This is a genomic window from Streptomyces sp. NPDC002680, from assembly GCF_042889145.1.
Taxonomy (GTDB): domain Bacteria; phylum Actinomycetota; class Actinomycetes; order Streptomycetales; family Streptomycetaceae; genus Streptomyces; species Streptomyces adonidis.
In genome coordinates this window covers 167,047-219,611 of record NZ_JBIAQP010000022.1, presented here as the reverse complement: position 1 = coordinate 219,611, position 52,565 = coordinate 167,047, and the positions used below count along the sequence as shown (strand labels likewise).

At 70.6% G+C, this 52,565-nt stretch carries 42 protein-coding genes and 1 other RNA gene (1 of these 43 running past the window's edge); 29 read left to right on the top strand and 14 right to left on the bottom strand.

Annotation, left to right across the window (positions count from 1 at the left end; all coding sequences use genetic code 11):
* Positions 1–145 precede the first annotated feature (145 nt).
* On the bottom strand, positions 146–334 hold the full coding sequence (locus tag ACFYXF_RS43300) for a hypothetical protein (RefSeq protein ID WP_369037472.1): 189 nt from the start codon (positions 332–334) through the stop codon (positions 146–148).
* Positions 335–504: 170 nt separating this feature from the next.
* Here ACFYXF_RS43300 and ACFYXF_RS43295 point away from each other — a divergent pair, with 170 nt between their 5' ends.
* From ACFYXF_RS43295 to ACFYXF_RS43285, 3 genes are all read left to right on the top strand, one after another.
* A complete protein-coding gene (locus tag ACFYXF_RS43295) occupies positions 505–1,656 on the top strand; it encodes a histidine kinase (protein WP_389358229.1) in 1,152 nt (383 codons plus the stop codon).
* 62 nt (positions 1,657–1,718) lie between these two features.
* Complete coding sequence (locus ACFYXF_RS43290; protein WP_389358227.1) at positions 1,719–2,363, top strand: response regulator; 645 nt, start codon at positions 1,719–1,721, stop codon at positions 2,361–2,363.
* A 34-nt stretch (positions 2,364–2,397) separates the two neighbouring features.
* Positions 2,398–3,180, top strand: coding sequence for a class I SAM-dependent methyltransferase (locus ACFYXF_RS43285; protein ID WP_389358225.1), 783 nt, complete (start codon positions 2,398–2,400; stop codon positions 3,178–3,180).
* Here the strand turns inward: ACFYXF_RS43285 and galE are convergent.
* Positions 3,155–4,153: a UDP-glucose 4-epimerase GalE gene (gene galE / locus ACFYXF_RS43280; RefSeq protein ID WP_389358223.1), complete on the bottom strand. Its 999-nt coding sequence runs from the start codon at positions 4,151–4,153 to the stop codon at positions 3,155–3,157. The genes ACFYXF_RS43285 and galE overlap by 26 nt on opposite strands.
* A 66-nt stretch (positions 4,154–4,219) precedes the next feature.
* On the bottom strand, positions 4,220–5,482 hold the full coding sequence (locus ACFYXF_RS43275) for a glycosyltransferase 87 family protein (protein WP_389358221.1): 1,263 nt from the start codon (positions 5,480–5,482) through the stop codon (positions 4,220–4,222).
* An 89-nt stretch (positions 5,483–5,571) separates the two neighbouring features.
* Between ACFYXF_RS43275 and ACFYXF_RS43270 the strand changes: the two genes are divergently transcribed.
* On the top strand, positions 5,572–7,161 hold the full coding sequence (locus ACFYXF_RS43270; protein WP_389358219.1) for a hypothetical protein: 1,590 nt from the start codon (positions 5,572–5,574) through the stop codon (positions 7,159–7,161).
* A 3-nt stretch (positions 7,162–7,164) separates the two neighbouring features.
* Here ACFYXF_RS43270 and ACFYXF_RS43265 read toward each other — a convergent pair whose 3' ends face one another.
* Positions 7,165–7,650 carry a MarR family winged helix-turn-helix transcriptional regulator gene (locus ACFYXF_RS43265; protein WP_389358217.1) on the bottom strand — a complete coding sequence of 162 codons (486 nt, stop codon included), beginning with the start codon at positions 7,648–7,650 and terminating at the stop codon, positions 7,165–7,167.
* Positions 7,651–7,761: 111 nt separating this feature from the next.
* Here ACFYXF_RS43265 and ACFYXF_RS43260 point away from each other — a divergent pair, with 111 nt between their 5' ends.
* A complete protein-coding gene (locus tag ACFYXF_RS43260) occupies positions 7,762–8,175 on the top strand; it encodes an organic hydroperoxide resistance protein (protein ID WP_389358215.1) in 414 nt (137 codons plus the stop codon).
* Between the two features lie 26 nt (positions 8,176–8,201).
* Here the strand turns inward: ACFYXF_RS43260 and ACFYXF_RS43255 are convergent, their stop codons facing one another.
* The 5 genes from ACFYXF_RS43255 to ACFYXF_RS43235 form a co-directional block, all read right to left on the bottom strand.
* The gene (locus tag ACFYXF_RS43255; protein ID WP_389358213.1) at positions 8,202–10,475 is read right to left on the bottom strand and encodes a CDP-glycerol glycerophosphotransferase family protein; all 2,274 of its coding nucleotides are present in this window, start codon (positions 10,473–10,475) and stop codon (positions 8,202–8,204) included.
* Between the two features lie 155 nt (positions 10,476–10,630).
* Positions 10,631–11,512: a carbohydrate ABC transporter permease gene (locus ACFYXF_RS43250; RefSeq protein WP_389358211.1), complete on the bottom strand. Its 882-nt coding sequence runs from the start codon at positions 11,510–11,512 to the stop codon at positions 10,631–10,633.
* A complete protein-coding gene (locus ACFYXF_RS43245) occupies positions 11,509–12,837 on the bottom strand; it encodes a carbohydrate ABC transporter permease (RefSeq protein ID WP_389358209.1) in 1,329 nt (442 codons plus the stop codon). The genes ACFYXF_RS43250 and ACFYXF_RS43245 overlap by 4 nt, the downstream gene beginning before the upstream one ends.
* A 10-nt stretch (positions 12,838–12,847) precedes the next feature.
* Positions 12,848–14,218: an ABC transporter substrate-binding protein gene (locus ACFYXF_RS43240; RefSeq protein WP_389358207.1), complete on the bottom strand. Its 1,371-nt coding sequence runs from the start codon at positions 14,216–14,218 to the stop codon at positions 12,848–12,850.
* Between the two features lie 616 nt (positions 14,219–14,834).
* Positions 14,835–18,401 (bottom strand): FHA domain-containing protein, encoded by a 3,567-nt coding sequence (locus ACFYXF_RS43235; RefSeq protein ID WP_389358286.1) that lies wholly within the window; start codon positions 18,399–18,401, stop codon positions 14,835–14,837.
* A gap of 450 nt (positions 18,402–18,851) precedes the next feature.
* Between ACFYXF_RS43235 and ACFYXF_RS43230 the strand changes: the two genes are divergently transcribed.
* From ACFYXF_RS43230 to ACFYXF_RS43215, 4 genes are all read left to right on the top strand, one after another.
* Entirely contained in the window at positions 18,852–20,615 is a 1,764-nt protein-coding gene (locus ACFYXF_RS43230; protein WP_389358205.1) for a serine/threonine-protein kinase, read from the top strand.
* A gap of 279 nt (positions 20,616–20,894) precedes the next feature.
* On the top strand, positions 20,895–22,157 hold the full coding sequence (locus ACFYXF_RS43225) for a serine/threonine-protein kinase (RefSeq protein ID WP_389358203.1): 1,263 nt from the start codon (positions 20,895–20,897) through the stop codon (positions 22,155–22,157).
* A 264-nt stretch (positions 22,158–22,421) separates the two neighbouring features.
* Entirely contained in the window at positions 22,422–23,528 is a 1,107-nt protein-coding gene (prfB, locus tag ACFYXF_RS43220; protein ID WP_389358201.1) for a peptide chain release factor 2, read from the top strand.
* Positions 23,529–23,806: 278 nt separating this feature from the next.
* A complete protein-coding gene (locus ACFYXF_RS43215) occupies positions 23,807–24,418 on the top strand; it encodes a hypothetical protein (RefSeq protein ID WP_389358199.1) in 612 nt (203 codons plus the stop codon).
* Positions 24,419–24,501: 83 nt separating this feature from the next.
* Here ACFYXF_RS43215 and ACFYXF_RS43210 read toward each other — a convergent pair whose 3' ends face one another.
* A complete protein-coding gene (locus tag ACFYXF_RS43210) occupies positions 24,502–24,693 on the bottom strand; it encodes a hypothetical protein (protein ID WP_235478254.1) in 192 nt (63 codons plus the stop codon).
* A gap of 319 nt (positions 24,694–25,012) precedes the next feature.
* Here ACFYXF_RS43210 and ftsE point away from each other — a divergent pair, with 319 nt between their 5' ends.
* The 6 genes from ftsE (at position 25,013) to ACFYXF_RS43180 (ending at position 30,389) form a co-directional block, all read left to right on the top strand.
* The gene (gene ftsE, locus ACFYXF_RS43205) at positions 25,013–25,702 is read left to right on the top strand and encodes a cell division ATP-binding protein FtsE (protein ID WP_044472073.1); all 690 of its coding nucleotides are present in this window, start codon (positions 25,013–25,015) and stop codon (positions 25,700–25,702) included.
* Between the two features lie 27 nt (positions 25,703–25,729).
* Positions 25,730–26,650: a permease-like cell division protein FtsX gene (gene ftsX, locus ACFYXF_RS43200; protein WP_389358196.1), complete on the top strand. Its 921-nt coding sequence runs from the start codon at positions 25,730–25,732 to the stop codon at positions 26,648–26,650.
* A gap of 67 nt (positions 26,651–26,717) precedes the next feature.
* Entirely contained in the window at positions 26,718–27,896 is a 1,179-nt protein-coding gene (locus tag ACFYXF_RS43195; RefSeq protein ID WP_389358194.1) for a S41 family peptidase, read from the top strand.
* A 57-nt stretch (positions 27,897–27,953) separates the two neighbouring features.
* Complete coding sequence (smpB, locus tag ACFYXF_RS43190) at positions 27,954–28,436, top strand: SsrA-binding protein SmpB (protein WP_369035609.1); 483 nt, start codon at positions 27,954–27,956, stop codon at positions 28,434–28,436.
* Between the two features lie 98 nt (positions 28,437–28,534).
* Positions 28,535–28,937, top strand: a transfer-messenger RNA (tmRNA) gene (gene ssrA / locus ACFYXF_RS43185).
* Positions 28,938–29,027: 90 nt separating this feature from the next.
* Positions 29,028–30,389, top strand: a complete 1,362-nt coding sequence (locus ACFYXF_RS43180) for a HEAT repeat domain-containing protein (RefSeq protein WP_389358191.1) — start codon at positions 29,028–29,030, stop codon at positions 30,387–30,389.
* 23 nt (positions 30,390–30,412) lie between these two features.
* Here the strand turns inward: ACFYXF_RS43180 and ACFYXF_RS43175 are convergent, their stop codons facing one another.
* The 3 genes from ACFYXF_RS43175 to ACFYXF_RS43165 form a co-directional block, all read right to left on the bottom strand.
* Entirely contained in the window at positions 30,413–31,426 is a 1,014-nt protein-coding gene (locus tag ACFYXF_RS43175) for a LacI family DNA-binding transcriptional regulator (protein ID WP_389358189.1), read from the bottom strand.
* Positions 31,426–33,717 carry an alpha-xylosidase gene (gene yicI, locus ACFYXF_RS43170; protein WP_389358187.1) on the bottom strand — a complete coding sequence of 764 codons (2,292 nt, stop codon included), beginning with the start codon at positions 33,715–33,717 and terminating at the stop codon, positions 31,426–31,428. The genes ACFYXF_RS43175 and yicI overlap by 1 nt, the downstream gene beginning before the upstream one ends.
* A gap of 74 nt (positions 33,718–33,791) precedes the next feature.
* Positions 33,792–35,168 carry an MFS transporter gene (locus ACFYXF_RS43165; protein WP_389358185.1) on the bottom strand — a complete coding sequence of 459 codons (1,377 nt, stop codon included), beginning with the start codon at positions 35,166–35,168 and terminating at the stop codon, positions 33,792–33,794.
* Positions 35,169–35,251: 83 nt separating this feature from the next.
* Here ACFYXF_RS43165 and ACFYXF_RS43160 point away from each other — a divergent pair, with 83 nt between their 5' ends.
* From ACFYXF_RS43160 to ACFYXF_RS43125, 8 genes are all read left to right on the top strand, one after another.
* Positions 35,252–36,244: a LysR family transcriptional regulator gene (locus ACFYXF_RS43160; RefSeq protein ID WP_389358183.1), complete on the top strand. Its 993-nt coding sequence runs from the start codon at positions 35,252–35,254 to the stop codon at positions 36,242–36,244.
* A 469-nt stretch (positions 36,245–36,713) separates the two neighbouring features.
* Positions 36,714–37,445, top strand: coding sequence for a hypothetical protein (locus ACFYXF_RS43155; RefSeq protein ID WP_389358181.1), 732 nt, complete (start codon positions 36,714–36,716; stop codon positions 37,443–37,445).
* A 75-nt stretch (positions 37,446–37,520) separates the two neighbouring features.
* A complete protein-coding gene (locus ACFYXF_RS43150) occupies positions 37,521–39,710 on the top strand; it encodes a polysaccharide deacetylase family protein (RefSeq protein WP_389358179.1) in 2,190 nt (729 codons plus the stop codon).
* The gene (locus ACFYXF_RS43145) at positions 39,707–40,948 is read left to right on the top strand and encodes an acyltransferase (RefSeq protein WP_389358177.1); all 1,242 of its coding nucleotides are present in this window, start codon (positions 39,707–39,709) and stop codon (positions 40,946–40,948) included. The genes ACFYXF_RS43150 and ACFYXF_RS43145 overlap by 4 nt, the downstream gene beginning before the upstream one ends.
* Before the next feature lie 172 nt (positions 40,949–41,120).
* Positions 41,121–41,777: a hypothetical protein gene (locus ACFYXF_RS43140; protein WP_389358175.1), complete on the top strand. Its 657-nt coding sequence runs from the start codon at positions 41,121–41,123 to the stop codon at positions 41,775–41,777.
* Positions 41,762–42,064, top strand: a complete 303-nt coding sequence (locus ACFYXF_RS43135) for a hypothetical protein (RefSeq protein ID WP_389358173.1) — start codon at positions 41,762–41,764, stop codon at positions 42,062–42,064. Before ACFYXF_RS43140 ends, ACFYXF_RS43135 begins: the two co-directional genes overlap by 16 nt.
* Positions 42,061–43,452, top strand: coding sequence for a hypothetical protein (locus tag ACFYXF_RS43130; RefSeq protein ID WP_389358171.1), 1,392 nt, complete (start codon positions 42,061–42,063; stop codon positions 43,450–43,452). The genes ACFYXF_RS43135 and ACFYXF_RS43130 overlap by 4 nt, the downstream gene beginning before the upstream one ends.
* A 5-nt stretch (positions 43,453–43,457) precedes the next feature.
* Positions 43,458–44,042, top strand: coding sequence for a hypothetical protein (locus ACFYXF_RS43125; protein ID WP_389358169.1), 585 nt, complete (start codon positions 43,458–43,460; stop codon positions 44,040–44,042).
* Here the strand turns inward: ACFYXF_RS43125 and ACFYXF_RS43120 are convergent.
* Positions 44,025–44,561, bottom strand: a complete 537-nt coding sequence (locus tag ACFYXF_RS43120; RefSeq protein ID WP_389358167.1) for a hypothetical protein — start codon at positions 44,559–44,561, stop codon at positions 44,025–44,027. The two genes, ACFYXF_RS43125 and ACFYXF_RS43120, sit on opposite strands and share 18 nt — an antisense overlap.
* Positions 44,562–44,817: 256 nt before the next feature.
* Here ACFYXF_RS43120 and ACFYXF_RS43115 point away from each other — a divergent pair, with 256 nt between their 5' ends.
* From ACFYXF_RS43115 to ACFYXF_RS43090, 6 genes are all read left to right on the top strand, one after another.
* Complete coding sequence (locus ACFYXF_RS43115; protein WP_389358165.1) at positions 44,818–46,200, top strand: nitrate/nitrite transporter; 1,383 nt, start codon at positions 44,818–44,820, stop codon at positions 46,198–46,200.
* 123 nt (positions 46,201–46,323) lie between these two features.
* Positions 46,324–47,493, top strand: a complete 1,170-nt coding sequence (locus ACFYXF_RS43110; protein ID WP_389358163.1) for a uroporphyrinogen-III synthase — start codon at positions 46,324–46,326, stop codon at positions 47,491–47,493.
* A 609-nt stretch (positions 47,494–48,102) separates the two neighbouring features.
* Positions 48,103–48,672: a CGNR zinc finger domain-containing protein gene (locus ACFYXF_RS43105; protein ID WP_389358161.1), complete on the top strand. Its 570-nt coding sequence runs from the start codon at positions 48,103–48,105 to the stop codon at positions 48,670–48,672.
* A 370-nt stretch (positions 48,673–49,042) separates the two neighbouring features.
* The gene (locus tag ACFYXF_RS43100; protein WP_044471680.1) at positions 49,043–49,564 is read left to right on the top strand and encodes a sigma-70 family RNA polymerase sigma factor; all 522 of its coding nucleotides are present in this window, start codon (positions 49,043–49,045) and stop codon (positions 49,562–49,564) included.
* 47 nt (positions 49,565–49,611) lie between these two features.
* On the top strand, positions 49,612–50,397 hold the full coding sequence (locus ACFYXF_RS43095) for an anti-sigma factor family protein (protein WP_389358159.1): 786 nt from the start codon (positions 49,612–49,614) through the stop codon (positions 50,395–50,397).
* Positions 50,398–50,545: 148 nt separating this feature from the next.
* Positions 50,546–52,565 carry the 5' portion of a HelD family protein gene (locus ACFYXF_RS43090; protein ID WP_389358157.1) on the top strand. 293 nt of this gene lie beyond the right edge of the window, so the window shows 2,020 of its 2,313 coding nt (coding positions 1–2,020); it begins with the start codon at positions 50,546–50,548; its stop codon lies off the right edge, out of view.

Here is a 52,565-nt window from a genome sequence, read left to right as displayed (position 1 = left end):
CGCGCCCGGGGGGCGGGCGCCGGGGGGGGGGGGCGGGGGGGGGCGGGGGGGGGGGGGGGGGGGGGGGGGCCCGCGCCCCCGGGGGGGGGGGGGGGGGGGGGGGGGGGCCGGGGCCCCCCCCCCCGCCCCCGTTCCCGCCGCTGATTCAGGCCTGCTGAGCCTGCCCCCGGCCCTTCAGCAGGGCCGACCCCGCGCCCAGTGACACGACTCCCATGCCCACGGCGGTCGCGATGCCCTGTGCGCCGTCCACCGCGAAGGGCGCGACGGCCGCCACGGCGAGGTTGAAGAGGAACAGGAACCAGAGGACCGGACGGGACGAGAGCAGCGCCTTCATGGGATTGCCTTTCGGAGAGGGGAGCGGTGTGCTTCCGAGATCAACGATCCCGGGATCCGCCCGCCGTCACGAGGGAGTGCCCTCCCGAACCGATGGTGTAGCGGGCTACACCATCACCGGGGAGCAGGGTCTCCCGCGCTCCCGCAGGCCCGTCGCCTAGCCTGATGGCCATGTGGAAGACACTGCGGCAAGCGGCGCGGGCCACGGTCCAGCTGGTCGCGGTCGCGATCCTGGCCTTCGGCTCGTACATATTCATCACCGTCCTGCTGATCACGGCCACCGTCTCGCTCGCGGTCATCGGCATCGGGCTGCTGCCCGAGACGGTCCTGCTCATCCGGCGGATCGCCGGCACCAAGCGGCGGATGGCGACCGAGTGGTCGGGCGTGGAGATCCCCGAGGCGTATCTGCCCATCCAGGGCAAGCTGAAGGAGAAGCTGCGCACGGTGGTCCGCGACCCCGGCACGCGCACCGACCTGCGCTGGATGCTCGCCCACTATGTGTACGGGGCTCTGCCGCTGCTGATGATCCCGCTGTGGCCGGTCGGCCTGGTCGTCGACGGCGTCTGGTGCGGGCTGCTGCGCCGCGAGGCGGTCGTCCTCCCCCTGATCAGCAGGCTCGCCGACCTCGACGCGTCCTGGTCGGCCGCCCTGCTCAAGCCCTCGCCCAAGGCAAATCTCGTCGAGCGCGTCGAACAGCTGAAGGCGACCCGAGCCGACGCGGTCGCCGCGCACGGAGCCGAACTCCGGCGCATCGAACGCGACCTGCACGACGGCGCCCAGGCCCGCCTGGTCTCCCTGTCCATGCGGATCGGCCTCGCGAAACGGGCGTACGACCGTGACCCGGAGGCCGCCCGCAAGCTGCTGGAGGACGCCCAGGACCAGGCCGAGGAGGCGCTGACCGAGCTGCGCAACGTGGTGCGCGGCATCCATCCGCCGATCCTCACGGACCGGGGTCTGGTGGGCGCCGTACGTGCCCTGGCGTCGAGCAGCGGACTGGAGGTCGGCGTGGTCGACGACGGTGTCGAGGACGGCGTACGGGCGCCCGCGGCCGTGGAGGCCGCCGCGTACTTCGTGATCGCCGAGGCGCTGACGAACGCGGCGAAGTACAGCGGTTCGCCGACCGCCTGGGTCGAACTCGCCCGTGTGCCAAGGGGGTTGAAGGTCCGGGTGGGCGACCACGGTCAGGGCGGCGCCGACGAGAAGGGCGGCACCGGACTGCTCGGGATGCGCCGCCGGGTGGCCGCGCTCGACGGCAGCGTGGAGGTGTCGAGCCCCGTAGGGGGGCCGACCGTGATCGACGTGGAGCTGCCCTGCGTATGGTGAGCGCGCATGCCGCAGAGCGGTCGAGCAGCTGGACCGGATGACCGGATGGAGAACGAACCGTCATGCGTGTAGTGATCGCCGAGGACAACGCCCTGCTCAGACAAGGGCTCGTCCTGCTGCTGACGTCGGCCGGCCATGAGGTCGTGGCGGTGGCGGGCAGCGGCCCGGAAGTACTCCCCGCCCTCCTCGAACACCGCCCGGACGCCGCCGTACTGGACGTCCGGATGCCCCCCGGCTTCCGCGACGAGGGCCTGCGCGCGGCCCTGGAGGCGCGGGAGCAGATCCCCGGCCTCCCGGTGCTGGTCCTCTCCCAGTACGTGGAGGAGTCGTACGCGGCGGAGCTGCTGGGCGGCGGAGCGAGCGGCGTCGGCTACTTGCTCAAGGACCGCATCGGCAGGGTGGACGAGTTCCTCGACGCCCTGGACCGAGTGGCCGCCGGCGGCACGGCCCTGGACCCCGAGGTGGTCGCCGAACTCCTCACCCGCCGCCGCGACTCCCCCCTGGACTCCCTCACCCCCCGCGAACGCGAGGTCCTGAAGCTGATGGCGGAGGGCCACGACAACACGATGATTGCCAAAACCCTGGTGGTCACGGAACGCTCGGTCAGCAAACACATCGGCAACGTGTTCCTGAAACTGGGCCTGCCGCCGAGCGACAGCGGACATCGGCGGGTGCTGGCGGTACTGGCTTATCTGAACAACCAGTAGGCCCCCTGGACACCGCCCTCGCTAGCCTGCCCGCATGGCCGATTCCCCCGTCGCCCGCTTCTACGACCAACTCGCCCCCGACTACCACCTCCTCTACGCCGACTGGGACGCGAGTGTCGCCCGGCAGGGCGCGGCCCTCGACCGGGTCATCAGGGAGCGGCTCGGGACGGGTGCCGGGGCAGTGCTCGACTGTGCCTGTGGGATCGGGACGCAGGCCGTCGGGCTGGCGATGCGGGGGTACGACGTCGTCGGGAGCGATGTCAGTGGGGTGGCCGTCGGACGGGCTGTGGCGGAGGCCGCCGATCGGGGGGTGCGGCTTCGGGGCGCTGTCGGTGACATGCGGCAACTGCCTTTCCCGGACGGGCGGTTCGATGTCGTCGTCTGTGCCGACAACGCCCTGCCCCATCTGCTCACCGAGGCTGATGTGCGTGCCGCTCTCATCGACATGCGGCGCGTGCTGCGGGACGGTGGGGCGCTGGTGGTCAGTACCCGGCCGTACGACGAGATCCTCGCCGAGCGGCCCGCCGCCACCCCGCCCAGCGTGTCCCGGTCCGGGGGCGGGCGTGCCGTCGGATTCCAGCTCTGGGACTGGCATGCGGACGGGGAGCGGTACGACTACGAGGTCTTCCTGCTGGAGGAACAGGGCGACGAGTGGGCCGTACGGGTCCGGCGGGCCACCTACTGGGCCCTGCGGCGCAGCGAGTTGGCTCGGTTCGTCGTCGACTCCGGGTTCTGCGAGGTGACTTGGGCGGAGCCCGCCTCAACCGGCTTCTTCCAGCCCCTTCTTGTCGCTACCGCCCGGTCCGCCCAGGCGTAGTCCCCGCCTCCGGATGCAGTCGCACCCACCCCTCCCACGCCGACGTGATCATGTCCTGGACGTCGTGCTTCGCCTTCCAGCCCAGTTCTGTGGTGATGCGGTCGGCCGAGGCCACCACCCTCGCCGGGTCGCCCGGGCGGCGAGGGGTCACGGTCGGGGGCAGGGTGTGGCCCGTCGCCTCGTTCACGCGGGCGATCATCTCGCGGACCGAGACGCCCTCTCCCCGGCCGATGTTGAGGGTGAGTTCGCGGCCCGGCGTCGCCTCCAGTGCGCGGGCGGTCGCCACATGGGCCTCCGCCAGGTCCGTCACGTGGATGTAGTCCCGTACGCAGGTGCCGTCCGGGGTCGGGTAGTCGTCGCCGAAGACGCGCGGGGGCTCGTGGGCCGTCAGGCGTTCGAAGATCATGGGGATGATGTTGAAGACGCCCACGTCCGCCAGGGACGGGGTCGCGGCGCCGGCCACGTTGAAGTAGCGCAGGCACGCCGTCGACAGGCCTGTCGCCCGGCCCGTCGCGCGGACCAGCCACTCACCCGCCAGCTTCGTCTCGCCGTACGGGCTCATAGGCGCGCACGGCGTCTCCTCCGTCACCAGGTCCACATCCGGCATGCCGTACACCGCCGCCGAGGACGAGAACACGAACGACGGGACCCCGGCCGCCGTGACCGCGTCCAGCAGGACGCGCAGCCCCTCCACGTTCTCCCGGTAGTAGTGCAGGGGGCGGTCCACCGACTCGCCCACCTGCTTCTTCGCCGCCAGATGGACCACGCCCGTCACCTCGTGGTCCCGCAGGGCACGCGCCACCCGCTCGCCGTCCAGGGTCGAGCCGACCACCAGCGGTACGCCGTCCGGCACCCGCTCGGCGATACCGGTGGACAGGTCGTCGTACACCACGGCCCGCTCGCCCGCCTCGGTCATCGCGCGGACGACATGCGCCCCGATGTAGCCGGCGCCGCCGGTGATCAGCCAGGTCATGTGCGGTCGTCCCCTCGTGCGGTCGGGTGGTCGTGAGGTCGGTCGGGCTTTGTCAGCTAACTCCCGTTACGGCGCACTTAGTTCCCGCTCGGGGAGTGAAGCGACGGACGCGGGCTGTGCAGGGTGCGGAATCGTGGCCGGGCGGGTCGCTCGCCACAGCCGTACGAAGGACATGATCGCCGCTGCCGCCAGCAGGCCGTTGCGTACGACCATCACCGCCACGCCCTTCCAGGTGCACTGGATGACCTCGCCGTACAGGGCCGGATAGGCGGCGCTGGTCACCGCGGCCGCCGCCAGCAGCAGCCAGGCCACCGGGCGCTGGCTGGTGTGCCGCGAGGTCAGGCACACGGCCGCCAGTCCCAGCAGCCAGATCATGTACTGCGGGCTGATCACCCTGCTGGTGATCGTGAAGAGGAGTACGGCTGCCATGGCCGCGTCGAACGGCGTCGCCTCCGTCCAGTGCCGGGCCCGTACCCGCCACAGCAGCAGGAGCCCGAACGCCACGACCGTCAGGCCGAGGGACAGCGCGGCCACGGACGACACGTACGGGCCCACGAACTCCATCGCGCCGTACTGGTAGCGCACGCGCCCCTCCCACCCGGCGCGCGTGGCGAGCGCGAGCGCGGTACCGCCGAACGACTCGATCTGCACGCCCCGCCCGCCCTGCTGCCGCAGGAAGGAGAACGGGTCACTGAAGGCCACCGCCAGGAGCGCCAGCGCGGCCGTCGCCGTGACCGTCGCGGACGTCCACGCCGACCGGGTCGTACGGCCCCTCTCCACACCCACCAGCACCAGCGCGGGCCAGACCTTCACCAGGGCGCCCAGCGCAGCGAAAGCGCCGCACGCGCGCGGGGAGCGCGACAACGTCAATAGGGAGATGACGGCGAACGCCGTGACCTGCACGTCGTAGCGCGCGAGCGGCACCTGGAGGAGCAGCGGCAGACCCGCCGTCCAATAGGCGGCACCGCGCAGGGAACGCCCCGGACGCCGTCCCGCGCGCGTGAGGGCGATCAGGATCAGGGCGTCGGTCGCGAGCGTGAGTGCCACGAACGCCTCGAAGTAGGTCAGCGTCGGCAGCAGCGCGGGCGACAGCAGCACCGGGCCCGCACCCGGCGGGTACTGCCACAGCGTGTCGTCCACGGGGAAGGCGCCCTGTGTGAGGACGCCGTACCAGCGGAAATACAGCCGCTGCACCTCACGCGCCACCCCGCCGCCACCGAGCAGCGGGATGTCGTCATGGACCAGCAGCCACAGCATCAGGGCCCGGGAGACGGCCCAGCCGGCGGCGAGGGTGAGGAGGTGGCGGTTCTTGGTGGGGGGACTCGTCACGGCGGGATCGTAAGCCGCACGGATGCCATATTCACGTCAATCCGCCGTCAATGCCTACCAAGGTTGTCTAATCGCACAAAATCAGTCCCGTGATCAACGGGCCGATGAAGAAGGGGATGAACAAGAACAAGGGGATGAACAAGAACAAGGGGATGAACAAGAAGACAGCCGTCGTCGCGGTCCCCGCCATCCCCATGGCCGTCATGCTGGCGATCGGCTGCTGGGGGCTCGACCGGGGCGGCATATGGCGTGACGAGGCGGCCACCTTCCAGGTCGCGCGGCGCACGGTCCCGCAGATCTGGCGGCTGCTGCACGAGGCCGACGCCGTGCACGGCCTGTACTACCTGCTCATGCGGCCCGTCCTCGCGGTCCACCCCGGCGAGGTGCTGCTCCGGCTCCCGTCCGTCCTCGCCGCCACCGCGACAGCCGGCCTGGTCGCGGCCCTCGGCACCCGCCTGGCCTCCCCGCGCGTCGGCCTCTGGGCAGGTCTGCTGTACGCGGTCACCCCGATGGCCGGCCACTACGCCCAGGAGGGCCGGTCGTACGCCATGGTCGCGGCCGGCGCGACGGGCGCGACGCTGCTGCTCGTACGGGCGCTCGCGGGCCGCTCCTGGACACCGTACGGAGTGGTCCTCGCCGTCACCTGCCTCCTCCACGAGTTCGCCGTACTGCTCCTCCTCGCCCACGCCGCGACCCTCGCGCTCACCCGCGTCCCCCGGCGGGCGTGGACGCGCTGGCTGTGCGCGGCCGGCGCCGTGACGCTGACACTGCTCCCACTGGCGCTGCTCTCGCACGCCCAGTCGGCGCAGGTGGCATGGCTGCGGCCACCGGGACAGGGCAGCGTCGACCACCTCGTACGCCAGTTCGCCGGCCCGACGGGCGAGGTTCTCGCCCCCTGCCTGATCCTCATGTACGCGGCCCTGCACCGCCCCTGGCCCACCCGCCCCGGCGCCGAGCCACCTCTCCCCGCCGTAGCCCTCCCGCTGCTCCTCGTGCCCCCGGCGATCCTCATGACGGTCTCCCAGTGGTCGCCGCTCTACGACGACCGTTACGTCCTGTACGCCCTGGCCGGAGCCCCCTTGCTCATCGTCGCCGGAGCCGACCGCATCGCGCGGGCGGTGCCGGGCCTGCCCCGCGCGACGGTCACGGCGGCCGGGGCGCTGGCGGTCGCCCTGGTCTGCGCACACCAGCTCCCACTCCTCCGCCAGGACCGGATGATGGCCCACCGAGGGGGCGCCAACCTCGCCACCGCCTCCGCACTGGCGTCCCGCGAACTGCGCCCCGGCGACCCGGTCCTGTTCCTCCCGTCCATCGGCCGCCGCTCGGCCCTGGCGTACCCGAAGGGCTTCAGAGGAATCCGGGACGTGGCCCTCGCCGAGTCGGCGCGCACCTCCGGCACCCTGTACGGCATCGAGGTCGCCCCGGACACGCTGCGCCGGGAGTTGGCGGACCTGGACCAGGTGTGGCTGGTCGCGGAGCCATACGCCCTGAGCCCGACCTGGCACCCGGAAACCCCAACTGACCGACTCAAGCGGGCGGTCGTGCAGGAGCAGTTCACACCGACCCGGGAGCTCAGGGGCAGCGGCGTAACACTACGGCTGTACAGACGCGCCCCTTTTAGGGGCGCGGGGAACTGCGCGACCAGCCCCCACGGCGCCGCACCAACCCGACAACCCTGAGCGCTAAGCCTCAAGCGCCGCAGCATCGAGAGCATTCGTCAGCTCATCCAACCGCGCCCGCAACGCCCGAATCTCCTCCACGTCAAAACTCGTCGCCGCCACAATCCGCCGAGGCACCTCACGCGCCCGCTCGCGCAGCGCAACCCCCTCCTCAGTGGCCCGCACCTCCACCGACCGCTCGTCCCGCGCACTGCGCTCACGCCGGACGAGACCGGCCGTCTCCAGCCGCTTGAGCAGCGGCGACAGCGTGCCGGAGTCGAGGCGCAGATGTTCGCCGACCTTCTTCACGGGCAGCTGGCCGTGCTCCCAGAGGACGAGCATCACCAGGTACTGCGGGTAGGTGAGCCCGAGGTCCTTGAGGACCACGCGGTAGACGCCGTTGAAGGCGCGCGACGCCGCGTTCAGGGAGAAGCAGATCTGCTGGTCGAGACGGAGGTAGTCCTCGGCGGAGGTTGCTGACATGCCTCCAGGATACCTCTTGCCCGCCATCTAGTTGTGCACAATTTAATTGTGTGCTTAAGTTATCTCCGTACGGAACCCCGCAAGGGGCTCCACAAGAACTTCGACGACACGAGAACTTCGATGAGAGGGACGGGTTCCATGGACGCGATCTACACCGCAGTCGCCACCGCCACGCACGGCCGCGAGGGCCGCGCCGTCAGCTCCGACGGCAAGGTGGACCTCCCGCTCGGCATCCCGGTGGAGATGGGTGGCAACGGCGCCGGGACCAACCCGGAGCAGCTCTTCGCCGCCGGTTACGCCGCCTGTTTCGGCAGTGCGCTGGGCCTGGTCGGCCGGGGCGCCAAGGTCGACGTCAGCGACGCCGCCGTGACCGCCGAGGTCGGCATCGGCAAGCAGGGCGAGGGCTTCGGCCTCAAGGTCACCCTCCGCGTCGAGCTGCCCGACACCGTCGACGCGGAGACCGGCCGCAAGCTGGTCGAGCAGGCCCACCAGGTCTGCCCGTACTCCAACGCGACGCGCGGCAACATCGAGGTCGACCTCGTCATCGAGTAGTACATCCAGTACATCCAGTACGTCGTTCAGGAGCCGTTGCTGACGGGCGTGCCGTCCGCGCTCGGCTCAAGACGCTCCACGCTCGCGAGCGGTGCCCCGCCGAACGCGGCGGCAGCCGACGGCACCGGGTGGCGCTCGGCGAGCGGAGTGACCTGCGCCGCCCCGGCCGTCTCGCCCAACACCAGCCGCCGGACGACCCGTTCGGCGGCTCGCCCGTCGTCGTACGGACAGAACCGCTCGCGGAACGCGGTCCGCAGCTGTGTGGAGCGCGAGCCGCGCCAGTGGCCGGTCGCGAAGATGTCGATCAGCTCGTCCTCGCTGCGCGAGATCGCCCCCGGCGGGAAGGCGCGCAGGTCGAAGTAGGTGCCACGGGCCGCCTCGTACGCCTCCCAGTCGTCCGCGTGGATCACGATCGGCCGGTCCAGGTTGGCGTAGTCGAACATCAGCGACGAGTAGTCGGTGACCAGCGCGTCCGAGGCCAGGCACAGCGACTCGACGTTCGGATGGTCGGTCACGTCGATGAGCCGGCCACCGGAGGCGTGCGTCAGCGGGGCCGCGTAGAGGTGGTGGGCGCGGGCCAACAGCACGTAGCGCGGGCCGAGTTGGCGCAGGATCCGCTCCAGGTCGAGCGTCTGGCGCGGGCCGCGGAGGTAGTCGCGGTGGGTCGGCGCGTACAGGATCGCCACCGAGCCCTCCGGGATGCCGAGCGACTCGCGCAGCCGGGTCACGTCCGCCGAAGTCGCCTGCTGGAACACGTCGTTGCGGGGCTGCCCGGTTTCCAGGGTGGTGTGACCGCCGGGGAAGACCCGCTCGAACACGAGGGTGGAGTGCCGGTTGGCCGACAGGCAGTGGTCCCAGGTGTCGACGTCCGCGAGGAGCGCCGTGAAGTCGGTGTCACGGGCGGCGGCCGGCCGGTCCTGGAGGTCGAGGCCCATCCGCTTCAGCGGCGTCCCGTACTGCGTCTGGATCACCACCTGCCCGGCCCGCTTCGCGAACCGCTTCTCCCAACTCACGTTGCTCACCAGGTACTTGGAGCGAGCCAGCGCCGTCCAGTACGCGGCGGTGCCGGGCCGGACCCGGGCGGTCGCCGTCGGGAGCGTGTGATGGTGCTCGGGGCGGGCGACCCACGCCGTCCGCATGCCCGGCACGAAGGAACGGAACGCGGCTTCCAGGGCGCCCGGATTACAGCCGTACCCCCGCCCGGAGTGACTGGTGAAGACGGCCCGGTCGGCGCGTAGCGGCAGCCGCCGCTGGACCCGGTAGTGCAGCCGCAGAGCGGTCGAACGGACGCTCCGCGCAAGGGACTTGACGAGGCGCGTGGTGTGCCGGCGCAGGGCGGACGCGAGGCGTACCGCCCGATACGTGCGGTAGCTGCCCGTCCGGACGAGCAGATGCCGGAGCCGGGCGTACAGCGGTACGGCCGCGCCCGGGGTGCGGTAACGGCGGTAGTGCGCACGGGACTTGCGCAGGAACTCGGCACGGGCGGTGCGCGGCAGCCGGTCCGGTCGGCCCAGCACCGACATCAGCTGGTCGACCATCCGGCGGAACAACACCGGGCGCCAGTGCGCGAGTTCGGGGCGCTCGTCGACGAACGCGAAGATCCGGTCGTACTGCTCGTGGATGTCGAAGTGGCCGTGTTCGACAGGGGTGTCGGCGGTCTTTCGCGGCCTGCGGTGGTGGACGCAGACCCGGTCCAGGGTCGCGACCGACTCGGCGGCCAGCAGTGCCGGGACCGTCCAGGGGAGGTCCGCGTAGGCGCCGGACGGGAAGGTGAGGCCCTCGCGCTCGACGAACTCCCGCCGGTACGCCTTGTTCCAGGCCACCATCGGCAGCTTGAGCAGCAACGGGCGGTCGTCGAGCCGGAAGGGGGCCGGACCCTGCTCGGTGAGCTGCCCGAGGAACGGGCTGCGGACGGTCTCGCCGGTCCAGAGGGCGTGCGCGTGGTCGTAGACGACGACGTCCGCGTCGCCCGCCTCCTTGATCCGGTCGGCGATGGCCCGTAGCGCGTCCGGGGCGAGGGTGTCGTCGCCGTCGACGAAGACGAGATAGTCCCCGGTCGCGTGCTCGATCCCCGCGTTGCGCGCCCCGCCCACCCCGCCGTTCTCCGGCAGATGGACGGGGCGCACCCGGGCGTCGCGGGCCGCGAACTCGTCGACGAGCGCACCGCAGGCGTCGGGCGAGCAGTCGTCGACGGCGATGACTTCGAGATCCGGATACGACTGGCCGAGCACCGATTCCAGGCACTCCTGCAGATACGCCTGAACCTTGTACGCGGGGACGATGACACTGAACCTGGGCAAGGCACATCCATGGGTCGGCGGGTCGGCGCGGGCCTACTGCCCGGGAACGGCCGATGGAGTGACTTGGTTACGCCGATTGCGGCATGTGGGGGACGAATGAACTGAGCTGTTTATCCGGTTACGTACCCCGCTTATCGGGTTACGTGCCCAGCGGATTATTTGACCGCCCCCGCCATCACCCCCGACACGAACTGCCGCTGGAACGCGAAGAACACGGCCAGTGGAATCACCATCGAGATGAACGCGCCCGGCGCCAGCACCTCGATATTGCTGCCGAACTGCCGTACCTGCTGCTGGAGCGCGACCGTCAGCGGCTGCGACTGGGAGTCGGAGAACACCAGCGCGACCAGCATGTCGTTCCACACCCACAGGAACTGGAAGATCCCCAGGGACGCGATCGCGGGCGCCGCGAGCGGCATGACGACGGTCGCGAACAGCCTGATCTCGCCCGCGCCGTCCAACCGGGCGGCTTCGAGCAGTTCGCGCGGGATCTCCGCGAAGAAGTTCCGCAGCAGGAAGATCGCGAACGGCAGCCCGAAGCCCACATGGAACAGCACCACACCGATGATGTCGCCGAAGATCCCGATCTTCCCGAAGAGATCGGAGAGCGGGATCAGCGCCACCTGCACGGGTACGACGAGCAGCGCGACGACGACCAGGAACCACCAGTCGCGCCCCTTGAAGTCCATCCACGCGAAGGCGTATCCGGCCATCGCGCCGATCAGGACGACCAGAAGCGTCGCCGGGACCGTGATCCAGATCGTGTTGAGGAGGGAGCTGGTGATCGCGTCGTTCTCCAGCAGCGTCTCGTAGCTCTTCGCGGTCAGCTGTCCGGGCGCGGTGAACACCTTCCACCACCCGGAGGCGGCGATGTCGGTCGGGTCGCGGAACGACGACACGAGCAGCCCGAACGTCGGCACCATCCAGATCAGCGCGACGATGATGAGGAAGAGCCGCATCACGCCGCCGGCGGTGCCGCTTGCGACACGGGCGGCGAAGGAGCGCTTGGCGCGCACGGGTGGGTCGAGAGCCGTCACCGTTGACGCTCCTTCCTGAGTCGACGGAGATTGACGAACATCACCGGCAGGACGAGCAGCAGCAGGATGACGCCGATCGCGCTGCCGACGCCGTAGTTGCCGCCACCGCCGAAGGACGACAGGAACAGCTGGAGCGCGAGGACGTTGGCGTCGTCCTGGCTGGGCTGCGGGGCGATGATGTAGACGAGGTCGAACACCTTCATCACATTGATCATCAGCGTGACGAGGACGACGACCAGCACGGGTGCGAGCAGCGGCACGGTGACCCGGCGGAACACCTGCCACTCGTTGGCGCCGTCGACGCGTGCCGCCTCCAGCAGATTCCGGTCCACGCCCGCGAGCCCGGCCGCGATGAGGACCATGGCGAACCCGGCCCACATCCACACATAGCTGCCGATGATGGCCGGGGTGACGAGGGTGGGCCCGAGCCAGTCGATCCCGTTGTAGGCGGCGGCGAAGTTCGAGCCGGGCAGCCGCAGTTGGGCCCCGTCGGCATCGGCGGGCAGGCTGAAGGTGCCGTCGGCGCCGCTGGTCGCCGAGGCGACGACCTTCCCGTCCTTCACGGCCTCGACCTTGACCCCCTTCAGCGCCTTCTCACCGGGGTCGACCTGCCCCTTCGTACCGCCACCGCCGAGCTTGAAGTCCAGCCAGACGGTGCCGGTGATCCCGGAACCCGCCGCATCCGGGGCCTTCGCGTCCTCGGGCGTGCCGGGGAGCTTGTTGGGGGCGATGCCTACGAGGGGGACGAGGGCCGGGGTGCCCGGACTGACGGTCCCGGTGGAGGTGAACGAGCCTCCGCCGGACGACTTCAGGTCGCTGACCTGGGCGTTCGGACGGGCCTTCGGATAGACCGAGGAGTCCACGAAGGCGTCGTGCACGGACGTCACGATCGCGTTGGCGACGCCCTGGTCCGGGTCCTGCTCGTAGACGAGGCGGAAGATGATGCCCGCCGCGAGCATCGAGATCGCCATCGGCATGAAGACGATCAGCTTGAACGCCGTACCCCAGCGCACCCGTTCGGTCAGCACCGCGAAGATCAGACCGAGCGCGGTGACGACGGCGGGCGCGACCGCCACCCAGATCGCCGTGTTGCGTACGGCGGTCAGGGTGGCGTCGTTCGTGAAGATGTCGCCGTAGTTCTCCAGGCCGACGAAACCCGAACCGTCGGCGTCGTACAGGCTGCGCCAGACGGAGTAGCCGATCGGGTAGACGACGAGCGAGCCGAGCAGGATCAGGGCGGGCAGGAGGAAGACGCCGGCGACCCACCAGCGGGTGCCGGTGACCTTTCTGTTCTTGTTCTTCTCCTTCGACTCCATCGACTTCATGCCGGGGCCGTCAGCTGTTCTTGTACGCCTTGGCGGCGTCGGCCTCGAGTTTCTGCTGGGTGCCCGCGACGTCCTTCGGGTTCTTCAGGAAGTCCTGGAGGTCCTTCCACTCGCCGACGCCCTGGGTACCGCCGAAGGCGGCCGGGGCCTGGTCGGACATGTCGAAGCGGAAGTCGTCGCCGGCCGCGATGAGGGCCTTGGCGATGTCCCGGGTGACGTCGTCCTTGTAGCTGGCCTGGTCCATCGTCTTGCTGGGGGAGAGGAAGCCGCCCTGGGCCGCCCAGATCTCGGCCGCGTCGGTCGAGCCGAGGAAGGTGAGAAGCGCCTGGGCGCCCGCGCCGTCCTTGAGGGCCACCGCGACGTCGCCGCCGCTGACGACGGGCGCCTGGTCGCCAACTGCGGGGAACGGGAAGACTTTCGCATCCGTGCCGAGCTTCGCCTTGGTGTCCGCGTTGATGTTGGCGGCCACGAAGTCGCCCTCGAAGACCATCGCCGCCGGGGTGTCACCGGAGAAGGTCTGGGTGACCGACTTCGGGAACTCGGTCGCCAGCGCGCCGGAACGCCCGCCCGCGATGAGGTCGTCCTTGCCCCACAGCTCGGCGAGGGTGGTCAGGGCGTCCTTGACGGAGGGATCCGTCCACTTGATCTTGTGCTGGGCCAGTTGGTCGTACTTCTCGGGGCCCGCCTGCGACAGATAGACGTTCTCGAACCAGTCGGTGAGGGTCCAGCCGTCGGCGCCGCCGATGGACACGGCGGGGGAGCCGGCGTCGGAGAGCGTCTGGGCGGTGGCGATGAAGTCCTTCCAGGTGGTGGGGGTGTCGGTGAGGCCCGCCGCCTCGAACGCGGCGGTGTTGTACCAGACGAGGGACTTGTTGGCGGCTTTGACGTAGATCCCGTACTGCTTGCCCTCGAAAGCTCCGAGGTCCTTCCAGCCGGCGGAGAAGTTCTTGTCGAGCTGGGCCTGGGCGTCCGTGCCGAGCGGCTTGATCCAGCCCTTCTCGGCGAACTGGTGGAGCACGCCGACCTGCGGCAGGAACGCGACGTCCGGGGGCTGGCCGCCCTCGATCTTCGTGCCGAGGAACGTGGAGGTGTTGTTGCCGGTCGGTACGAAGTTGACCTTCGCGCCGGTGCGCTTCTCGAACTCCTTCAGGACCTTGGTGAAGTTCTCCTGCTCGGGGCCCGTCCAGACGGCGGCGACTTCGAGGGTCTGGCCGTTGAGCTTCGGCAACTGGACGGAGGAGGCGTCACCGCCGGTGCCGGTGCCGCTGCTTGTGCCTGTCCCGCTTGGGCTGTCGTCGTCGGAGCCGCAGGAGGTGAGGGCGAGGGTGAGGGCTGTCGCGGTGAGGGCGATAAGGGTGCGTGTATGAATCGTGCTGCGCATGTCTGGCCCCGTTCGTCGTTCGGCGTTGAACGTGTTCGGCGCTGTCCCGTGGGCTCTGGTCTACGCCGGGTCGTTGGGGTCGGCAAGTGCGCCTGCGCTGTCAAGCGGGTGATCGTGACCGCGTCGTGTCCTTGTCCCTCGCCCCCGCCGCCCCTACCCGTCCCATCCCTGGGGGCTGCCGCCCCCAGACCCCCGCTGTCGGCCTGAACGGCCTCGTCCTCAAACGCCGGACGGGCTGGAGGTGGTGCCGGCCGGGGGAGGAGGCGGCAGGTGGGTGGGAAGGTCGCGCTGAACGCGCTTGTCCTCAAACGCCGGACGGGCTGGATAGTGGCCCTCGTCCTCGAACGCCGGACGGGCTGCTTGGTAGCCCTCCGTCCTCAAACGGCGGACGGGCTGGAATGCCCGGGCCGGTGCTGACGTGTGGTGGGGGCGGGTGGGCTGGGCGCGGTTGTCCTCGAACGCTGGCCGAGGCTCAATCTTTCAGCACCGGCCAGCATTTCAGCCCGTCCGGCGTTTGAGGACGAGGCCGTTCAGGCCGACAGCGGGGGTCTGGGGGCGGCAGCCCCCAGGGATGGGACGGGTAGGGGCGGCGGGGGCGAGGAAAACCGGCCCCGGCTCACAGCAGTGACGGGACCTCCGTCGCCGACACCGAGCGCGCCGCTCGTTCCAGCGCGCTCGCCAGCAGTGCCAAGTCCGTGGGCCCGTTGCCCAGTTCGCGGACCGGGCGGCGGGTCGGTGGGTCGCCCATGCGTTGCCAGTCCAGCGTGGCGACCGTCGGGCGTAGCGTCGCCGTGCGAGGGATACGCCCCGTCACTCGGCCGCCCTGGAAGGGGATGCTCCGACCGTCCGGCCCGCTCAACCGCCCCCGCCCCGCTGCGGGCTCGTCCGGCCCCGGCGCCGGCGCGTCCAGCACGACCCGCAGCGCGGCCCCCCGGGCCAGCTCAGTCTCCGCCGTACGCCCACCGAACCCCGCCGCGGCCACCAGATGCACCCCGAGCCGCTCGCCCTCCCGGGCCACCGCCTCCAACGCCCGCACCACGGACCCCGCCGACGGCCGTCCAGGCGACCCCAGAGGCGGCGACACCAACGCGTCCAGATCGTCCACGACCACCACCAGCCGGGCCAGCGGCGGAGTCTCCGTACGCCGTCGGCTCGCCGCCGGACGCAATCGCAACGTCGAGCTGGGCGGCGTGTCCAGATCCCCGGCGCCTTCTCCCGAGCCCGCCGAACCCTGTACGCCCGAGCCCGATCGCTGCGGGCCGATCCGGCCCGACAGCTCGCGCCCGGTGTGCCATTCCGCGAAACCCACCCGCCCGAGCAACTCCGCCCGCCGTTTCAGCTCCGCGCTGAGCGACTGGGCGAACTCCCGCATACGGACGGGGTCGTTGGCGGTGAGGTGAGTGGTGACATGCGGGAGGTCGGTGCACATCCGCAGCCCCTCCCCGTGCTGGGCACCTCCACCGCTCCCACCGGTGCCGTCCCGGCCGTCCATCAGCACGATGCCCAGCCGGTCGGGCCGCTCGGCGGCGGCCAGCGACGCGACGACCGCCCGCAGCAGCTCCGTACGGCCGCTGCCCGGCGGGCCCTCGATCAGCAGGTGCGGCCCCTCGGCCGCGAGGTCCACGCCCACCGGCCCGCGCGGGCCGGCGCCCAGCACGGCCCAGGCCCGGCCGCCGAGCGTCTCGGTGTCGTCGGCCGCGTCCGCCCAGCGGGCCATCAGGGACGCCGGGGTGGCCCGGGCGAGCCCCAACTCGTCGAGCAGCCGCGCTGCTTGTGGCAAGGGCGCGGAGACCCGCTGCTGTCGTCCCCCGGCCGCACCGTCGGTGCGCAGTGGGGCCAGCGCCCGCCCGAACCGCTCGGCCCAGGCCAGGGACACGGCGTCCACGGCGGCCACGGAACCCTGCCCGACCGGCCCGGCGCTCCCGCCGATGTCCGTGTCGGCCGAGTCCGGCCGCCCGGGCGCGCTCACCCCCGCCCGTGCCACCCGCATCACATGCAGCGCCGTGGCCACGTCACCGCCGAGCAGCGCCACCGCCCCGCACTCGCGGAACGGCGGCGAGACCGCACACGCCGCCTCGTACGTCTCCGTCACCGGCGACGTGGGCGACGCGGCCTCCGTCTCCGCGAGGCACACGATGTGTATCCCGGCCCGGGGTCCCTCGTGCGCCAGCCGCGCGACGGCCTCCCGGACCGCCGCACCGCCCGGGTCGCCGTCCACGACGACCACGGTGTACGGCCCCGCGAAAGCGTCCGCCCCCGACGACTCGTCAGGGTTGTCGTCCCGGGCCCAGGAAGGCCGCCGGGCCGCTTCCCGGGCGCCCTCCGAACCACTGTGGTCCTCGTGGGCGGGAGTCTTCGCCGCCGTCTCCGTGTCGTGGTCCTCCAGGCGGCGCAGGAGTTCGTCCGCGCGGGCCGTGGCCTGTTCGCGGTCGTAGGCGAGGAGGAGCCGGCAGTCCTGGCCGTGCCCGGGGCGCAGATGCGGGAGCCAGCCGAGCCAGGACCACTCGGCGGTGCGTTCTTCGGGGGTGCGCGAGCGGTCCGCGCTGATCAGGACGATCTCCAGGGCCTCGGGGGAGTGCAGCGCGGCCAGCTGGGCCACCACCGCGCGGGCCAGCCCCGCCAGCCGCGCGCGCGGGCCGGCCAGTCCGAGCGCACCGACCTCACGCAGACCGGCGGTCACGGGTACGGCAGGGAGCAGCCCCGAGCCGTCGGGGGCCGCGCGGTCCGCCGTACCGAGCCGGACCGTGAGCGCCTCCGGGTGGCCCGGGCCGCGCTCCCAGAGGCGGGGGCCGGGGCCCAGGGCCGTCAGCAGCAGTGCCGCCGGGTCGGGCCAGCTCTCCGGCGCCTGTGCTGGTGCCTGGGGTACGGCGCTCGTGGACTCCGGGGCCGTCGGGTCGGACACCAGGCCCTCGTCCTCGTACTCCCCGTCCTCGGTCGTCTCCTGCTCCCCGCGTCCGCCGGTCAGCCGCCGCGCCCACTTGGAGAGCCCACCGCGCCTGCTGCGGACCCCCGGCGGAACGTCCGTCCCCCGCAGGGGCGTCCCCTTGCGCCTGCTGCTCCCGGGGTACTCCCCCTCCGCGTCGTCCTCGTCGTGCGAGCGGGCGTGCGGTACCGCCGAGGGCGCCGATGTCTGCCCCGGTACGGAGAAACCGGCGCCGTGGGTGTCCCCGGCACCGCCCGGAACCCTGCCCGTACCCGCCGTGCCCCTGCTCTCGATCCGTGGGGCCCGCCCCTGTCCCGGGACCAGCGGCTGCGCCGCCTCCGCCGGACCCCGCGCACCGCGCGACTCGGGCACGCTCCCGGCCGCTCCCCAGCTCGCCGAACCGTAGGCGTGATGGGTCTCCCCGGAGGGCTGCTTCGCCGTGCCGCCGGGCCGCACGCGCGCGGAGTTCGCGGGGTGCGCCTGGGACGGCCGCCGGTCGTGGGTGTCCTCGGTGTCCTCCGGGACGGCACCGTCCGTCGTACGGCCCGGGGCCCTCGTACTCTCCGGGGTGACGCTCACGCGGACATGGCCCTCGCCGTCCGGCGTCGTGCCCACGCGCGTGGCCGCGTCGCCGGGTGGCGTCAGCCGCAGGGCCGACTCGCCGATGCGCAGCAGGGCGCCCGGTGCGAGGCGGACCGGGCGGGAGCCGAGGCGGGCGCCCGACAGGGTCGTGCCGTTGGTGGAGCCGAGGTCCGCGACCGCTATCCGGCCGTCCGCCGCGACCGTGACCGCGCAGTGCAGCCGGGAGACGTCCGGGTCGTCCAGCGGGACGTCGGCGTCGGCGGAGCGGCCGATGGTGATCCGGCCGCCGTGCAGCAGATGGACCCCGCCCGCGTCCGGTCCCGCCACCACGTGGAGCTGGGCCGCCGCCTCGTCCGCCTCGGGGTGCGGCTCGGGCTCGGCGGGGGTGCCGAGGGCCAGCACGGCGCCGTCGACCAGCGGGGGCTCGCCCAGGGTGCAGCGCTGGGTGTCGAGGCGCTGGTCGCCGACGTACAGCACCACCGCTCCGCCGCTCTCGCGGTCCCGGCCGCGCTCGGGCATCGACGCCCCGTCGCCCGCGACCGCCGAGGCCAGGGCCGAGGCGACCGCGGCGAGCGCCGTGCCGGCGGGCGCGGTGACCAGCACGTCGCAGCTCGCGGCACGCGCCCACGGCTCCGAGGGCGGCCCCAGCGGGTCTACGACGGTCAGCCGGATCTGCATCGCCGTCAGCGGTCCCTTCTGCGCGGGCACCCGGGAAGGAGGACGAAGCCACGCCACGGGTCCCACCACCGCGGACTTCCCCCACCGCACACGAGCACGTCGGCCAGTACTGGAGGCATCCTCGCACCTGCCACTGACAACGCGCCCGCCCCCCACCCATAAGTGATCTTGAATGGTCACCTCTGCCCGCAAAAGTGCCTGACCAGTGAGCGACGGCTGTCCGATTCGGATCGGTTTGGTTATCGGTTTGAGATCGGTCACGTTCGGGATCCGGCAACCGAAGCGACCGAATCGGGCGTCTTTCCATCGAACATGTGCGGGAGGCCGTACGTAGCCGTACATGGACGGCGGCCGTTCCCAGGGGGTCCCGGGAACACGGCACTACAGTGGGTCGGAAACACCGTGTACGGGATGCGTGTACGGGATGTACGTACGCAAGGGAGCCATGACGTGCGGCCGGTAGGGAGCAAGTACCTCCTTGAGGAGCCGCTGGGACGCGGCGCCACAGGCACCGTCTGGCGTGCCCGCCAGAGGGAGACCGCGGGAGCCGAGGCCGCGGTGGCAGGCCAGCCCGGCGAGACCGTGGCGATCAAGGTCCTCAAGGAGGAGCTCGCCAACGACGCGGACATCGTGATGCGCTTCCTGCGCGAGCGGTCCGTGCTGCTGCGGCTGACCCACCCGAACATCGTCCGGGTACGGGACCTGGTGGTCGAGGGCGATCTGCTGGCGCTGGTCATGGACCTCATCGACGGTCCCGACCTGCACCGCTATCTGCGGGAGAACGGCCCCTTCACACCCGTCGCCGCCTCCCTCCTCACCGCCCAGATCGCCGACGCGCTCGCCGTCAGCCACGCCGACGGCGTCGTGCACCGGGACCTGAAGCCCGCCAACGTCCTGCTCATGCAGGACAACGGCCGGATGCACCCGATGCTCACCGACTTCGGCATCGCCCGCCTCGCCGACTCCCCGGGCCTCACCCGCACCCACGAGTTCGTCGGCACGCCCGCGTACGTCGCCCCGGAGTCCGCCGAGGGCCGACCGCAGACCTCCGCCGTCGACATCTACGGCGCCGGCATCCTGCTGTACGAGCTGGTCACCGGCCGTCCGCCGTTCGGCGGCGAGTCCGCCCTCGAAGTGCTGCACCAGCACCTCACCGCCGAGCCGCGCCGCCCGTCGACCGTGCCCGAACCCCTGTGGACGGTCATCGAGCGCTGCCTGCGCAAGAACCCGGACGAAAGGCCCAGCGCCGAGAACCTCGCGCGCGGGCTGCGTGTCGTCGCCGAGGGCATCGGCGTCCACTCCAACTCGATGCAGATCGCGGCGGCCGAGGGGGTCGTCCATCTGCTCGCCCCGGATCCGGCGCCGACCGCGGTGCCCGGGGCGGGCGACCCGACCCAGGTGCTGCCGCACGGCGGGGGAGCGCAGGGGGCGTACGACCCGAACGCCGCCACCAGCGTGCTGCCGCACACCGGGGGACCCGGTTCCATGGGTTCGGGCTCCATCGGCGCCGCCGACCCCACGGCCGTCATGCCGCCGGTGCCGCAGAGCCGTCCAGGAGGCCCTGGAAGCCCCGAGGAGCCGCACCCCTGGCAGAACCAGCTGCGCGCCGCCCGGGACCGCAACGAGCAGACGCAGATCCAGTACCTGGACCCCGGCGAGGACCCCCTGCGCCGCCGCCCCCAGCGACAGCCGGGCCGGCCGCCGCAGCAACAGCCCCAGCAGCCGCCGTACCAGCAGCAGCCGCCGTCGCGTCAGCAGCAGCGGGGGCCGCAGCCCGGATACGGGTACCAGCAGGGGCCGGGCCAACCGGTGCAGGGCCAGCCGCCCCAGCACCAGCAGTACGCGCCGCAGCATCAGCAGCAGCCGCCGCAGCGGTACGCGCCGCCCGCCCCGGCGCCCGCGCCGCAGCAGCCCCAGCGCCCGCAGCAGCCCGAGGGCCGGCCGCCGCGCGAGCCGAGGGAACCCCGCCAGCGCAGCGCCAACCCGATGAAGATCCCCGGGCTCGGCTGCCTCAAGGGGTGCCTGTTCACGATCGTCATCCTGTTCGTCGCCGCGTGGCTGATCTGGGAACTGAGCCCGCTGCAGGGGTGGATCGGCTCGACGAAGGGGTTCTTCGAGCAGATCGGTGACTGGATCGACACCGTCAGCGGGTGGATAGGGGATCTGGGCGGGGGCTCCGGCGGTTCCGGGGGTCCTGGGGGCGCCGGGAACTAGCACGCGCGCGTGCAGTAGCGGCTCCGGCCGGTGGTCTCACGGCGGTCCGGGCAATCCGGTGGTAGCCGGGGCAATTGAGGAGCAGCTGGGCTGTGCTCCGACTGTGATTCCGGTACGACTCTGGGGATTTGTCGACACCTGGCGGGTGATTTCCGTCCTGGCGGTGAAGGTTACGGCTCCGGACGCGTAGTTTTATCGGCTGAGGTCGAGGTCTCGTCGGCCGGGGGTCCCGGGGACCCGTGGCATAGCCGCTGGTGTTACGCGTCTGTAGGAGCAGTCTTGGCACGGAAGATCGGCAGCCGGTACACCGCCAACCAGATCCTGGGGCGGGGCAGCGCCGGCACGGTGTGGCTGGGCGAGGGACCCGAGGGGCCCGTCGCCGTCAAGCTGTTGCGCGAGGACCTGGCGTCGGACCAGGAGCTCGTCGGACGCTTCGTACAGGAGCGGACCGCGTTGCTCGGTCTCGAACACCCGAACATCGTGTCCGTACGGGACCTGGTGGTCGACGGGAACGACCTCGCGCTCGTCATGGACCTGGTGCGGGGTACGGACCTGCGCACCCGGCTCGACCGGGAGCGCCGCCTCGCACCCGAGGCCGCGGTCGCGATAGTGGCCGACGTCGCCGACGGGCTGGCGGCGGCGCACGCCGCCGGGGTCGTGCACCGCGACGTCAAGCCGGAGAACGTCCTGCTGGACATGCAGGGACCACTCGGCCCCGGCGGCTCGCACCCCGCCCTCCTCACGGACTTCGGCGTCGCGAAGCTCATCGACTCACCGCGGCGGACCCGGGCCACGAAGATCATCGGTACGCCGGACTACCTCGCCCCCGAGATCGTGGAAGGCCTGCCCCCACGCGCGGCGGTCGACATCTACGCGCTGGCGACGGTCCTGTACGAGCTGCTGGCCGGCTTCACGCCCTTCGGGGGCGGTCACCCGGGCGCGGTGCTGCGCCGGCATGTGACGGAGACGGTGGTCCCTCTCCCCGGGATCCCCGAGGAGCTGTGGCAGCTGCTCGTGCAGTGCCTGGCGAAGGCGCCGGCGTCCCGGCTGCGGGCGTCGGAGCTGGGGGTGCGGTTGCGGGAGCAGTTGCCGTTGCTGGTGGGGATGCCGCCGCTGGATGTGGACGAGCCGGAGTCGGAGGACGTGGGGGAGGGGCAGGGCGAGGGGCAGGTTTCTCAGGGCGAGGTGTACGACGAGGTTGCCGTGCCTGTGGGGGAGCGGGTGCGGAGGGGGGCGGTGCCTCTGGTGCGGGGGGCGAAGCCGGACTCGAACCGGGACACGCATACGTCGATGCGGGTGCCCGGGCCGGATGAGCTGGCGGGCGGGGCGCTGGGGACGGCCCGTGTACCGCGTCCGGCGGGCGCCCCGCGTCCTGGCTCGGCCAGGCATCGGGCGTCGGCGCGGCGGCGTCGGCTGACGCTGGGGGTTGCTGCGGTGGCTCTGGTGGCGGCGGTGGGGGTCGGGACGTGGCTGGCGACGTCGGGGGACGACGCGGGGGCGACCCCCCAGGACACGAAGAACTCGGCACCGGCGTCACCGTGAGGGGGTGTTTCTCGCCCCCGCCGCCCCTACCCGTTCCCATCCTTCTGGGGGCTGCGCCCCCAGACCCCCGCTGTCGGCCCTGAACGGGCCTTGTCCTCAAACGCCGGACGGGCTGAGTCAGTCAGCCCGTCCGGCGTTTGAGGACAAGGGGGGTCTGGGGGCGCAGCCCCCAGGGATGGGAACGGGTAGGGGCGGCGGGGGCGAGGAAAAGGCGGTTCGGCTGGGGGAAAGTCTGTCGCTCGGTGGAGCCGTTACGCTGGTGTCGTGGCAGTCGTCGATGTATCCGAAGAGCTCAAGTCCCTCTCCTCGACCATGGAGTCGATCGAGGCCGTCCTGGACCTCGACAAGCTGAGGGCAGATGTCGCCGTGCTCGAGGAGCAGGCGGCAGCGCCGTCCCTGTGGGACGACCCGGAGGAAGCGCAGAAGATCACCAGCAAGCTCTCCCACCTCCAGGCGGAGGTGAGGAAGGCCGAGGCGCTGCGCGGACGGATCGACGATCTGAGCGTGCTCTTCGAGATGGCCGAGGAGGAGGACGACCCGGACACCCGCGCCGAGGCCGAGACCGAGATGGCCTCCGTCAAGAAGGCGCTGGACGAGATGGAGGTCCGTACGCTGCTCAGCGGCGAGTACGACTCCCGTGAGGCCCTCGTCAACATCCGCGCCGAGGCCGGTGGCGTGGACGCCGCCGACTTCGCCGAGAAGCTCCAGCGGATGTACCTGCGGTGGGCCGAGCAGAAGGGCTACAAGACCGAGGTCTACGAGACCTCGTACGCGGAGGAGGCGGGTATTAAATCCACCACCTTCGCTGTCCAGGTGCCGTACGCCTACGGGACGTTGTCCGTGGAGCAGGGCACGCATCGCCTCGTGCGCATCTCGCCCTTCGACAACCAGGGGCGTCGCCAGACCTCCTTCGCCGGTGTCGAGATCCTGCCCGTCGTGGAGACGACCGATCACATCGAGATCGACGAGTCCGAGCTGCGCGTCGACGTCTACCGGTCCTCCGGTCCCGGCGGGCAGGGCGTCAACACCACCGACTCCGCTGTGCGGTTGACCCACATCCCCACCGGCATCGTGGTCTCCTGCCAGAACGAGCGGTCGCAGATCCAGAACAAGGCCACCGCGATGAACGTCCTCCAGGCCAAGCTCCTTGAGCGCCGCCGCCAGGAGGAGCAGGCCAAGATGAACGCCCTCAAGGGCGACGGCGGCAACTCCTGGGGCAACCAGATGCGTTCGTACGTCCTGCACCCGTACCAGATGGTCAAGGACCTGCGGACGGAGTTCGAAGTCGGCAACCCCGAGGCCGTGTTCAACGGCGAGATCGACGGCTTCCTCGAAGCCGGGATTCGCTGGCGCAAGCAGCAGGAGAAGTAAGGCCCACAGAGAACGCCTTATCGACAAAGCAACCGCCGCCAATCGGGCGGCGGTTGCTTTGCTTTACGTCACATTCACAGGGCCGATGTGCGGCAACGAGGGAACAAGCGGACATTGCGTACGCAACGACCTTGACGTTCCCTTGGAAAATCGGAAGGGTAACGCGCGGCATGCGTATCTCTGGGGCGCATGTGAACCGGGGGGTGCTCAACTCCCTGTCGATCACCGCCCCGAGCGCGGCTCCACTGATGAATTCAGCTACTGGGGGTAGCAGCCATATGACGAATAAGACGCGGATCCGGGTCGCGCGGATCGCGGCCGGAGCGGTGATCGCCGCCGGTGCGTCCTTCACCGCCGCGGGCATCGCCTCCGCCGACGAGTGCGACCTGGTCGTGGTCTGTGCCGGTACTCCGAGCCCGGACCCGGAACCGACCGCGACCGACACCGGCGTCCCGACGGATCCGGACCCCGAGCCCACCGTGGCCGACCCGACGCCCTCGGAGCCGGACCCGGAGCCCACCACGGCCGACCCGGAGCCCTCGGAGCCCGAGGAGCCCTCCACCGAGCCGAGTGAGCCCACCGAGGAGGACCCGACCGCGACGCCGACGGACGACGACGGCAGCGGCACGGGTGGCGACGACACCGACGGCGGCGGCAACAACGCCGACCCCGACGGTGGCTCCAACACCTCCACCCAGGAGGAGGGCTCCTCGGCCCTCACCGACACGGGCTCCGAGACCTCGGCCCAGGGTTCGGGCGACGAGCTCGCCGAGACCGGTGCCGCCGAGACGACCTTCCTGATCATCGGTGCGGCCACGATGATCGCCGGCGGTATCGCCTTCCGCGTCCTCCCGCGCCTCGTGGGCGGCCGTGGCGGCGCAGCGGCCTAGTAGCCGTACGTACACGCAAGGGCCCGGAGCGTCGTCGCTCCGGGCCCTTCGTGTGTTCCTCGTCCGGTCCGGTGACTGTCCGGCTATGCCGTCTGGTGCGCCACCAGCGCCAGAGCCGCGATCAGTATCGCCAGCAGCGCGATGAGCGCCATCGGGTTGAGCCCGGCGAACGGGTTCTCCTGCTGGAGCCGCTCGCGGTTCGCCCGGCAGACGGGACAGCGTCCCTCGCTCACGGGCGACGCGCAGTTCGCGCACACCAATCGGTCGTACGTCATGCGCCTTGCCCTCCTTGCGCCGCTTTCCCCTACACAACGCTTCCGGGAACGCAACCGTTCCCCGCTCCGTCCCTCCACTGTGCCAGGTTCCTCCGGAGGTCGCGCGGTTCGCTCCGGGGAGGGTGGCTTGTATTGTCTCGCGGCCGGCGGTTGTGTGTGGCTTGTCGCGCAGTTCCCCGCGCCCCTTTGTCGGGGCTACGCCCCGTACAAAAAGCCGCAACCACTCCCTAACCGTGACCGGAGCCTGCGCCGGGACACCCGGGTCGCGTATGGTCACGGTCGTCTGCCCCCGATGTCTCCGACGGCCTGTGGTGTATTCGTGATCCGATTCGACAGCGTCTCCAAGGTCTACCCCAAGCAGAACCACCCCGCCCTCAGGGATGTCACCCTGGAGGTCGAGAAGGGTGAGTTCGTCTTCCTCGTCGGGTCCTCCGGCTCCGGAAAGTCCACCTTCCTGCGGCTGATCCTCCGCGAGGAGCGCGCCAGTCACGGTCAGGTGCACGTCCTGGGCAAGGACCTCGCGCGCCTCTCCAACTGGAAGGTGCCGCAGATGCGGCGCCAGCTGGGGACGGTGTTCCAGGACTTCCGGCTGCTGCCGAACAAGACGGTCGCCGAGAACGTCGCCTTCGCGCAGGAGGTCATCGGCAAGTCCAAGGGCGAGATCCGCAAGTCCGTACCTCAAGTGCTCGATCTTGTCGGGCTGGGGGGCAAGGAGGAGCGGATGCCGGGTGAGCTGTCCGGTGGTGAGCAGCAGCGTGTCGCCATCGCGCGGGCCTTCGTGAACCGGCCCAAGCTGCTGATCGCCGACGAGCCGACCGGCAACCTCGACCCGCAGACCTCCGTCGGCATCATGAAGCTGCTCGACCGGATCAACCGGACGGGCACGACCGTGGTGATGGCGACGCACGACCAGAACATCGTGGACCAGATGCGCAAGCGCGTCATCGAGCTGGAGAAGGGCCGCCTCGTCCGTGACCAGGCGCGCGGCGTCTACGGCTACCAGCACTGACAGTCCCCCGAAAGGCTTGAGCACGCCATGCGCGCCCAGTTCGTACTGTCGGAGATCGGTGTCGGTCTCCGTCGCAATCTGACGATGACCTTCGCCGTCGTCGTCTCCGTCGCCCTGTCGCTCGCCCTGTTCGGCGGGTCGCTCCTGATGAGCGACCAGGTCAGCACGATGAAGGGCTACTGGTACGACAAGGTCAACGTCTCGGTGTTCCTCTGCAACAAGAGCGACGCCGAGTCCGACCCGAACTGTGCCAAGGGCGCGGTGACGAGCGACCAGAAGAAGCAGATCCTCGCCGATCTGGAGAAGATGAACTCGGTCGTGCAGAACGTCACGTACGAGTCCGCGGACGAGGCCTACAAGCACTACAAGGAGCAGTTCGGCGACTCCCCGCTGGCCAGTTCGCTCACCCCGGACCAGATGCAGGAGTCGTACCGGATCAAGCTCAAGGACCCGGAGAAGTACCAGGTCATCGCGACCGCGTTCGACGGGCGCGACGGGGTGCAGTCCGTGCAGGACCAGAAAGGCATCCTTGACAACCTGTTCGGGCTGCTGAACGGCATGAACTGGGCGGCCCGGGCCGTGATGGCGCTGATGCTCGTCGTCGCGCTGATGCTGATCGTCAACACCGTGCGTGTGTCCGCGTTCAGCCGTCGGCGTGAGACCGGGATCATGCGTCTCGTCGGCGCCTCCGGGTTCTACATCCAGGCGCCGTTCATCATGGAGGCCGCCGTCGCCGGGCTGATCGGCGGGGGTGTGGCCTGCGCCTTCCTGCTCGTCGCGCGGTACTTCATCATCGATCACGGGCTGGCGCTGTCCGAGAAGCTGAACCTGATCAACTTCATCGGCTGGGACGCCGTACTGACCAAGCTCCCGCTGATCCTCGCGACGAGTCTGCTGATGCCCGCGCTGGCGGCGTTCTTCGCGTTGCGCAAGTACCTGAAGGTGTGACGCATGCCAAGGGGGCCGTTCGGTCAACCGACCGTGCGGCCCTTCGCCTTGTCCTAGACTCACCCGCATGTCAGGCCGTGACCTGTTCGCACAGCCCCGCCGCGCAGGCCGCGGGGCGGCTCTGACGTTGCTGTTCGCCGGCGTCCTGGTCGCCGGTGCGGCCACCGGCTCGTTCCCCGAGCCCGCCGAGCGGAAGTCGGCCCTCCCGGACACGGCCCGCGCCGCCGCCCCCGCCGGGCACCACGAGGACGTCGCCGCCGCCGCTGCCGAGGCCATGGCCGACGGCAAGTCCCCCATGGAGGCCGCCGAGCGCGCGGTCAGCCGCAGCGGGGACCGCTGGGGGGCGGTGTACTCCCCGGGGGAGTACGAGGAGTTGGAGGAGGCCCTCGACGGCCAGTACACCGGCGTCGGGCTGTGGGCGCGGCGCGAGCGGGACGGCCGTATCGAGGTCACCAAGGTGCGGTCCGGGTCGCCCGCGGCCGTCGCCGGCATCCGCAGCGGAGACCGGCTGCGGAGCGTGGACGGCCAGGCGGTCGACGGCCGGCCGGTCACCGAGGTCGTCTCCTTACTGCGCGGTGACGCCCAGGGCGCCGCCGCCGGTACGACCGTCCGGCTCGGCCTGGAGCGCGGCACGCGCGCGTGGAGCGAGACCGTACGCCGGGCGCTGCTCTCCACGGACTCCGCGACCGTCCGGCAGGTCGCCGACAGCAAGGTCACCGTCATCAGGGTCGCCGCCTTCACCAAGGGCGTGGGGGACGTGGTCCGCACCGCCGTACGGCAGGCTCCCAGCGGCGCCGGGATCATCCTCGACCTGCGCGGCAACTCCGGCGGACTGGTCGACGAGGCCGTCACCGCCGCCTCCGCCTTCCTCGACGGCGGCCTGGTCGCCACGTACGACGTCAACGGCGAGCAGCGCGCCCTGCACGCCGATCCGGGCGGCGACACCACCAGACCCCTGGTCGCGCTCGTCGACGGCGGCACGATGAGCGCGGCCGAACTGCTCACGGGAGCCCTCCAGGACCGTGGCCGGGCGGTCGTCGTGGGCTCCAGGACCTTCGGCAAGGGCTCGGTGCAGATGCCGAGCCGGCTGCCCGACGGCTCCGTCGCCGAACTGACCGTCGGCCACTACCGCACCCCGTCGGGGCGCGGCGTCGACGGCGTCGGCCTCACACCCGACCTCGACGCCGACCGGGGAGCACTGGAGCAGGCGGAGACCGTGCTGAGCGGGCTGGGCGACCCCTCGTAGGCCCTTGGTAATCCCCTTTCCCGGTAGCGGGTTCCTAGTGCGAAAATGGTCAGCACTATGGCTAAGGAAAAAGGGCGGAAGCTGATCGCCCAGAACAAGAAGGCGCGGCACGACTACGCCATCATCGACACCTACGAGGCCGGTCTGGTCCTCACCGGTACCGAGGTGAAGTCGCTGCGTCAGGGACGGGCCTCGCTCGTCGACGGCTTCGTGCAGCTCGACGGGCACGAGGCGTGGCTGCACAACGTGCATGTGCCGGAGTACAGCCAGGGCACCTGGACCAACCACAGTGCCCGGCGCAAGCGGAAGCTGCTGCTGCACCGCGCGGAGATCGAGAAGCTGGAGTCCAAGTCGCAGGAGTCGGGTCACGCGATCGTGCCCCTCGCCCTGTACTTCAAGGACGGCCGGGCGAAGATCGAGATCGCGCTGGCGCGAGGCAAGAAGGAGTACGACAAGCGGCAGACGCTGCGGGAGAAGCAGGACCGGCGCGAGACGGACCGGGCGGTCTCGGCGGTGCGGCGCAGGCAGCAGCACGCGTAGCGCCGGTGGCGCGGGGAATTGGGTGGCATCGGCGCGCGTTGGTCACGTACGATGGCAACCGCACCCCACAGAGGGCGCATGGTTTGAAAAAACAACATGGGGATGATCGGTTTCGACAGCGGCTGTCGAAGCAGGTGAAGCGTGCCGAGGAAGCGGCCATGATCTCGTAAACCACAGGCCGAAAAAAATAATCGCCAATTCCAACAGCGATTCTCCCAAGCAGCAGTTCTCCCTCGCCGCCTGATCTCAGGTAGCGACGAGCCTGCTCCTTACTAAAGGGAGTGTCAGCCCGGGGGTGTTCCCGACCCGGATCCTGGCATCAGCTAGGGGACTAAACCTTGATCCCGGTCACGGGGTGAAGAGGGAAATCTAACAGTGACTGGGCCCGTCGGCGACTTGTTCGCGTGATTGCCGGGGCCGAGAAAAGCACAGCGAACTGCGCACGGAGAAGCCCTGATTCCGCACCGTTGGACGCGGGTTCGATTCCCGCCATCTCCACAATTCCCATGTTATGCAGTACCAAAGGCCCCGTCGCTTTCGAGCGGCGGGGCCTTTGGTGTGCGTGTCGGTTCGGAACGGGGGAGGACGAGGGTGGGAGAGAGCGCGCTCGACAGCCGCCTCAGGGCGGCGGTGCGAGCAGGGGACGCCGAGGCCGTGCGCGCCCTGTTGGAGCAGGGTGCCGATCCCGACACGCCGGCCACGGAGGGCGAGGCCGCGTTGCCGGTGCTGTGCGTGGCTGTCGCGGCGTACGACGCGGCGGTCGCCGAGGTGCTGGTGGAGGGCGGGGCGGATCCTGACCGGGTGTTGCCCGACGGGACTACTCCTCTGTGGCGTGCCGTTGACGGGGGTTCTCCGGCGGTCTTCTCGGCGGTGCTGGGCAAGGAGCCCCGGCTGCGGCTTCCGGAGGCGGACCGGGAACGGCTTCTCGCCCTCGCTCGGGGGTGGTACGAGACGGGTGCGGTCGAGGAGTCGCGGCGCCGCACGGGCACGCCGGGTCCGGTGGAGGCGGTTCTGGTCCAGGACGACGAGTACCACCACGTCGATCAGGTCTCGCTCGGCGGACTCGTCGTACGGGCGGGGCACGGGGCGATCCTGACCTCGCTGGAGTGGGCGTTCCGCATCCTGACCCCCGTCGACGAACTGATCGCCCGCGCCGTCGACCCGCCCGACGAGGACCATGTGAACTGGTCGACGGTCTGCTGGATTCTCACCCGGCGGCGCAGTTTCGAGACATGGTCGGCCGTGGTGGCCCATCGCCAAGACGCCGCCCCGGCACACCGCCGGTTCGTGCTCGACTATCTGTGGACGCGGGCGGTCGCCTCCGTAGGCGACCACTACTACGAGAAGCAGGAGAGCGGGTTCCTGGCCGCCTGGGCGGCGGAAGAGACGGACAGCGGGATGCTCGCGAAGGTGCTGGCCGTCTACACTGAGTACGACCATCAGGGCCAGGAGGCCATCGGGCTCCGGTACGCCGACCACCCCGAACCCTGCGTACGCCGCGAAGTGCCCTACGCCCTCTCGTTGAACGGCGTCCCCCGCACCCCTGCGGCCGGGGCCGCGTTGCTCGCCCTCACCCGTGACCCGGACGCCGAGGTACGGATGAGAGCGTGCCAGGGGGGTATGGGCGACGACAGCCTTCTCCCGGAGATCACCCAGGCGCTGCTTCTCCTGGCCGAGGACCCGGACGCGGACACGCGGGGTGCGGCCGCGGTGACACTCGCCGGCTCTCGAATCCGCACGCCCGCGGTCGCCGCCGCCTTGGTGGCGCTGCTCGGCCACGACAACCAACTCGTGCGCCTGGAAGCCGCCCACGGTCTCGCCGTGCGCGACGATCCGCGCACCGACGAGGCGATCGAACGGGTGGGGCCCCTCGGCTCCGGATTCGAGCACGACCACCGGGCCAGTGCGCTTTGGTTGCGGCAGTGGCGGAAGAAGAACCCGATCGATACGTGAGCGGGGGCGCGGAATTACGAGGGTCAAGGCGCCGCCCGCACCACCGTGCTCGCCCGCTCCGTCATCCGTGGTGGCAGGAGTGTCGTCTCCGGGGTGTGGCCCGTGCCGTTCAGTTTTCTCATCAGGAGGTCCACCGCCCGGGCCCCCACCTCCGCCGCCGGTACGGCGACCGACGTGACCGGGACGGGCAGGTTCTCGGCCAGGTCGTCCGGGCAGATCGCGGTGACGGAGAGGTCGCCGGGGACTCGTAGGCCGAGGTCTTCGAAGGCGTCGATCAGGGGTTCCAGGATCGCCTCGTTGTGGACGACGACCCCCGTCAACGCCGGGTGCTCGCGCAGGAGTTGCTCCGCCACCACCCGTGCTCCGGCCGGGGTCGGCTCGCAGGGGTGCACCGAGGACGACAGCCCGCTCCGGTCCGCCGCGGCCGTGAACCCCTGGACCACGCGCTGGGCGAACGCGGTCCGGCGTACGTACACGGCGGGTGGTGAGCCGATCAGGGCGATCACCCGGTGTCCCAGGGCCGCCAGCCGCTCCACGCACAGCTCGCCCGCCGCCTTGAAGTCCAGGTCGATACAGGTCAGGCCGGCCGGGTCGGAGGGGAGACCGATCAGGACCGACGGCAGGTCCAGCGCGCGCAGCAACGGCAGCCGGGGGTCGTCGAGTTGGACGTCCATCACGATCAGCGCGTCGGCCTGTGCCGTGTCCGCCACGCGGCGCAGACCGTCCTCGCCCTCCTCCTGGGTGAGGAGCAGGACGTCGTGGTCGTGGCGGCGCGCGGCCGTCACCACGGACACCGCGAACCGCATGACCACCGGGACATGGATGCCCGCCCGTAACGGCACGACCAGCGCCAGTACGTTGGATCTGCTGCTCGCCAGGGCGCGGGCGCCCGCGTGGGGGCGGTAGCCGAGTTCCTTGATGGAGCGGTTGACGCGCTGCCGGGTCTCCTCGGAGATCGGGCGCTTGCCGCTGAGGGCGTACGAGACCGTGCTCGGGGAGACCCCGGCATGCCGTGCCACATCGGTGATCTTCACCATCACTCGCCTCCCGACTCGACCGACGACCCCTGCACACCTGGTCCCAGCTCCACGGTCAGGAACCCGGTGCCTGCCCTCGCCCGCACCTCGCGTCCGCCCGCCACCAGTCCCCACGGCGCCGACGGATCGCCGCACGAGGCCCGCAGGGTGTCGCCCTCGCGGACCACCGTGAACGTCAAGTCGCCTACGGGGACTGTCACTTGGGCGCCCCGCTCCAGGCCGTACGCGTGCAGGGTGACCCCGTCGGCGTACGGGTAGTCGGGGCGGTCGTCCACCGCGCCGACCGGGATCACCGCACCGGGGCGTACGAGCAGCGGCACGCTGTCGAAGCCGTGGCGCTCCTTCACCCAGCGGGGGCCGGTGACCGTGCGGCCGGTCAGGAAGTGGGTCCACTCGCCCTCGGGGACGTAGTACGAGACGTCCCCCTCGTCGCTGAACACCGGCGCCACCAGCAGGTCCGGGCCGAGCATGAACTGCCGTTCCAGGTGGGCGCATCCGGGGTCGTCCGGGAACTCCAGGACCATCGCGCGCATCATCGGGACGCCCTCCGCGCTCGCGGTGCGGGCGGCCTCGTAGAGGTAGGGCATGAGGCGGAGCTTCAGCCTGGTGAACAGCCGCAGGACGTCCACGGCCTCCTCGTCGAACAGCCACGGCACCCGGTAGGAGGAGCTGCCGTGCAGCCGGCTGTGGGAGGAGAGCAGGCCGAAGGCCACCCAGCGTTTGAAGAGCGCGGGGCTCGGCGTGCCTTCGAAGCCGCCGATGTCGTGGCTCCAGTAGCCGAACCCGGAGAGCCCGAGGGAGAGTCCGCCGCGCAGCGACTCCGCCATCGACTCGTACGTTGCCTCGCAGTCGCCGCCCCAGTGCACCGGGAACTGCTGGCTGCCGGCCGTCGCCGAACGCGCGAACACGACCGCCTCCCCTTCGCCGCGGTGCTTGCGCAGCACGTCGAAGACGGTCCTGTTGTAGAGGTACGTGTAGTAGTTGTGCATCCGCTCCGGGTCCGAGCCGTCGGCGAACTCCACGTCCAGCGGCACCCGTTCACCGAAGTCGGTCTTGAAGCAGTCGACGCCCTGCGCGAGAAGCGCCTCCAGTTTCGCCGCGTACCAGTCGCGGGCCGCCGGACTGGTGAAGTCGACCAGGGCCATGCCCGGTTGCCACAGGTCCCACTGCCACACACTGCCGTCCGGTCGGCGGAGCAGATGGCCAAGTGCCTTGCCCTCGGCGAAGAGTGGGGAGCGCTGGGCGATGTACGGGTTGATCCAGACGCTGATGTGCAGCCCCTTCGACTTCAGTCGCTGGAGCATGCCCTCGGGGTCGGGGAACACCCGGGGATCCCACTGGAAGTCGCACCAGTTGAACTCGCGCATCCAGAAACAGTCGAAGTGGAAGACGGAGAGCGGGAGTTCACGCTCCCGCATGCCCTCGATGAACGACGTCACCGTCTCCTCGTCGTAGGACGTGGTGAAGGACGTCGACAGCCACAGGCCGAACGACCACGGGGGCGGCAGCGACGGGCGGCCGGTCAGGGCCGTGTACTTGCGGAGGATGTCCTTCGGGGTCGGGCCGTGGATGACGTAGTACGTCAACTGCTGTGTCTCGGCGCTGAATTGGACACGGGACACCGCCTCGGAGCCGACCTCGAAGGAGACCCGGCCGGGATGGTCGACGAAGACTCCGTAGCCCGCGTCCGTGAGATAGAACGGCACGTTCTTGTACGCCTGTTCCGTCGCCGTGCCGCCGTCCGCGTTCCACATGTCGACGACCTGGCCGTTCTTGACCAGCGGCCCGAAGCGTTCGCCGAGGCCGTAGACGCTGGTCCCGACCCCCAACCCCAGCTGCTCGCGCAGGTAGTGGGCCCCGGTCGTCGCGTCCCGCATGATGCCCATGCCCTTGGGGCCGCTGCTGGTGAGGACACGGCCGTGGGCGAGGAAGTCGACATGCCAGGGGGTGGTACGGCTGACCCGGATCGAGAGGGTGCCTGAGGTCAGGGTCGCGTGCTCGTCGTCGTACTCCGTGTGTGCTGTCAACTCCTCTCTCCGCAGTTCGAATTGGGGGCTCTGCGGCTGCTCGCCCTGGAAGTGGGTGAAGGTGACGCCGATGACGTCGGGCATCGGGGCGTGCGCGCTGATCGTCACGACCGGTCCCTTCAGCAGGTCGCCGCGGTGGCGGATGGGCTGGGTCGGCGCGTGGATGTCCAGCGTGCCGTCGGCGTCCGTCACATCGAGGACCTCGACCGGGTGGGCGGCGGTGACACCCTCGCGCAGCAGCCAGTAGCCGTCGGTGAACTTCACAGCCGTACCCCTTTGTGCCCCGTGTGGCGTCGAAGCGCTTCGACGGGCGAAGGTATGTGTGGCGTGTGAACGAGTCAATGGGGTGCGCGCGAATTGGCCCGGCGGGCCGTGGCCAGCGACAGCAGCAGCGCGCTCGCCGCCGCCGCGACCGGAACGCCGTACCCGGCCGTGGCCGACACGTGTTCCGCCGCCCAGCCGCCGGCCGCCGAACCGCAGGCGATGCCGCCGAGGAGACCGGTCACCGCGAGGGTCATGCCCTCGTTGAGGCGGCCCTCGGGGGTGCGGCTCTGGACCAGGGTCATGTTCGTGATCATCGTGGGCGCGGTGGCCATCCCGGCCACGAGCAGCGCGCCCGCGAGGACGAGGAGCGAACCGGTCAGGGCGGCGGCGAGCAGGGGAAACGTCATCAGGACCGTCATCGCGGCCAGACACCAGGGGTGGCGCCGCTCGGCGGACCCGGCCGGCCGCAGCGCCCCGTACAGCAGACCGGCCGCGCACGATCCGGCCGCCTGGAGGGCGAGTACGGCACCGGCGGCCGCCCTGTGCCCCCGCTCGTCCGCGAAGGCGATCGTGACGACCTCCATCGACCCGAACACCGCGCCCGTGGCCAGGCATACGGCGAGCAGTGGGCGCATCCCGGGGGCGCGCAGCGGAGACGTCCCCCGCGTGTGAAGCCCTTCGACGCGAGGCCGGACGGGCGGCTCGGTCGACCGCTGGGCCGCGAAGAGGAGCACACCCGTCATCATCAGCACTGCCCCGACCAGCGTGCCCGCCTCCGGGAACAACGCCCCGCAGAGGAAGGCCGCCAGGACCGGGCCGAGCATGAAACACAGCTCGTCGGCGGCCTGTTCGAAGGAGTTGGCGGTGTGCAGCGCTTCCTTGTCGCCCTTCTCGTCGCCGTCCAGGAGGTGGGCCCAGCGGGCGCGTGACATACCGCCCGTGTTGGGGGTCGTGGCGGTGGCGGCGTACGCGGCGAAGAGGGTCCAGTCGGGGGCGCCGTGGTGCACGCACAGGAGCAGGGCCAGGGAGCCGAGGGCGGCAAGTGCCGTGGCCGGTACGGCGATTCGGGCCTGGCCGTACCGGTCGACGAGCCGTGCGGTCCAGGGGGCGACCACGGCTGTCGCGGCGAGCCCGGTCGCGGTGACGGCTCCGGCGAGGGCGTACGAGCCGCGCGAACCGGCGATCATGATGACCGCGCTCACGCTGAACATGCCCATGGGCAGCCGGGCGATCAGGTTCCCGGCGGTGAAGGCGCGGGTGCCGGGGACGGTGAAGAGACGGCGGTACGGGCCGGGCGGGCGCCGGGCGGACCTCGTACGGGGGCCGAAGTCGGCGATGACCAGGGTGTCCTGGGTGACTGCGGGGAGTGGTCGGGGGCGGGTTTCCGGGTGAGGTGCGAGGCGGGGTTGGAGTCGGGGTCCGGGGCGTGGTCGAGGGGATGACTGCGGCATGCGTCCACCGTCGACCCGAGTCGATCACCGGGTCCAACACCTGTTCCCGACCCATTCACGCACTCCTGTTGTAGGTTCGCCGGATGCCCGCGCCCGCCTCGCACCACTCCGCCCCGCACCACCTCGACCCCCGTCTCCTGCGCGCCTTCGTCACCGTCGCCGAGGAGCTGCACTTCACTCGCGCCGCCGCCCGCCTCTACGTGGCCCAGCAGGCGCTGAGCCGTGACATCCGGCGCCTGGAACGGGAGTTGGGCGTCGATCTCTTCGTACGGTCGACCCGGCGGGTGACGCTGTCGGCCGACGGGGAGCGGCTGTTGCCGTACGCCCGGCGGGTGTTGGCCGCCCACGACGAGCTGCTGGCCGCCTTCGGGGAGGCCCGGCCGCTGCTGGTCGATCTGAACTCGCCGGGGCTGGTGACCGGGCGGCGGGTGCTGCACCGGGCGCGTGAACTCGCCCCGGAGTGCGAGCTGATGGCCCGGTTCGAGAGCGGACTCGCCTTCGCGGCGGGGGAGTTGCTCGCGGGCCGGCTCGACGCGTCGTTCGGACGGTTCGCGGGCCTGGATCCGGTGCTGCGGGCCCAGCTGGACCAGCAGCCCGTGCGCTACGAGCCGATGGCGGTCGTGCTGCCCGAGGACCACCGGCTGGCGGCGCTGCCCGAGGTGCCGCTGGCCGCGCTGGCGGGGGAGACCGTGTACGCGGGTGCGGGAAACCCCCGTACAACGGAGTGGACCGATCTCGCACGTCAACTTTTCGACGGGCGCGGGATCGACATCGCGCCACCCGCTCCGCTTGCCGTGGGCGACGAGGAGTTCGAGCGGATCATGGCCAAGATGCGGAGTCCGATTCTCGCCGTGGTGGATTTTCCGGCCCTGACTCGAACAGTGTTGCGACCGTTGGTCGACCCTGTCCCGTTCTCGCCCGTGTCGTTGGTGTGGCGGAGGGGGCTGTCGCATCCGGGAATCGACGCCCTTCGGCAGGCTGCGGCTCGGCTCGCGAGTGAGGAGGGGTGGCTGCGTAGGCCGGTGGACGGTTGGATTCCGGCCATCGATCTCAATATCATTTCGGCCCAGAAGTAACACATGGCAAACACGGCACCTCCATGTGCGCTACATTCGAGGCCCGGGTGCAGTGTGATAAATGGGGGCGCTCGGACCGGATGGGGGTCCGGTTCGAACATGGATGTACGAATAACCCGGAATCGTACGCGCACCCGAAAGTTCCCGTGGGGGGATGTGCGTGCGTGTGAAGAAGTGGCGTGAAGACGCCCAACCGGAGTGGCCCGACAGCGAGGCCGAGTCCGGAACCCAACAGCTTCCCGGAGTCGCTCCGGGCGGCACCGGCCCTGTTCCCCGGCAGAGACACGCCGGGGCACCGGCGCGCCCCGGGCGAGCCGGAGGCAGAGGCGCGCATGCCCAACCGCGTCAGGGCGGAAGCGGACCGACGGAACCGGGCGGGCCGACCGGCCCGGCCGATTCGATCGCGTCGCTCTCCAACCGTCCCTGGGAGAACACCGCGGAGGCCGGTCACACCCACGACCCGCACGAGGTGACCGTCCAGCTCGACGGCGTCGGCCGGCAGCTCGAGGAACTCCTCGTACGGCAGGCCAAGGAGGGCGCGGACGCCGGTGCGGGTGACGGCCCCGTCTTCGTCGACGAGACCGGTCGCCGCAGCCGCCGCTACCGCCGGATAGGGATCGTCGTGGGCATCGCCTGCGCCGTGTACGCCGTCGTCATCGTCGGCACCCTGCTCTCCGGCAACTCGGACGCGCCCTGGCTGCCGGTACCGGGCCAGCAGGACGAGCAGCCGGCGGGCAAGGTCGACACCTCGCCGCTGCCCGCCGATTCGGCGCTGCCGTCGGACTCGGCCGGGGTCACACCGACCCCGGAGGCGTCGGTCAGCTCGGGGGTCACGCCGTCGCAGGGGAGCACCGCCGTCACGCCGGGCGCCTCGTCCAGCGCCTCGAACCCCGGCCCGTCCGTCGAGCCCAAGCCCTCGTCCAGCGCCACCGTGCCCGGCCCGGGAACCACGTCGAGCGACCCGGACCCCGAGCCGTCCGCAACGGTGTCCAACTCGCCCGAGCCGAGCCCGTCGGAGACCGGCGGTTCCTCGCCCGATCCGTCGGAGTCACCGGCCACGGACGGCGGCGCGGACGGTGGCACGGTCGCCGGCGGTGCGACCGACCCGACCCCGATCGCCGAGAGCCCGGCCGAACCGAGTGCCACCGGCTCCGCCGGCGACCCGGTCTCCGCGTCGGAACCGGCGACCACGACGGCCTGACCACCCTCCGCCCCGCTGACCGCTGACTTCGTTCCGTTCTGATCTGATCTCCTCGTCCCCGGAGAACCACCTCTGATGGCATCTCGCACCCGCCGCCACGGCGCCCGGAACGGCGCCGCCCGGCGCCGACGGCTGCCCATGCGCCTGCTGCTGCCCTCGCTCATCCTGGTCGCCCTGATGGCGATGCTGATGCTGCGCGGATACGTGCACAGCGAAATCCTCGCCGACCACCGCATCCAGACCGAGGCCTCCGCCGACCGGGTGCCGGAGAAGATCCTGGAGGGCGGGCCGGTCATCGACACCAGAAGCGGCCAGGCCACCAGTCTGCAGATGCCCGACCACCGCCTCGTCCTCACGTTCGACGACGGCCCGGACCCCGAGTGGACCCCGAAGGTCCTGGACGTCCTGAAGAAGTACGACGCGCACGCCGTCTTCTTCGTCACGGGCACCATGGCCTCGCGCTACCCGGAACTCGTACGGCGGATGGTGGACGAGGGGCACGAGGTGGGGCTGCACACCTTCAACCACCCCGACCTCTCCCTCCAGTCGAAGAAGCGGATCGACTGGGAGCTGTCCCAGAACCAGCTGGCGCTCGCCGGCGCGGCGGGCATCCGCACGTCGCTGTTCCGGCCGCCGTACTCCTCCTTCGCCGACGCCATGGACAACAAGTCGTGGCCGGTCACCGAGTACATCGGCAAGCGCGGCTACATCACCGTCGTCAACAACACGGACAGCGAGGACTGGCGCAAGCCGGGTGTCGACGCGATCATCCGCCAGGCCACCCCCAAGGGCGGCAAGGGCGCGATCGTCCTCATGCACGACTCCGGCGGCGACCGGCACCAGACCGTCGAGGCCCTGGACCGCTTCCTGCCCGACATGAAGAAGAAGGGGTACGAGCTCCAGAACCTCACCGAGGCCCTGGACGCGCCCAGCGCGCACACCCCGGTCGCGGGCGTCGAACTGGCCAAGGGCAAGGCGTGGACCTTCCTGGTCCGGGCCTCCGACGGGATCACCTCCGTACTGGTCGTCGGTCTGGCGATCATCGGCGTCCTCGTGTTCGCCCGCTTCGGCCTGATGCTGCTGCTCTCCGTCCTGCACGCCCGCCGCACCCGCCGCCCCGACTTCAGCTGGGGCCCGCCGATCACCGAACCGGTGTCGGTGCTGGTCCCGGCGTACAACGAGGCCAAGTGCATCGAGGCCACCGTGCGGTCACTGATGCGGAGCGAGCATCCCATCGAGGTGATCGTCATCGACGACGGGTCGAGCGACGGCACGGCCCGCATCGTCGAGAACATGGGCCTGCCGAACGTACGCGTGGTGCGCCAGCTCAACGCGGGCAAGCCCGCCGCCCTCAACAGAGGTGTGGCGAACGCCCGTTACAACCTGATCGTGATGATGGACGGCGACACGGTCTTCGAGCCGGGCACCGTCCGTGAACTCGTCCAGCCGTTCGGCGACCCGCGCGTGGGCGCCGTCGCAGGCAACGCCAAGGTCGGCAACAAGGACTCCCTGATCGGCGCCTGGCAGCACATCGAGTACGTGATGGGCTTCAACCTGGACCGCCGTATGTACGACGTCCTGGGCTGCATGCCGACGATCCCCGGCGCGGTGGGCGCGTTCCGCCGCTCGGCCCTGAAGCGGGTCGGCGGGATGAGCGACGACACGCTCGCAGAGGACACCGACATCACGATGGCCCTGCACCGCGACGGCTGGCGGGTCGTGTACGCGGAGAACGCCCGCGCCTGGACCGAGGCCCCGGAATCCGTCCAGCAGCTCTGGTCCCAGCGCTACCGCTGGTCGTACGGCACCATGCAGGCGATCTGGAAGCACCGCCGCTCCGTGATCGAACGGGGTCCCTCGGGCCGCTTCGGCCGCGTCGGCCTCCCGTTCGTCTCTCTCTTCATGGTGGTGGCCCCGCTGCTGGCCCCCCTGATCGACGTGTTCCTGCTCTACGGGCTGGTGTTCGGCCCGACCGAGAAGACCGTCTTCGCCTGGCTGGGCGTCCTGGCCGTCCAACTGATCTGCGCGGCCTACGCGTTCCGCCTCGACCGCGAGAAGATGACCCACCTGATCTCACTGCCCCTGCAACAGATCCTCTACCGCCAGCTCATGTACGTCGTCCTGCTCCAGTCCTGGATCACCGCCCTCACCGGCGGCCGGCTGCGCTGGCAGAAGCTGCGGCGCACCGGAGTCGTCGGCTCGGCCCCCGACGCCGTACCGGCCGCCCGGACGAGCGGCAGCGACAACAGGAGGCCCGTGGGATGACCCAGCCACCCCCGGCGACGGACGCGACGTCCTCGCCGACGTACGACATCCCCCTCCAGCAGACGGCGGACGAACCGCCCGCCGCAGCCCCGGCGAAGAAGCCCGGCCGCGACCGCTACCTGGACCTGCTCCGCAGCATCGCCCTGGTCCGAGTGGTCGTCTACCACCTGTTCGGCTGGGCGTGGCTGACGATCCTGTTCCCCTCCATGGGCGTGATGTTCGCGCTGGCGGGCTCGCTGATGGCCCGCTCCCTGAAGCGCCCGGCGCTCGGGGTCATCAGGGGCCGGATCAGGCGCCTGCTGCCCCCGCTGTGGGCGTTCAGCGCGGTGGCGCTGACGCTGATGTTCATCGGCGGCTGGAATCCGACCAAGGATCCCGACCACGGCGGCACCTGGGGTCTGGTCGAACTCCTCAACTACATCGTCCCGATCGGCGCCCCGCCCTACCCCTGGAGCCTCGGCTCCAAGTCGGGCGTGCTGGAGAACACCTGGGCGGTCCAGGCGGCGGGCCCGCTCTGGTACCTGCGGGCCTATCTGTGGTTCGTGATCGCCTCGCCGCTCCTGCTGTGGGCGTTCCGTCGGCTCCCGTGGGCGACGCTGCTCGCCCCGCTGGCCCTGACGGCGGTGGTCGGCACGGGCCTGGTGAAGATCCCCGGGGAGACCGGCAACGCGGTGACGGACTTCGCGATGTTCGGCGGCTGCTGGGTGCTGGGCTTCGCCCACCACGAGGGTCTGCTGAAGAAGATCCCGCGCTATCTGTCCGTGTCCGGCGCGGCCCTGCTCATGGCTTTCGGCATCTGGTGGGCCTCGGGCCACAAGGGCCCCGACGGCTGGGACCTCAACGACATCCCGCTCGCCCAGGCGACCTGGTCCTTCGGGTTCGTGGTGATCCTGCTCCAGTACTCCCCGTCGTGGCAGGAACTGCCGGGCCGCCTGGCGAAGTGGGACAAGCTGGTCACCCTCTCCAACAACAGGGCCGTCACGATCTATCTGTGGCACAACCTCCTGATCATGGCCACGGTTCCCCTGATCGACCGCCTGTACGAACTCCCCTTCATGAACGAGGGGATGGTGTCCGCGCTGGACACGACGTACAACCTGTGGATGTTCGTCCTGGTCTGGCCCCTGATCGGCCTGACGATCCTGTCCCTGGGCTGGATCGAGGACGTGGCCGCCAAGCGAAGCCCACGGCTGTGGCCTAACGGGGCGAAGCGTGGGGGAGGGCGACGGAAGGGTTGAGGGAGGGGGCGCGGGAACGGCCCGGCACGCTGACGGGTGCCGGGCCGCTCTGTGTCGCGTGCACGCGGTGAAAGTAAAGGGCGGCCCATGATTCGCCCTGGTGTCTGCCCCTCGCGTCCCGCTAACGTGTCGCTGCCCCCGGCACCCCTTTTTGTCGAGCGAGAGAACGAAGTTGAGCAAGGCACCGACGTCGACAGAGCCGTCTCCCGGGCGCGCGCCGGTCTTCGGACTGGTCACGCCCGAGGACTGGTACCGCATCCCGCTCCAGCCCCGAGAACGCCTCGAAGCGTCCGTGAACGCCCTGATCAAGCGACAGTTCGCGGGCGTCGACGACCAGCCGATCCTGCGCCGCAGGACCGCGGAACAGCTCCTCGACACGGCCGAGGCGGGCGTCGAGCAAGGCGGCGTCGTGCTGTACCTGTCGTTCCTGGAGGTCGGCGGCATCCCGCTGTCCGCCTCCCTCCTCGTCTCCCACCTCCACCGGAGGTTCGACGGCCTGGACGCCGTCGCCGCGCTCGCCGGTTCGGGTGAGGTCGAGCTGACGAGGCTGCTCGTCGGCCGGGCGGCCCGGCTGGTCCGGCGCGAGCGGTCGAAGCAGACGCGGAAGCTGGGCTCCGAGTTCGAGGACACCATCGTCGAGTACTTCGTCCCGGTCCCGGACCGCGACGAGGTGCTGATGCTGACGTTCAGCACTCCGCTGGAGCCCGTCGCGGACGCCATGGTGGGGCTGTTCGACGCGGTGGCCGGGACTCTGCGCTGGCAGAGAACCAGCGATGCGGAACACGCGGTACTCAACGGGGAGGAAGCAGAGGGATGGGCGAGCGACTGAGGGTCGACACGGCCGACCTGGAGAAGGCCGGCTCCGGTCTGCGGACGGTGGCGACCGAGCTGGAAGGGCTCGACAAGCTCATGGACGCGTACGACCGCCGTACCGTCGGGCACCAGCAGCTCCACGAGCGGCTGCAGGACTTCTCGGACGGCTGGGACGACAACCGCAAGAAGATGATCGAGGAGATCCAGGGCCTCGGGAACGTCGCCCACGAGTCCGCCAAGGCGTACAAGGAACTCGACACCGCCCTGTACGACGCCCTGACGGGCAAGGGGAAGAAGAAGTGAGCCGCCCGGCGGACAACCGGTGGGAGGTGCTCGGGGAGAGCGGTGACCCGGTGCCCGGTGACGTCCACGACCTCCAGGCCCTCGCACGCCGGTTCGAGGCCACCGCCAAGACCATCACCGAGACCACCGAGGCGCTGCGCCGGCTCGGGAACCTGGAGAGCTGGGACTCCGAGGCCGGAAAGGCCTTCGCGGAGAAGGCGGGCGACACGGCGAAGACGGTCGGCAAGGCACACGACCGCTACGCCGACGCGGCGTCCGCCCTGAAGACGTACTACACCGACCTGGAGACCATCCAGGAGGACGCCGACAAGCTCCTGCGTGACGCGGAGACGAAGAGCGGCGACCTGACCACGGCCAGGTCCGGCGCCGACAGCCCGCCCAAGGGCACCACGGACGGCGACCAGAAGAAGCTGGACAAGAAGGTGACCGACCTCCAGGACGGCCTGGCCGACCTGCGCGGACAGCTGGCCGCGGTGAAGACCCGCCACAAGGAGGCCGGCGACAAGGCGGCCAAGGCGATCCACGACACGACGGAGGGCGACGGTCTCAACGACGGGTGGCTGGATGATCTGCGGGACTCACTGAAGATCATCAGTGAGATCTCCGGGGCGATTGCGGCTGTCTGCGGAATCGCGGCGCTGGCGGTCGGCTGGATCCCGATCATCGGCCAAGCCCTCGCAGGGGTGCTGGGCACGATCGCTTTGGTGATGACGGTCGTCTCACTCGTCTGTCACGTCCTGCTCGCCATCAACGGCGACGGGTCGTGGGGCGATGTGGCGATCGACGCCCTCGGACTCGCGACGTTCGGCATCGGACGCGTCTTCACCACGGGCTCGAAACTCGCGGCCACCGTCGGGCGCAGCCGGGTCTGGAATGCCGCGAATCAGTACGTCCGCGCGTGGAACCCGGGAATGAACTCGCGCGCGGCGCGTGCGCTCGTCGAGTCGATGGTCGGGCCGCGCGCCGGAGCCGTCGACAACGTGGTGCTGCCCGACGTGTCGCTGGCAGCCGCCTTCAAGGGCTTGCCGAGGTCCTTCGCGGACGACCTGAGCACGATCGGCAGCAACTGGCGGGGACTGTTCAGGGGAAGCGACAACGCAGCCGCGTTCCGCAACGCCTATGACACGGCGGGAGTGCGCGGCGTGGCCAGCCTGTACGGGGGACCGGGCCTGGTCGACGAACTCGGACGCATGAAGAACATCGACGCGGCGGATCTCGCCATCATCGGTACGCCCGACGCCTTCAAGCAGGCCATCGCGTACAACTCGGTGTCGCTCGGTGGTACGGCGACGGGGGCGACATCCGATGCCATGAGCTTCGCCGGGCTGTTCGGCGGCGACCCGGAGATCGACGTCACCGGGTCCGACGCCTCGCTGGCCGGGAGGTGACGTCCATGCTCACGAACGACTGGCGGCAGTGCCGGGTCGTGCTGCCCGCCCCGCGGAACTGGCTGGTACTGGACCTGCGTACGGAGGACCCCGAGGCCTGGGCCCGTGAGGTCGCGGCAGAGCACCTGGCCGAGGACTCGCCCGTCGAGTTGCGCGACGCGTTCGCCACGGACGTCCTCTGGTACTGGGCGGTGGCGGTCCGGCAGCGGGCGCTGTGCGCGGCGGTGCTGGCTCCACCGGAGAGCGCGGTCATCGCCTCGTACACGGTCCGGGAGCTGAGAATCCCGCCGGAGTCCCTCTCCGTCGCCGCCTTCCGCGCAGAGGCGGCCCGCGCGGAGGGTCCGTACTTCGGCGAGCAGGGCCTCACAGAGGTCGAACTGCCGCTGGGACCGGCCCTCAGGGTCCACCGGCTGGAGCCGACGGCGCCGGACGCCGACAGCGGCACGATCGTGGAGGGCGTGGCCCACTACGTACTGCCGCATGCGCACCCCACGGCGCTGGAGTGCCGGTTGCTGTGGTCGACCCTGGGGTTCGGCGAGGAACTGGAGAAGATCGCCGACGAGCTGGCGGACTCAGTCCTTCTGGAGTGAGACCGAGGGACGGCGTTTGATCACACCGCCCAGGCCGATCTTCTCCCAGGGGAACAGCATCAGCGGAAACCAGCTGAAGCCGATGACGCAGACCGCGACGAAGGTGGTGATCTGCTGGGGCAGGAGCCACCCCAGTTGGGACACGACGATGGCCAGGACGAACACGTAGACGTCGAAGAGGATCAGCCAGAGAACCTTCTTCGCAGCCGAACCCGCCCCCATCCGGGGATCGTCCCCGGTGCCCCACACCATGGCGATCAGAATCAACGGCAGGAACAGCCCTGGAGCCCCGCCGATAGCGATTCCGCCGATGATCAGGGCACCCTGCCCGTCTTCATGAATCAGGGACGACAGAGGCGCGGAGTCCCCCAGCCTCAGCATCAGGTACACGCAAGCGAACGCCCCGCCCATCGTCGTCGCGAAGACAAGAACGAACGCCACAGCGAAGCGCACGTTCCCAGCGAAGGTGCGCTTCGCCGGCTCGGCCTTGGGCCTGCCGGACCTGGACTCCGCGGACATGGACTCTCCCGTTCCCTGTGTGGGGTCCGCTAGAGAATAGCGGGGCACGGGGACCCCCAGGAGTGGCCCGTCGTGCTCTGGCCGTGACCTCCGTCTGCGTAACCTCTCATCCCACCTCCTCGCGGGGTGAGAGCAAAGTTCCCTTCCGGTCACCCACAGCCACAGTGCGGAAACGCGCCCTGCCTACCTTCGGGACTCATCACCGCTCAGCACCCCAAAGAGAACCACCCGAGCCCCGGACCACCGTGGAGGCGTCATGACAGCCCCTAGTTCAGCCCCCGCACCCGGCAGGGGAGGCCGCTGGATCGAGCACTGGGATCCCGAGGACGAGGCCTTCTGGAACGCGACCGGCGAGAAGGTCGCCCGCCGCAACCTGTTCTTCTCCGTGCTCTCCGAGCACATCGGCTTCTCCATCTGGACGCTGTGGTCCGTGATGGTGCTGTTCATGGGACCGGAGTACGGACTCACCCCGGCCGACAAGTTCTTCATCGTGTCGATGGCCACGGCCGTCGGCGCCGTCGTCCGCGTCCCCTACACCTTCGCCGTCGCCCTCTTCGGTGGCCGGAACTGGACCATCGTCTCCGCGTCGCTCCTGCTCATCCCCACCATCGCGGCGTTCATCGTGATGGAGCCGGGCACGTCCTTCGGCACGTTCCTCGTCTGTGCCATGCTCGCCGGCATCGGCGGTGGCAACTTCGCCTCCAGCATGACCAACATCAACGCCTTCTTCCCGCTCCGCAAGAAGGGCTGGGCGCTCGGCCTCAACGCGGGCGGCGGCAACATCGGTGTCCCGGTCGTGCAGCTCATCGGCCTCGCGGTCATCGGCGCGAGCGGCGGACCGCGCGTACTCCTCGGGATCTACATCCCGTTCATCGTCATCGCCGCCGTGCTCGCCGCCCTCTACATGGACAACATCACGTCCCTGAAGAACGACACCGGCGCCGCCAAGGACGCCGTCAAGGACGCCCACACCTGGATCATGTCCTTCCTCTACATCGGGACGTTCGGGTCGTTCATCGGCTACAGCTTCGCCTTCGGCCTGGTCCTCCAGACCCAGTTCGGCCGTACGCCGCTCCAGTCCGCGTACGTCACCTTCATCGGCCCGCTGCTGGGCTCCCTGATCCGGCCCGTGGGCGGCGCGCTCGCCGACCGCTTCGGCGGGGCGAAGATCACGCTGTGGAACTACGTCGGCATGGCCGGCGCCACCGGTGTCATCGTCTTCGCGTCCATGGAGAAGTCGCTGCCCCTGTTCACCACGGCCTTCATCGCCCTGTTCGTCCTCAGCGGGCTCGGCAACGGCTCGACGTTCAAGATGATCCCGGGCATCTTCCACGCCAAGGCCCTGGCCAAGGGGCTGGACGGTGAAGAGGCCGCGGCGTACGGCCGTCGCCTGTCCGGTGCCTCCATGGGGCTCATCGGTGCGGTGGGCGCGCTCGGCGGTCTCGGCATCAACCTCGCCTTCCGCCAGTCCTTCCTGAGCGTCGGCTCCGGCACCGGTGCCTTCGTCGCCTTCCTCGCCTTCTACGGTGTGTGCTTCCTGGTCACCTGGGCTGTATACCTTCGGCGTCCGGTAGGCGCACAGGCCACAGAAACCACAGCCTCCGAGGCGAAGCCGCAGCTCAGCTACGCCGAGGTGTGACACTGGCCCAAAGCGGCTTAAGTAACACCAGCGACATGAATCCGAACCGAGCCTGTCACGCGCCGTTGACAGGCTCGTTCGGCACGCCAGTGCCGGATGTGACCCGACTGCGGGACGAGAGCCATGTACGACGAAGAGCAGCGACCAGAACGACCGGCCCAACCCGACCACGGCCCCCTCGCGGGGTTCACCGTGGGTGTCACGGCCGCGCGTCGGGCCGATGAACTCGGGACACTCCTCCAGCGGCGCGGAGCGGCCGTCGTGCACGCGCCCGCTCTGCGGATCGTGCAGCTCGCCGACGACAGTGAACTCCTCGCGGCCACCAAGCAGCTCATCGCCCAGGCGCCGGACATCGTCGTCGCCACCACCGCCATCGGCTTCCGGGGCTGGATCGAGGCCGCCGACGGCTGGGGGCTCGGCGACGACCTGCTCGCCTGTCTCGGCGGGGTGGAACTGCTCGCGCGCGGCCCCAAGGTCAAGGGCTCGGTGCGGGCCGCCGGGCTTACGGAGGACTGGTCGCCGTCCTCCGAGTCCATGGCCGAGGTGCTCGACCGGCTCCTGGAGGAGGGGGTCGAGGGGCGCCGTATCGCCATCCAGCTGCACGGCGAGCCGCTGCCCGGCTTCGTGGAGTCGTTGCGGGCGGCCGGCGCGGAGGTCGTCGGCGTACCCGTGTACCGGTGGATGCCGCCGGAGGACATCGGCCCCGTCGACCGGCTGCTCGACGCCACGGTCTCGCGGGGCCTGGACGCGCTGACCTTCACGAGCGCCCCCGCGGCGGCGTCGCTCCTCTCCAGGGCGGAGCACCGGGGCATGCTTCCGGAACTCCTGGCCGCCCTCCACCACGATGTGCTGCCCGCGTGCGTGGGCCCGGTCACGGCACTGCCGCTCCAGGCCCAAGGCGTGGACACGGTGTCTCCGGAACGCTTCCGCCTGGGCCCGTTGGTCCAGCTCCTGTGCCAGGAACTCCCGGCCCGTGCACGGGCGTTGCCCATCGCGGGCCACCGGGTGGAGATCCGGGGCCACGCGGTCCTGGTGGACGGCGCGCTACGCCCGGTCCCCCCGGCCGGCATGTCCCTCCTGCGGGCCCTGTCCCGCCGCCCGGGGTGGGTGGTGGCCCGGGCGGAACTGCTCCGCGCGTTGCCGGGAGCGGGCCGTGACGAACACGCGGTGGAAACAGCGATGGCCCGCCTGCGCACGGCCCTGGGCGCCCCCAAACTCATCCAAACGGTAGTAAAACGCGGCTACCGCCTGGCCCTGGACCCGGCAGCGGACGCGAAGTACTCCGACGGGTAGCTCCGCGGGATGGGCGGTTTCTTCGTCCGCGGGCCCGGTGGGGGCTGAGTGCGCAGTTCCCCGCGCCCCTATCGGGGGGTGACGCGTGGGTTTTTCGTCTGCGAGCCGGTGGGGGCCAGTCGCGCAGTTCCTCGCGCCCCTATCGGGGGTGACGTGTGGTTTCTTCGTCCGCGCGCCGGTGGGGGCTTGTCGCGCAGTTCCTCGCGCCCCTATCGGGGGGGCGATGCGTGGTTTCTTCGTCTGCGGCTCGGTGGGGCCGCCCGCGCAGTTCCCCGCGCCCCTGACGGGGCACGACCACCGGCGCCCCGGGCGCAACGCGCCCGAAAGGGGCGCGGGGAACTGCGCGACCAGCCCCCACCGGGCCGCGGACAAAGAACCGCCCCTCCCGCGGAGCGACCCCCACCGGGCCGCAGACGAAGAAACCGCCCGTCCCGCGGAGCGACCCCCGGGCCCGCAGGCGAAGGAACCGCCCATCCCGCGGAGCAACCCGCCGAGCAACCCGCCGAGCGTTTCGCCGAGCCGAGGGGTTCCGGCTGTGGCAGCGGGCAGGCACTGTAGAGGCAACGGTTCCCCCTGCCCCCGTCACTGGCATCCGCATCGGAGACGACCGTGGCCACAGCCTCGTACGAGCTGCGTTTCGACGCCGGGCGGATCTGCCTGGACCTGCTCGCGACCACCCACCCCGATGAGCGGATCGGCGCCGTCGAGCCGCTCCGCGCCTGGATCGCCGGGTCGGGGCTCGTGCCGCCGGGCACCCCGCTCCACCACGCCGACGACTCCTGGGTGGCCCACTTCCGTGAACTCCGGGACCTCGTCGGCCGGTTGGTGCGGAGCCCCGCAGTCGTCGACCCGCCTCTTCTCGACCGCCTCAACGACCTCGCCCGCCCCGCGCCCCCGGCACCCCGCGCGGTCTGCGCCGAAGACGGCACCCTCGTACGGGAGTTGCACGGGCCGCCCGACTGCGCGGCCCTGCTCGGCGTCGTCGCCCGGGACGCCGTGGAGCTGCTCACCGACCCCGTGGCACGCGCCTGTCTGCGCCAGTGCGAGGGCGACAACTGCCCGATCGTCTACCTCGACACCTCCCGGGGCAGACGGCGCAGATGGTGTTCCAGTGAAATCTGCGGCAACCGGGAGCGGGTCGCGAGGCACCGCCGACGGGCCGCACTCGCACGCGCGTAGACCCTTCGTGAGTCAGGTGCGATCCGTTCACAGTTCGCTCATAGCGGGCCTCTCGGGCGGAATCGGGCCCACCAACTCCCGCGGGTTGCAGTGATGTTGGTTACACGTGAGTTTCCAGTCGGCGCGCCGCGGGCACTGCCGCGATCTTGCCAATGTGGCGAAAATGTAAAGCACTTGCGGCAGGAATGTGCTCCCTTGTCCCTCACGTCTCGTCCAGATAAAGAAAGTTGTGTTCGCGCGTTGAACATCCCGCACCCGCCTTCCGTACCTCGGGGGGAGCGACCGACTGGGGGAACCCGGGACAGCGGAGGTGGGCGTGCGCAAGGATTCCGTCGTGGCCAATGAACGAGCACCGAGGGCCCGACATCGCATGTCCCAGCCCTCGGAACCCGACGAGGACTTGATGCGTGCGCTGTACCGAGAGCACGCAGGGCCCCTCCTGGCATATGTCCTCAGGCTGGTCGCCGGAGACCGGCAGCGAGCCGAGGACGTCGTGCAGGAGACCCTCATCCGTGCCTGGAAGAACGCCGGTCAGCTCAATCGAGCAACCGGTTCGGTACGCCCCTGGCTGGTGACGGTCGCCCGGCGCATCGTCATCGACGGCCACCGCAGCCGGCAGGCCCGGCCGCAGGAGGTGGACCCGTCGCCGCTGGAGGTCATCCCCGCGGAGGACGAGATCGACAAGGCGTTGTGGCTGATGACGTTGTCGGACGCGCTGGACGACCTGACCCCGGCCCACCGGGAGGTCCTGGTCGAGACTTACTTCAAGGGGCGTACCGTAAACGAAGCCGCCGAAACGCTGGGCATACCCAGCGGAACGGTGCGCTCACGGGTGTTCTATGCCCTGCGTTCGATGAAGCTCGCACTGGAGGAGCGGGGGGTGACGGCATGAGCATTTACGGGGGGTTCGGAGCGGGTAGTCCTGGTTCCATGCGAGGAATGCAGGGTTCCCAGGGACCGAACGAACACGAAACCGTAGGCGCCTACGCCCTCGGCATCCTCGACGACGCGGAGGCCACGGCCTTCGAGGCGCACCTCGCCGGTTGCGAGTGGTGCGCCCAGCAGCTCGACGAGCTGGCCGGGATGGAACCGATGCTGGCCGCCCTCGCGGACCTGCCCGGTGCCCAGGGATCCCCGGCCATCGGCGAGTCGCTGTCCGCCCGCCCAAGTCCGCAACTGTCGACCAGACTGGTCGACGAGGTCGCGGAACGGCGTGCGCGCAAGCGTCGGCGCAGCTTCTACATGGTGGCCGCCGCGGCAGCCCTCATCATCGGCGGCCCGGCCACGGTGTTCGCGACGACCAGCGGCAACACCGACAACACGGCCGCGCCCGCGCCGTCGTCGTCGGTCGCGAAGGCCACCGGCTCCGCCCAGGAAGCCTTCGCACTCATGACCGACCGGGTCTCGGCCACCGATCCCACCTCCAAGGTCACCGCGACCGTGGCGATGGACTCGAAGGCCTGGGGCGTCGGCGCGGTCCTGGAGCTGGCCGGCGTCAAGGGCCCGCTGAAGTGCTCGCTCATCGTCGTCGGCAAGGACGGCTCGCGCGAGACGATGTCCAACTGGTCCGTCCCGAAGTGGGGTTACGGCATCAAGGACTCGACGAACGCGGACGCCCGCAACCCGCTGTACATCCACGGCGGAACGGCCTTCACCGCCGACGAGATCGACCACTTCGAGGTCGTCACCTCCACCGGCAAGCAGCTCGTCGAGGTCGACGCCTGACCTCTTCAGCACTCCTGTCCACCGCTCCGTGACCGCCCCAGGACGCCTTGTACGAAGACTCGTACGGTGTCCTGGGGCGGTTGCGTAGCCTCACGGCCTCCCTTTCGCGTACGGTTGACGGCTGCCCAGCACGTCAGAAGGGGGCCCGGTGGCCGCACAGGCTCAGCAGGAAACGGCGCTCGTACCGGTCGAGGACTCCTCAGTACAGGACTCCGTCCGCGACCGCGAGATCAGCGTCGAGCAAGAACACCTGGACCGGGTGTACCGGCGTCTTGAGGAGAAGATCGACGAGGCCGAGTTCCTCATGCACGACGCGGCCAAACGAGGCCAGGTCGGCACCCCCGGCGCGCTCGCCGAACGGGACGCCCAGGTGTTCCGCGCCGGCATCCACCTCAACAGGCTGAACAACGAGTTCGAGGACTTCCTCTTCGGCCGTATCGACCTGTTGCGGGGCATGGACGGCAAGAAGGGCCCGGACGGCGCGTACACGGCCGTGGAGCCCGCGGAAGGGGCCGTACGCCCCGACAGCACGGCCGACATCGCCGAGACCCTCCACATCGGCCGTATCGGCGTCCTCGACGAGGAGTACGCGCCCCTCGTCATCGACTGGCGCGCCCCGGCCGCCGCGCCCTTCTACCGCTCGACCCCGGTCGACCCGGGCCGGGTGGTCCGCCGGCGCGTCATCCGTTCCAAGGGCCGGCGGGTCCTCGGCGTCGAGGACGACCTGATGCGCCCCGAGCTGACGGCCTCCCTGGACGGCCACGAGCTCGCGGTGATCGGCGACGGCGCCCTGATGGCGGCCCTCGGCCAGGCCCGCAGCCACACCATGCGGGACATCGTGTCGTCCATCCAGGCCGAACAGGACCTGGTGATCCGCGCCCCCGCCGCCTCGGTGACGTACGTCGAGGGCGGCCCGGGTACGGGAAAGACGGCCGTCGCGCTGCACCGCGCCGCCTACCTCCTCTACCAGGACCGCCGCCGGTACGCGGGCGGCATCCTGATCGTCTCGCCCACGCCCCTGCTCGTGGCGTACACGGAGGGCGTCCTGCCCTCCCTCGGCGAGGAGGGCCAGGTCGCCATCCGGGCCATCGGCTCCCTCGTCGACGGCGCCGAGGCGACTCTGTACGACTCCCCGGCCGTGGCCCGTGCCAAGGGCTCGTACCGCATGCTCAAGGTGCTGCGGAAGGCCGCGCGGGGCGCCCTCGAACACAATGACCAGTCGGCCAGGCTGCGGGTCGTCGCCTTCGGCCGCCGGATCGAACTGGAGGCCCCCGAGCTGGCCCGCATCCGCGAGTCGGCGCTCAGCGGCACGGCCCCCGTCAACCTGCTGCGTCCCCGCGCCCGCAAGCTCCTCCTGGACGCCCTGTGGGCCCGCTCGGGCGCCCAGGGCCGGCACACCGACCCGGAGCTGGCCGCGGAACTCCGCTCCTCCTTCGACGAGGACATCACGACCGAGGACGACTTCATCGCGTTCCTCGACGCCTGGTGGCCGGAACTGACCCCTGCCTCCGTCCTCGCGGCCATGTCCGACGAACGCCGCCTCGGCCGCTGGGCGCGCCGCATCCTGAACCCGGGCGAGGTCCGCCGGGTCGCCCGCGCCCTCAAGCGGGACGGCCTCTCGGTCCACGACGTGGCCATGCTGGACGAGCTGAACGCGATCCTCGGCACCCCGGCCCGCCCCCGCAAGAAGCGCGACCAGGACCCCCTGGACCACCTCACCGGCCTCGAAGAACTGATGCCGGTACGGGAGGAGTCGCAGCGCGAACGCGCCGAGCGCCTCGCCCAGGAGCGCACCGAGTACGCCCACGTCATCGTCGACGAGGCCCAGGACCTCACCCCGATGCAGTGGCGCATGGTCGGCCGCCGCGGCCGGCACGCCACCTGGACGGTCGTCGGCGACCCGGCCCAGTCCTCCTGGTCCGACCCCGACGAGGCGGGCGAGGCGAGGGACGAGGCCCTCGGCACCCGCCCCCGCCGCCGCTTCACCCTCACCGTCAACTACCGCAACCCGGCCGAGATCGCCGACCTGGCCGCGAAGGTCCTGGCCCTCGCGATGCCCGGCTCGGAGTCCCCGAGGGCGGTCCGCTCGACGGGCGTGGAGCCACGCTTCACGGCTGTACGGGGTTCGCTGGCCAAGTCGGTCCGCGAGGAGGCCGCGCGTCTCCTGG

Bases quoted from the DNA above. Each gene is read 5' to 3' on its own strand.
- ACFYXF_RS43300 (WP_369037472.1), bottom strand. From the start codon at position 334: ATGAAGGCGCTGCTCTCGTCCCGTCCGGTCCTCTGGTTCCTGTTCCTC.
- ACFYXF_RS43295 (WP_389358229.1), top strand. From the start codon at position 505: ATGTGGAAGACACTGCGGCAAGCGGCGCGGGCCACGGTCCAGCTGGTC.
- ACFYXF_RS43290 (WP_389358227.1), top strand. From the start codon at position 1,719: ATGCGTGTAGTGATCGCCGAGGACAACGCCCTGCTCAGACAAGGGCTC.
- ACFYXF_RS43285 (WP_389358225.1), top strand. From the start codon at position 2,398: ATGGCCGATTCCCCCGTCGCCCGCTTCTACGACCAACTCGCCCCCGAC.
- galE (WP_389358223.1), bottom strand. From the start codon at position 4,153: ATGACCTGGCTGATCACCGGCGGCGCCGGCTACATCGGGGCGCATGTC.
- ACFYXF_RS43265 (WP_389358217.1), bottom strand. From the start codon at position 7,650: ATGGCGGGCAAGAGGTATCCTGGAGGCATGTCAGCAACCTCCGCCGAG.
- ACFYXF_RS43260 (WP_389358215.1), top strand. From the start codon at position 7,762: ATGGACGCGATCTACACCGCAGTCGCCACCGCCACGCACGGCCGCGAG.
- ACFYXF_RS43245 (WP_389358209.1), bottom strand. From the start codon at position 12,837: ATGAAGTCGATGGAGTCGAAGGAGAAGAACAAGAACAGAAAGGTCACC.
- ACFYXF_RS43240 (WP_389358207.1), bottom strand. From the start codon at position 14,218: ATGCGCAGCACGATTCATACACGCACCCTTATCGCCCTCACCGCGACA.
- ACFYXF_RS43235 (WP_389358286.1), bottom strand. From the start codon at position 18,401: ATGCAGATCCGGCTGACCGTCGTAGACCCGCTGGGGCCGCCCTCGGAG.
- ACFYXF_RS43215 (WP_389358199.1), top strand. From the start codon at position 23,807: ATGACGAATAAGACGCGGATCCGGGTCGCGCGGATCGCGGCCGGAGCG.
- ACFYXF_RS43210 (WP_235478254.1), bottom strand. From the start codon at position 24,693: ATGACGTACGACCGATTGGTGTGCGCGAACTGCGCGTCGCCCGTGAGC.
- ftsX (WP_389358196.1), top strand. From the start codon at position 25,730: ATGCGCGCCCAGTTCGTACTGTCGGAGATCGGTGTCGGTCTCCGTCGC.
- ACFYXF_RS43195 (WP_389358194.1), top strand. From the start codon at position 26,718: ATGTCAGGCCGTGACCTGTTCGCACAGCCCCGCCGCGCAGGCCGCGGG.
- smpB (WP_369035609.1), top strand. From the start codon at position 27,954: ATGGCTAAGGAAAAAGGGCGGAAGCTGATCGCCCAGAACAAGAAGGCG.
- ACFYXF_RS43175 (WP_389358189.1), bottom strand. From the start codon at position 31,426: ATGGTGAAGATCACCGATGTGGCACGGCATGCCGGGGTCTCCCCGAGC.
- ACFYXF_RS43165 (WP_389358185.1), bottom strand. From the start codon at position 35,168: ATGCCGCAGTCATCCCCTCGACCACGCCCCGGACCCCGACTCCAACCC.
- ACFYXF_RS43160 (WP_389358183.1), top strand. From the start codon at position 35,252: ATGCCCGCGCCCGCCTCGCACCACTCCGCCCCGCACCACCTCGACCCC.
- ACFYXF_RS43150 (WP_389358179.1), top strand. From the start codon at position 37,521: ATGGCATCTCGCACCCGCCGCCACGGCGCCCGGAACGGCGCCGCCCGG.
- ACFYXF_RS43145 (WP_389358177.1), top strand. From the start codon at position 39,707: ATGACCCAGCCACCCCCGGCGACGGACGCGACGTCCTCGCCGACGTAC.
- ACFYXF_RS43135 (WP_389358173.1), top strand. From the start codon at position 41,762: ATGGGCGAGCGACTGAGGGTCGACACGGCCGACCTGGAGAAGGCCGGC.
- ACFYXF_RS43125 (WP_389358169.1), top strand. From the start codon at position 43,458: ATGCTCACGAACGACTGGCGGCAGTGCCGGGTCGTGCTGCCCGCCCCG.
- ACFYXF_RS43120 (WP_389358167.1), bottom strand. From the start codon at position 44,561: ATGTCCGCGGAGTCCAGGTCCGGCAGGCCCAAGGCCGAGCCGGCGAAG.
- ACFYXF_RS43115 (WP_389358165.1), top strand. From the start codon at position 44,818: ATGACAGCCCCTAGTTCAGCCCCCGCACCCGGCAGGGGAGGCCGCTGG.
- ACFYXF_RS43110 (WP_389358163.1), top strand. From the start codon at position 46,324: ATGTACGACGAAGAGCAGCGACCAGAACGACCGGCCCAACCCGACCAC.
- ACFYXF_RS43100 (WP_044471680.1), top strand. From the start codon at position 49,043: ATGTCCCAGCCCTCGGAACCCGACGAGGACTTGATGCGTGCGCTGTAC.
- ACFYXF_RS43095 (WP_389358159.1), top strand. From the start codon at position 49,612: ATGCAGGGTTCCCAGGGACCGAACGAACACGAAACCGTAGGCGCCTAC.